The organism is Salininema proteolyticum (assembly GCF_042685645.1).
GTDB classification, from domain to species: domain Bacteria; phylum Actinomycetota; class Actinomycetes; order Mycobacteriales; family Micromonosporaceae; genus Salininema; species Salininema proteolyticum.
In genome coordinates this window covers 2,266,307-2,322,652 of sequence record NZ_JBHUNX010000001.1, presented here as the reverse complement: position 1 = coordinate 2,322,652, position 56,346 = coordinate 2,266,307, and the positions used below count along the sequence as shown (strand labels likewise).

51 protein-coding genes and 3 pseudogenes (1 of these 54 running past the window's edge) are annotated in these 56,346 nt (G+C 68.9%); 27 read left to right on the top strand and 27 right to left on the bottom strand.

What is annotated here, in order from left to right; all coding sequences use genetic code 11:
* From rapZ to secG, 7 genes are all read left to right on the top strand, one after another.
* Positions 1-320, top strand: the 3' portion of a protein-coding gene (gene rapZ / locus ACFTE1_RS10800) for an RNase adapter RapZ (protein ID WP_380621945.1). The gene continues 580 nt to the left of window position 1, outside the view; only the last 320 of its 900 coding nucleotides appear in the window; the start codon falls outside the window, past its left edge; its stop codon occupies positions 318-320.
* A 145-nt stretch (positions 321-465) separates the two neighbouring features.
* The gene (locus ACFTE1_RS10795; protein WP_380621947.1) at positions 466-1,374 is read left to right on the top strand and encodes a gluconeogenesis factor YvcK family protein; all 909 of its coding nucleotides are present in this window, start codon (positions 466-468) and stop codon (positions 1,372-1,374) included.
* 89 nt (positions 1,375-1,463) lie between these two features.
* Positions 1,464-2,450 carry a DNA-binding protein WhiA gene (gene whiA, locus ACFTE1_RS10790; protein ID WP_380621949.1) on the top strand — a complete coding sequence of 329 codons (987 nt, stop codon included), beginning with the start codon at positions 1,464-1,466 and terminating at the stop codon, positions 2,448-2,450.
* Positions 2,451-2,787: 337 nt separating this feature from the next.
* Positions 2,788-3,786 (top strand): type I glyceraldehyde-3-phosphate dehydrogenase, encoded by a 999-nt coding sequence (gene gap, locus ACFTE1_RS10785; protein ID WP_380621951.1) that lies wholly within the window; start codon positions 2,788-2,790, stop codon positions 3,784-3,786.
* Between the two features lie 13 nt (positions 3,787-3,799).
* Complete coding sequence (locus ACFTE1_RS10780; RefSeq protein WP_380621953.1) at positions 3,800-4,996, top strand: phosphoglycerate kinase; 1,197 nt, start codon at positions 3,800-3,802, stop codon at positions 4,994-4,996.
* 4 nt (positions 4,997-5,000) lie between these two features.
* A complete protein-coding gene (gene tpiA, locus ACFTE1_RS10775) occupies positions 5,001-5,786 on the top strand; it encodes a triose-phosphate isomerase (RefSeq protein WP_380621955.1) in 786 nt (261 codons plus the stop codon).
* Between the two features lie 263 nt (positions 5,787-6,049).
* Positions 6,050-6,301 (top strand): preprotein translocase subunit SecG, encoded by a 252-nt coding sequence (gene secG, locus ACFTE1_RS10770; RefSeq protein WP_380621957.1) that lies wholly within the window; start codon positions 6,050-6,052, stop codon positions 6,299-6,301.
* Positions 6,302-6,364: 63 nt separating this feature from the next.
* Here secG and ACFTE1_RS10765 read toward each other — a convergent pair whose 3' ends face one another.
* Positions 6,365-7,903: a multicopper oxidase family protein gene (locus tag ACFTE1_RS10765; RefSeq protein WP_380621959.1), complete on the bottom strand. Its 1,539-nt coding sequence runs from the start codon at positions 7,901-7,903 to the stop codon at positions 6,365-6,367.
* A 67-nt stretch (positions 7,904-7,970) separates the two neighbouring features.
* Positions 7,971-8,402 (bottom strand): hypothetical protein, encoded by a 432-nt coding sequence (locus ACFTE1_RS10760; protein ID WP_380621961.1) that lies wholly within the window; start codon positions 8,400-8,402, stop codon positions 7,971-7,973.
* Between the two features lie 304 nt (positions 8,403-8,706).
* Here ACFTE1_RS10760 and ACFTE1_RS10755 point away from each other — a divergent pair, with 304 nt between their 5' ends.
* Together ACFTE1_RS10755 and ACFTE1_RS10750 are read left to right on the top strand one after the other, a co-directional pair.
* Complete coding sequence (locus ACFTE1_RS10755; protein ID WP_380621963.1) at positions 8,707-9,051, top strand: RNA polymerase-binding protein RbpA; 345 nt, start codon at positions 8,707-8,709, stop codon at positions 9,049-9,051.
* Between the two features lie 125 nt (positions 9,052-9,176).
* Positions 9,177-9,632, top strand: coding sequence for a hypothetical protein (locus tag ACFTE1_RS10750; protein ID WP_380621965.1), 456 nt, complete (start codon positions 9,177-9,179; stop codon positions 9,630-9,632).
* Between the two features lie 134 nt (positions 9,633-9,766).
* Here ACFTE1_RS10750 and tnpC (ACFTE1_RS10745) read toward each other — a convergent pair whose 3' ends face one another.
* On the bottom strand, positions 9,767-11,251 hold the full coding sequence (gene tnpC / locus ACFTE1_RS10745; protein ID WP_380762700.1) for an IS66 family transposase: 1,485 nt from the start codon (positions 11,249-11,251) through the stop codon (positions 9,767-9,769).
* A gap of 105 nt (positions 11,252-11,356) precedes the next feature.
* Between tnpC (ACFTE1_RS10745) and ACFTE1_RS10740 the strand changes: the two genes are divergently transcribed.
* The 3 genes from ACFTE1_RS10740 to tnpC (ACFTE1_RS10730) all read left to right on the top strand — a co-directional run bounded on the left by ACFTE1_RS10740 (position 11,357) and on the right by tnpC (ACFTE1_RS10730) (position 13,463).
* Entirely contained in the window at positions 11,357-11,620 is a 264-nt protein-coding gene (locus ACFTE1_RS10740; protein WP_380624780.1) for a hypothetical protein, read from the top strand.
* 114 nt (positions 11,621-11,734) lie between these two features.
* Entirely contained in the window at positions 11,735-12,010 is a 276-nt protein-coding gene (locus tag ACFTE1_RS10735; protein ID WP_380624778.1) for a hypothetical protein, read from the top strand.
* Positions 11,979-13,463 (top strand): IS66 family transposase, encoded by a 1,485-nt coding sequence (gene tnpC / locus ACFTE1_RS10730; protein WP_380762700.1) that lies wholly within the window; start codon positions 11,979-11,981, stop codon positions 13,461-13,463. The genes ACFTE1_RS10735 and tnpC (ACFTE1_RS10730) overlap by 32 nt, the downstream gene beginning before the upstream one ends.
* Positions 13,464-13,617: 154 nt before the next feature.
* On the opposite strand, the gene ACFTE1_RS10725 is transcribed toward tnpC (ACFTE1_RS10730), so the two are convergent.
* The 3 genes and pseudogenes from ACFTE1_RS10725 to ACFTE1_RS10715 all read right to left on the bottom strand — a co-directional run.
* Positions 13,618-14,070 (bottom strand): SRPBCC family protein, encoded by a 453-nt coding sequence (locus ACFTE1_RS10725; RefSeq protein ID WP_380621969.1) that lies wholly within the window; start codon positions 14,068-14,070, stop codon positions 13,618-13,620.
* A 9-nt stretch (positions 14,071-14,079) separates the two neighbouring features.
* A complete protein-coding gene (locus tag ACFTE1_RS10720; protein ID WP_380621971.1) occupies positions 14,080-14,826 on the bottom strand; it encodes an HAD family hydrolase in 747 nt (248 codons plus the stop codon).
* Positions 14,784-14,930 (bottom strand): annotated as a pseudogene (locus ACFTE1_RS10715) (HAD hydrolase family protein); the annotation flags it as partial. The pseudogene ACFTE1_RS10715 and the gene ACFTE1_RS10720, both read right to left, overlap by 43 nt.
* Before the next feature lie 712 nt (positions 14,931-15,642).
* Here ACFTE1_RS10715 and ACFTE1_RS10710 point away from each other — a divergent pair.
* On the top strand, positions 15,643-16,116 hold the full coding sequence (locus ACFTE1_RS10710) for a hypothetical protein (protein WP_380621973.1): 474 nt from the start codon (positions 15,643-15,645) through the stop codon (positions 16,114-16,116).
* A gap of 53 nt (positions 16,117-16,169) precedes the next feature.
* Here the strand turns inward: ACFTE1_RS10710 and ACFTE1_RS10705 are convergent, their stop codons facing one another.
* The 4 genes from ACFTE1_RS10705 to ACFTE1_RS10690 are packed head-to-tail and all read right to left on the bottom strand — an operon-like array spanning position 16,170 to position 20,069.
* A complete protein-coding gene (locus ACFTE1_RS10705; protein WP_380621976.1) occupies positions 16,170-16,679 on the bottom strand; it encodes a DUF1990 family protein in 510 nt (169 codons plus the stop codon).
* Entirely contained in the window at positions 16,676-19,111 is a 2,436-nt protein-coding gene (locus ACFTE1_RS10700; protein WP_380621979.1) for an FtsX-like permease family protein, read from the bottom strand. Before ACFTE1_RS10700 ends, ACFTE1_RS10705 begins: the two co-directional genes overlap by 4 nt.
* Positions 19,108-19,845 carry an ABC transporter ATP-binding protein gene (locus ACFTE1_RS10695; RefSeq protein ID WP_380621982.1) on the bottom strand — a complete coding sequence of 246 codons (738 nt, stop codon included), beginning with the start codon at positions 19,843-19,845 and terminating at the stop codon, positions 19,108-19,110. The genes ACFTE1_RS10700 and ACFTE1_RS10695 overlap by 4 nt, the downstream gene beginning before the upstream one ends.
* On the bottom strand, positions 19,842-20,069 hold the full coding sequence (locus ACFTE1_RS10690; RefSeq protein ID WP_380621985.1) for a hypothetical protein: 228 nt from the start codon (positions 20,067-20,069) through the stop codon (positions 19,842-19,844). Before ACFTE1_RS10690 ends, ACFTE1_RS10695 begins: the two co-directional genes overlap by 4 nt.
* Before the next feature lie 197 nt (positions 20,070-20,266).
* On the opposite strand from ACFTE1_RS10690, the gene ACFTE1_RS10685 reads away from it, so the two are divergent.
* Positions 20,267-21,502 (top strand): sensor histidine kinase, encoded by a 1,236-nt coding sequence (locus ACFTE1_RS10685; protein ID WP_380621987.1) that lies wholly within the window; start codon positions 20,267-20,269, stop codon positions 21,500-21,502.
* Positions 21,490-22,143 (top strand): response regulator transcription factor, encoded by a 654-nt coding sequence (locus tag ACFTE1_RS10680; protein WP_380621990.1) that lies wholly within the window; start codon positions 21,490-21,492, stop codon positions 22,141-22,143. Before ACFTE1_RS10685 ends, ACFTE1_RS10680 begins: the two co-directional genes overlap by 13 nt.
* Before the next feature lie 46 nt (positions 22,144-22,189).
* On the opposite strand, the pseudogene ACFTE1_RS10675 reads toward ACFTE1_RS10680, so the two are convergent.
* Positions 22,190-22,846, bottom strand: a pseudogene (locus ACFTE1_RS10675) (alpha/beta fold hydrolase); the annotation flags it as partial.
* A gap of 263 nt (positions 22,847-23,109) precedes the next feature.
* Positions 23,110-23,826, bottom strand: coding sequence for a siderophore-interacting protein (locus tag ACFTE1_RS10670; protein ID WP_380621995.1), 717 nt, complete (start codon positions 23,824-23,826; stop codon positions 23,110-23,112).
* A 106-nt stretch (positions 23,827-23,932) separates the two neighbouring features.
* Here ACFTE1_RS10670 and ACFTE1_RS10665 point away from each other — a divergent pair, with 106 nt between their 5' ends.
* The 3 genes from ACFTE1_RS10665 to ACFTE1_RS10655 all read left to right on the top strand — a co-directional run bounded on the left by ACFTE1_RS10665 (position 23,933) and on the right by ACFTE1_RS10655 (position 29,436).
* Positions 23,933-25,990 carry a penicillin acylase family protein gene (locus ACFTE1_RS10665; RefSeq protein WP_380621998.1) on the top strand — a complete coding sequence of 686 codons (2,058 nt, stop codon included), beginning with the start codon at positions 23,933-23,935 and terminating at the stop codon, positions 25,988-25,990.
* Positions 25,991-26,127: 137 nt separating this feature from the next.
* Positions 26,128-28,989: an AfsR/SARP family transcriptional regulator gene (locus tag ACFTE1_RS10660; protein WP_380622001.1), complete on the top strand. Its 2,862-nt coding sequence runs from the start codon at positions 26,128-26,130 to the stop codon at positions 28,987-28,989.
* Between the two features lie 123 nt (positions 28,990-29,112).
* Entirely contained in the window at positions 29,113-29,436 is a 324-nt protein-coding gene (locus ACFTE1_RS10655; protein ID WP_380622004.1) for a hypothetical protein, read from the top strand.
* Positions 29,437-29,475: 39 nt separating this feature from the next.
* Here the strand turns inward: ACFTE1_RS10655 and ACFTE1_RS10650 are convergent, their stop codons facing one another.
* The 8 genes from ACFTE1_RS10650 to tkt form a co-directional block, all read right to left on the bottom strand.
* Entirely contained in the window at positions 29,476-29,808 is a 333-nt protein-coding gene (locus tag ACFTE1_RS10650) for a YnfA family protein (protein ID WP_380622007.1), read from the bottom strand.
* Between the two features lie 125 nt (positions 29,809-29,933).
* Entirely contained in the window at positions 29,934-30,554 is a 621-nt protein-coding gene (locus ACFTE1_RS10645) for a hypothetical protein (protein ID WP_380622010.1), read from the bottom strand.
* Positions 30,555-30,760: 206 nt separating this feature from the next.
* Entirely contained in the window at positions 30,761-31,507 is a 747-nt protein-coding gene (gene pgl / locus ACFTE1_RS10640; protein ID WP_380622013.1) for a 6-phosphogluconolactonase, read from the bottom strand.
* 7 nt (positions 31,508-31,514) lie between these two features.
* Complete coding sequence (locus tag ACFTE1_RS10635) at positions 31,515-32,450, bottom strand: glucose-6-phosphate dehydrogenase assembly protein OpcA (RefSeq protein WP_380622016.1); 936 nt, start codon at positions 32,448-32,450, stop codon at positions 31,515-31,517.
* Between the two features lie 14 nt (positions 32,451-32,464).
* The gene (gene zwf, locus ACFTE1_RS10630) at positions 32,465-34,021 is read right to left on the bottom strand and encodes a glucose-6-phosphate dehydrogenase (RefSeq protein ID WP_380622235.1); all 1,557 of its coding nucleotides are present in this window, start codon (positions 34,019-34,021) and stop codon (positions 32,465-32,467) included.
* Between the two features lie 38 nt (positions 34,022-34,059).
* Positions 34,060-35,667 (bottom strand): glucose-6-phosphate isomerase, encoded by a 1,608-nt coding sequence (locus ACFTE1_RS10625; protein ID WP_380622019.1) that lies wholly within the window; start codon positions 35,665-35,667, stop codon positions 34,060-34,062.
* Positions 35,668-35,671: 4 nt separating this feature from the next.
* Positions 35,672-36,787 carry a transaldolase gene (tal, locus tag ACFTE1_RS10620; RefSeq protein ID WP_380622021.1) on the bottom strand — a complete coding sequence of 372 codons (1,116 nt, stop codon included), beginning with the start codon at positions 36,785-36,787 and terminating at the stop codon, positions 35,672-35,674.
* Between the two features lie 123 nt (positions 36,788-36,910).
* The gene (gene tkt / locus ACFTE1_RS10615; RefSeq protein ID WP_380622024.1) at positions 36,911-39,082 is read right to left on the bottom strand and encodes a transketolase; all 2,172 of its coding nucleotides are present in this window, start codon (positions 39,080-39,082) and stop codon (positions 36,911-36,913) included.
* Between the two features lie 162 nt (positions 39,083-39,244).
* Between tkt and ACFTE1_RS10610 the strand changes: the two genes are divergently transcribed.
* Positions 39,245-40,207, top strand: coding sequence for a heme o synthase (locus tag ACFTE1_RS10610; RefSeq protein WP_380622027.1), 963 nt, complete (start codon positions 39,245-39,247; stop codon positions 40,205-40,207).
* 86 nt (positions 40,208-40,293) lie between these two features.
* Positions 40,294-41,454, top strand: coding sequence for a phosphonoacetaldehyde reductase (locus tag ACFTE1_RS10605; RefSeq protein ID WP_380622029.1), 1,161 nt, complete (start codon positions 40,294-40,296; stop codon positions 41,452-41,454).
* A gap of 26 nt (positions 41,455-41,480) precedes the next feature.
* Here the strand turns inward: ACFTE1_RS10605 and ACFTE1_RS10600 are convergent, their stop codons facing one another.
* Positions 41,481-42,122: a DUF402 domain-containing protein gene (locus ACFTE1_RS10600; RefSeq protein WP_380622032.1), complete on the bottom strand. Its 642-nt coding sequence runs from the start codon at positions 42,120-42,122 to the stop codon at positions 41,481-41,483.
* 391 nt (positions 42,123-42,513) lie between these two features.
* Here ACFTE1_RS10600 and ACFTE1_RS10595 point away from each other — a divergent pair, with 391 nt between their 5' ends.
* The 3 genes from ACFTE1_RS10595 to ACFTE1_RS10585 all read left to right on the top strand — a co-directional run bounded on the left by ACFTE1_RS10595 (position 42,514) and on the right by ACFTE1_RS10585 (position 45,466).
* The gene (locus tag ACFTE1_RS10595) at positions 42,514-43,758 is read left to right on the top strand and encodes a dicarboxylate/amino acid:cation symporter (protein ID WP_380622035.1); all 1,245 of its coding nucleotides are present in this window, start codon (positions 42,514-42,516) and stop codon (positions 43,756-43,758) included.
* Between the two features lie 237 nt (positions 43,759-43,995).
* Positions 43,996-44,454, top strand: a complete 459-nt coding sequence (locus ACFTE1_RS10590) for a MerR family transcriptional regulator (protein WP_380622037.1) — start codon at positions 43,996-43,998, stop codon at positions 44,452-44,454.
* Positions 44,447-45,466, top strand: coding sequence for an aldo/keto reductase (locus ACFTE1_RS10585; RefSeq protein ID WP_380622040.1), 1,020 nt, complete (start codon positions 44,447-44,449; stop codon positions 45,464-45,466). The genes ACFTE1_RS10590 and ACFTE1_RS10585 overlap by 8 nt, the downstream gene beginning before the upstream one ends.
* A 54-nt stretch (positions 45,467-45,520) precedes the next feature.
* On the opposite strand, the gene ACFTE1_RS10580 is transcribed toward ACFTE1_RS10585, so the two are convergent.
* Complete coding sequence (locus tag ACFTE1_RS10580) at positions 45,521-46,498, bottom strand: GNAT family N-acetyltransferase (RefSeq protein WP_380622043.1); 978 nt, start codon at positions 46,496-46,498, stop codon at positions 45,521-45,523.
* 252 nt (positions 46,499-46,750) lie between these two features.
* Here ACFTE1_RS10580 and ACFTE1_RS10575 point away from each other — a divergent pair, with 252 nt between their 5' ends.
* Both ACFTE1_RS10575 and ACFTE1_RS10570 read left to right on the top strand, forming a co-directional pair.
* The gene (locus ACFTE1_RS10575) at positions 46,751-47,887 is read left to right on the top strand and encodes an ROK family protein (protein ID WP_380622045.1); all 1,137 of its coding nucleotides are present in this window, start codon (positions 46,751-46,753) and stop codon (positions 47,885-47,887) included.
* A gap of 388 nt (positions 47,888-48,275) precedes the next feature.
* The gene (locus ACFTE1_RS10570) at positions 48,276-49,874 is read left to right on the top strand and encodes an ABC-F family ATP-binding cassette domain-containing protein (protein WP_380622047.1); all 1,599 of its coding nucleotides are present in this window, start codon (positions 48,276-48,278) and stop codon (positions 49,872-49,874) included.
* A 172-nt stretch (positions 49,875-50,046) separates the two neighbouring features.
* On the opposite strand, the gene ACFTE1_RS10565 is transcribed toward ACFTE1_RS10570, so the two are convergent.
* Complete coding sequence (locus tag ACFTE1_RS10565; protein ID WP_380622049.1) at positions 50,047-51,357, bottom strand: DUF5979 domain-containing protein; 1,311 nt, start codon at positions 51,355-51,357, stop codon at positions 50,047-50,049.
* Between the two features lie 704 nt (positions 51,358-52,061).
* Here ACFTE1_RS10565 and proC point away from each other — a divergent pair.
* Positions 52,062-52,859 (top strand): pyrroline-5-carboxylate reductase, encoded by a 798-nt coding sequence (gene proC, locus ACFTE1_RS10560; RefSeq protein WP_380622052.1) that lies wholly within the window; start codon positions 52,062-52,064, stop codon positions 52,857-52,859.
* 124 nt (positions 52,860-52,983) lie between these two features.
* Here the strand turns inward: proC and ACFTE1_RS10555 are convergent, their stop codons facing one another.
* A complete protein-coding gene (locus ACFTE1_RS10555; RefSeq protein WP_380622055.1) occupies positions 52,984-53,550 on the bottom strand; it encodes a DNA-3-methyladenine glycosylase I in 567 nt (188 codons plus the stop codon).
* A 129-nt stretch (positions 53,551-53,679) separates the two neighbouring features.
* Here ACFTE1_RS10555 and ACFTE1_RS10550 point away from each other — a divergent pair, with 129 nt between their 5' ends.
* The gene (locus tag ACFTE1_RS10550; RefSeq protein ID WP_380622058.1) at positions 53,680-54,273 is read left to right on the top strand and encodes a DUF1707 SHOCT-like domain-containing protein; all 594 of its coding nucleotides are present in this window, start codon (positions 53,680-53,682) and stop codon (positions 54,271-54,273) included.
* Positions 54,274-54,289: 16 nt separating this feature from the next.
* Here ACFTE1_RS10550 and ACFTE1_RS10545 read toward each other — a convergent pair whose 3' ends face one another.
* The 3 genes and pseudogenes from ACFTE1_RS10545 to tnpA form a co-directional block, all read right to left on the bottom strand.
* The gene (locus ACFTE1_RS10545; protein WP_380622060.1) at positions 54,290-54,520 is read right to left on the bottom strand and encodes a hypothetical protein; all 231 of its coding nucleotides are present in this window, start codon (positions 54,518-54,520) and stop codon (positions 54,290-54,292) included.
* On the bottom strand, positions 54,520-55,914 hold the full coding sequence (locus tag ACFTE1_RS10540) for an RNA-guided endonuclease InsQ/TnpB family protein (RefSeq protein WP_380622063.1): 1,395 nt from the start codon (positions 55,912-55,914) through the stop codon (positions 54,520-54,522). The genes ACFTE1_RS10545 and ACFTE1_RS10540 overlap by 1 nt, the downstream gene beginning before the upstream one ends.
* Positions 55,914-56,311 (bottom strand): annotated as a pseudogene (gene tnpA / locus ACFTE1_RS10535) (IS200/IS605 family transposase). The gene ACFTE1_RS10540 and the pseudogene tnpA overlap by 1 nt, the downstream one beginning before the upstream one ends.
* Positions 56,312-56,346: the final 35 nt, after the last annotated feature.

The following is a 56,346-nucleotide window of genomic DNA, read 5'->3' as shown; positions in this document are numbered from 1 at the left end:
CCGAGTACGTCGCCGACGTGCGCTTCCTTCCCAACCCCTACTGGGTCCCGGAGCTGCGCGACCACACCGGCGAGGACCCGGCCGTGTCCGAGTACGTGCTCTCCCGCGACGGCGCCGAGGAGTTCGCCGACACCTACACCAAGCTCCTGCTGGACACCACGCCCGGCTTCGAGCGCGAGGGCAAGCGCTATATCACGGTCGCCGTCGGCTGCACCGGCGGCAAGCACCGCTCGGTCGCCATGACCGAGGAGCTGTCCTCCCGCCTGCAGGCGGCGGGGTTCCCGGCGACGGTCCAGCACCGCGACTCCTGGCGCGAGTAGCGTCCGGGCGTTCCCAGCGAACGTCCAGGAAGGCCTCTGGAGCGTCCGGTACAGTGTTTCGAATACGATTCACCCTTCCCCCGGCTGCAAGGACCTGAAACGGCCGCGGCGCAGCGCCGCGCGGAGGCTAGCAAAGGCGAACTCGATGACCAAAGTCGTGGCATTCGGCGGCGGACGGGGGCTCTCGGCCTCCCTGCGCGCCCTGGTGGACTTGGCCGTGGACCTCACCGCAGTGGTGACCGTCGCGGACAACGGAGGCTCGTCGGGAGTCATCCGCGACACCAGGCCGGTCCTGCCGCCCGGCGACATACGCAAGGCGCTCATCGCCACCGCCTCGCCCAACCGCGCCGCCACGGCCGACCTGTTCGGGCACCGCTTCGACGGCGAGGACTTCCTCACCTCCCACCCGGTGGGCAACATCGTCCTCACCTCCCTGCTGGAGCGCAGCGGGAACCCTGTCGAGGCGATCGAGGAGGCCGCCGCGCTGCTGGGCTGCCGCGCCCGCATCCTGCCGATGTCGGCCGAGGGGCTGGACATCGAGGCCGAGGTCCGCACGGGCGAGGGGACGGTGCCCGTGCGCGGCCAGCACGAGGTGGCCGTGGCCAGCGGCGACGTCGGGAACCTGCGGCTGCTGCCCGAAGACGCCTGCGCCGCAACGGAAACGCTGCGGGCCGTGGAGGACGCCGACTGGCACGTCTTCGGTCCCGGGTCCTGGTTCACCAGCGTCATCCCGCACTTCCTGCTTCCCGACCTGCGCGCCTCGGTGGCTCGGACGGACGCCAAGCGCGTCCTCGTCCTGAACCTCTCCCAGGAGAACGAGACCGACGGCCTGGACGCGGCCGGCCACCTGCGGGCCCTCACCCCTTACAGTGAGAGTGTTCGGTTTCACTACGTCATCTCGCCCGAGGTGCGGAACGTTTCCGCCCTCGACTCGTTGAACAGGGAAACGGAGGCGCTGGGAGCCGAGCTCGTGACCGCGCCGCTGGCTTCTGACCCGGTGACCCACGATCCCTCCGCCCTCGCCGTCGTGCTGCGCAAACTCATGGCCGCCTGAGTCCGGCCGGGAGCGCCGCACGCGGTCGGCGGGCCCGCGCCCCGCCTTTCCCGGTCCGATGACGAACAAAATGAGTAAGGTGCGTCCCTATGGCAATGACCTCTGAGGTCAAAGACGAGCTCAGTCGCGTAGACACCACCAAGAGCTGCTGTCAGAGAGCGGAACTGGGCACCCTGTTCCGCTTCTCCGGAGGGCTCCATCTGGTCGAGGGGGCTCATGTCATGGTGGAAGCGGAGGTGGACTCCGGCAGCGTGGCCCGCCGCGCCAACAAGTTCATCACCGAGCTGTACAACTACGACTCGCAACTCCAGGTCCTGGTCGCCGCCGGACTGCGGCGCACCAACCACTACCTGCTGCGCGTCCTGGCCGACGGGGGAGCCTTCGCACGCCAGATCGGACTCAGCGACGCGCGCGGCTACCCGATCCGCGGACTTCCCGCCCACATCGTCGGCGCCTATCCCTGCTGCGCCGAGGCCGCCTGGAGGGCCGCCTTCATGGCCCGCGGCTCTCTGACCGAGCCGGGGCGCTCCTCATCGCTGGAGATCACCTGCCCAGGGCCGGAGACGGCCATAGCGCTCGTCGGCGCCGCCCGCCGCCTCGGCGTCGCCGCCAAGGCCCGCGATGTGCGCGGGGTCGACCGCGTGGTCATCCGCGACGGCGACGCCATCTCCGACCTGCTGACGCGGATCGGGGCCCACTCCTCGGTCCTGCGCTGGGAGGAGCGCCGGGTGCGCCGCGAGGTCCGCGCCACCGCCAACCGCCTGGCCAACTTCGACGACGCCAACCTCCGCCGCTCGGCCCGCGCCGCCGTGGCCGCCGCCGCGAAGGTGACCCGCGCGCTCGAGATCCTCGGCGAGGGCGCTCCCGACCACCTCGCCGACGCCGGGCGCCTCCGCGTGGAACACCGCCAGGCCTCCCTGGAGGAACTCGGCGCGCTGGCCGATCCGCCCCTGACCAAGGACGCGATCGCCGGACGTATCCGACGTCTCATTTCGCTCGCGGCGAAAAAGGCCGCCGAGGACGGCGAGCCCGGACCGGACGAAGTGCTCAGCGAGGACGGAGTGCTAGTGGCGTAACGGCTTCGCACAACACGGGAGACACCGCCGCGATTACGGCGGGTCCGGTGGAGGCGACGGCGCGCCGGGGGCCGTCACAGGCCCTGTGGGTCGTGTGACATGATCAAGGGGACTTTCCACTCCCCGACGTTCAGCGACGGGAGTAGGGTCGAAGAGTGCTCGGCGACGAGGCCGGCAAGATTTACATCCGCCCGGCACCCCGCCACCGACACCAGGTTGCGATGTGTCACGAGGGCCGGATGCGAATGCCGCGAACGGACTCGACGCCGTGAACAACGGCGCGGGGAGCGGCTGACAGATAATATCCGTTTTCCTTTACTAGCAAGGAGATGGGCACGTGACCATCCGCGTTGGCGTCAACGGCTTCGGCCGCATCGGTCGTAACTTCTTCCGGGCCCTTCTGGAGTCCGGCGAGGACATCCAGGTTGTGGCCTACAACGACCTCGGTGACACGAAAACTATCGCGCACCTGCTGAAATACGACTCGATCCTCGGACGTCTGCCCTACGACGTCGAGATCGGCGACGGCGAGATCTCCGTCGACGGCAAGGCCATCAAGGCCTTCGCCGAGCGCAACCCGTCCGACATCCCGTGGTCGTCGGCGAATGTCGACGTCGTCATCGAGTCCACCGGCTTCTTCACCGACGCCGAGGCCGCCAAGGCCCACCTGGGCGACGGCGTCAAGAAGGTCATCATCTCCGCTCCGGCGAAGAACGAGGACCTGACCGTCGTCATGGGCGTCAACGACGACAAGTACGACGGCGAGAAGCACAACATCATCTCGAACGCCTCGTGCACCACCAACTGCCTGGCTCCGATGGCCAAGGTCCTCAACGACTCCTTCGGGATCGAGAAGGGCCTCATGACCACCATCCACGCCTACACGCAGGACCAGAACCTGCAGGACGGCCCGCACAAGGACCTGCGCCGCTCGCGCGCCGCGGCCCTGAACGTCGTCCCCACCACCACCGGTGCGGCCAAGGCCGTCTCGCTGGTGCTGCCCGAGCTGAAGGGCAAGCTCGACGGCTTCGCCATGCGCGTCCCGATCCCGACCGGCTCCGCCACGGACCTCACCTTCGAGACCTCTCGCGAGGTCACCGAGGAAGAGGTCAACGCCGCGCTGAAGGCCGCCGCCGAGGGACCGCTCAAGGGCGTCCTGTCCTACACCGAGGACCCGATCGTCTCCAAGGACATCGAGACCGACCCGAACTCCTGCATCATCGACGGTCAGCTGACCAAGGTGATCGGCGGGAACCAGGTCAAGGTCGTCGGCTGGTACGACAACGAGTGGGGCTTCTCCAACCGCCTCGTCTCCCTCGTCAAGCTGGTCGGTTAAGGCCGTACAAGCGATGAAAACGCTCGACGAACTCCTGTCGGAGGGCGTCTCAGGTCGGCGCGTGCTTCTGCGCGCCGACCTGAATGTTCCTCTGGACGGCTCTACCATCACCGATGACGGCCGCATCCGCGCCGTCGCCCCGACCATCCAGGCGCTCGTGGAGAACGGCGCCCGCGTCACCGTGTGCTCGCACCTGGGCCGCCCCAAGGGCGAGCCCGACCCGCAGTACTCGCTCGCCCCGGTCGCGCAGCGGCTCGGCGAGGTCCTGGACCGCGCGGTCGCCTTCGCCACCGACACGGTGGGCGACGACGCCGACGAGAAGAATGCCGCCCTGGCCGACGGCGAGGTCCTCCTGCTGGAGAACCTCCGCTTCAACGCGGGCGAGACTTCCAAGGACGACCAGGTGCGCGCCGAGTTCGCCGGCGAGCTGGCCGCCTACGGCGACGTCTACGTCGACGACGCGTTCGGTGCGGTTCACCGCAAGCACGCCTCGGTCTACGACGCGGCGAAGCTGCTGCCGCGCTACGCGGGCTTCCTCATCGCCAAGGAGGTCGAGGTCCTGTCCAAGCTGACCGGCGACGCGGAGAAGCCCTACGTGGTGGTCCTCGGCGGCGCGAAGGTCAGCGACAAGCTCGCCGTGATCGAGAACCTCCTGCAGAAGGTGGACACCCTCATCATCGGCGGCGGCATGGCCTACACGTTCCTCAAGGCCCAGGGCCACGAGGTCGGCAACTCGCTGCTGGAGGCCGACCAGGTCGCCACCTGCGAGCGCTACCTCGCCGAGGCCGAGAAGCTCGGCGTCGACCTGCTGCTGCCGGTCGACATCGCCACGGCCGCCGAGTTCAGCGCCGACGCCGAAGCCCAGGTCACCGCGGCCGACGCCATTCCGGGCGACCGCATGGGCCTCGACATCGGCCCGGCGAGCGCGGAACTGTTCGCCGAGCGGGTCAGGGCCGCGTCCACGGTGTTCTGGAACGGCCCCATGGGCGTGTTCGAGTTCCCCGCCTACGCGAAGGGAACCAAGGCCGTCGCCCAGGCGCTGGTCGACTCGTCCGCCTACACCGTCGTCGGGGGCGGCGACTCCGCCGCCGCCGTGCGCACGCTCGGACTCCCGGAGGACGGCTTCAGCCACATCTCGACCGGTGGCGGGGCCAGCCTCGAATACCTGGAGGGCAAGACCCTTCCGGGACTGGAAGCACTGGAGAACTGACTGTATGTCCAACACCCGTAAACCGCTGATCGCGGGCAACTGGAAGATGAACCTGAACCACCTCGAGGCCATCGCGCTGGTTCAGAAGATCGCCTTCAGCCTGACCGACGAGCAGCTCGAGGCCGTCGAGGCCGCCGTGCTGCCCCCGTTCGTCGACATCCGCAGCGTGCAGACGCTGATCGACGGCGACAAGCTGAAGATCGCCTTCGGCGCCCAGGACCTGTCGGCGCACGCCGCCGGCGCCTACACCGGGGAGGTCTCCGGATCGATGCTGGCCAAGCTCGGCTGCGCCTACGTCTGCGTGGGCCACTCAGAGCGCCGCCAGTACCACGGCGAGGACGACGAGACCGTGGGCAAGAAGGTCCGCCAGTCCCTCAACAACGGCCTGAGCCCGATCCTGTGCGTCGGCGAGGAGCTGGAGGTCCGCGACGCGGGCGACCACGTCTCCCACACCGTCGGCCAGCTGCTGGCCGCTGTGGACGGCCTGACCGCCGAGGAGATGGACAAGATCGTCGTCGCCTACGAGCCGGTCTGGGCCATCGGCACCGGCCGCACCGCTACGCCGGAGGACGCCCAGGAGGTCAGCGCCGCGCTGCGCAAGGCCGTCGCCGACAAGTTCGGCGGCGAGACCGCGGCGAAGCTGCGCGTGCTCTACGGCGGCTCGGTCAAGAGCGCCAACTGCGCGAGCATCATGTCCAAGCCCGACGTCGACGGTGCTCTCGTCGGCGGCGCCTCCCTGGACGCCGAAGAGTTCGCCAAGTTGATTAAGTTCCCCGAAGAGACCGCGTAGCGGGCTCGTAGGGGAACTCGGAAGGCTGAGCCCTGCTGGACGGGCCGCTTGCGGCCCGGCCCGAAGAGACCGCGTAGCGGGCTCCGAGGGGGAACCGACCGGTCATCGACCTGTATGCCGGGAGCGGCCCGCCGGATCTTCCGGCGGGCCGCTCCCGTCCTATGCGGCGCCGAGCCGATGCGATAGAATCGCGGCGGAACCGAAAACGTCCTTGCGGGCGTCGCGGTCCCACTGCCAATCCCTACCGAAGGAAGCCTAACGACATGCTGACAGTCATGGCCTACGCGCTACTGGTCATCCTGCTCCTCACGAGCGGGCTCATCATCCTGCTCGTCCTTCTGCACAAGGGCAAGGGCGGCGGCCTCTCCAGCATGTTCGGCGGGGGGATGTCCTCCGTCGCCTCCGGATCCTCGGTCGCGGAGAAGAACCTCAACCGGATCACGGTGGGCGCGGGCATCATCTGGTTCGCCGCCATCGTCGGTTACGGACTGGTCTTGGGCGCATTGGCAGGCTGACGCGAAGACTTCACGAAACGGGGGCGGTCCGATCGGACCGCCCCCGTTTCGCGTGCGCCGCTTCTACTCGGTTCCCAGCACGGTGCCCTCCTCACCGTCCGGGTCGAGGTAGCCCAGCAGGGTCATCATGCCGACCTCGTTGTGGTAGAGGTTGTGGCAGTGGACCATCCAGCGCCCGGGGTTGTCGGCGGTGAAGTCGACCTCGACCGTCTCCCCGGGCAGGACGACGGCCGTGTCCTTGCGGACACCGCTGTCGGCGAGGGCGAAGGTGTGGCCGTGCAGGTGCATCGGGTGCCACATGATCGTCTCGTTGCGGAAGCGGAGGCGGACTCGCTCCCCCTCCTCGACCGGGTACATGCCCTCGTGGTCGCCCTGGCGTCCGTTGATGCCCCAGTCGTAGTCCATCATTCCGCCGGTGAGGGCGAAGTCGATGGTCCGGTCCGGTTCCCCCGGCTCCAGTTCGGTTCCTTCGGCGGGGGAGAGGTCGGCGTAGGCGAGGAGCTTCCCGTCCAGTTCCGCGGGGCGCTCGTCGGCGGCGGGGTCGCTGCCCGAGCCGGTGTCCAGGAGGGCCCGGCCCATGGCGCCCTTGCCCTCGGCGTGGGCGACGACGGGGAAGACGCCTTCGCCGACCTCGACGATGGCGTCGTAGCGCTCGCCCATGCCCAGCAGGATGCTGTCGACCTCGACCGGTTCGACGGCGAACCCGTCGGTGTGGGTGACGGTCAGGCGGTGGCCGCCCACGGCGAGGCGGAACGCGGTGTCGCCGCCGGCGTTGATGACGCGCAGCCGCACGCGCGACCCCGGTCGCAGTTCGAGCCGGTCGGGGTCGGCGGAGGTGCGGCCGTTGATCAGGAAGTGCGGGTACTCGACGTCCCCGGCGTCCTCGCCGAGCACGCTCTGGGAGGGGTCGCCCTCCTCCGAACCGCCCATGTCCATGTCGCCGTGCCCCATGTCGCCGTGGTCCATGCCGTCCCGCAGTTTCGCGGCGGTCTCGTCGGGCGTCGTGCCGGTGCCGTCGAGCCAGTCGTCGAGCAGGAGGACCCACTCCTCGTCCCAGGTGACCTCCTCGTCGGGGTCCTCGACGATGAGGGGCCCGTAGAGGCCCCTGTCGAGCTGGTAGCCGGTGTGCGGGTGGTACCAGTGGGTTCCGGGGTGGGGCGCGGTGAACTCGTAGGTGAAGGTCTCGCCGGGGGCGATCTCCTTCTGGGTCACCCCGGTGACTCCGTCCATGTCGCAGCGCAGCGCTATGCCGTGCCAGTGGATGCCGGTGCCCTCGTCGAGGTCGTTGGAGAGGGTGGCCTTGAGCCGCTCGCCCTTCTTGATCCGCAGCTCGGGCCCGTGGACGCGGCCGTCGTAGGCCCACGTGTCGACCTCGGTGCCGCCGAGGTCGACGGTGGCGGGGGCGGCGGTGAGCTCGAACTCCCGGACGGTGCCGGGCTCTCGCACGGCCTCGGCCTCGTCGATGCGGTGCGAGTCCATGGAGATGAATGTGGTGCCTCCGCCGTTCTGGGCGGTTTTCTGGTCATTGCCACAGGCTGCGAGGACTCCCGCGACGGGAGTCAGGGCAGCGCCGTAGAGCAGGGTGCGTCGTTTGGCGCGCATGGTGTGGTCGGCCTTTCGGTCTCAGCGGTCTTGTGATGGCGGCTTCTCATCCCTTACGGGGCCGCATCTAGACCCGCCGGACCGCCAGCCGGGTGAGGAGGGCGGTTCCCGCAGCCGGGGGCCGGTCCGAGGCGTTGGGGCCCCGCGGGGCGTTCACGGACGCCCACACGGACCTCAGCCTATCGGGGAGGGCGGTGCTCCGGGGCGCGATCAGAAGGTACAGCGCGGCGAGGACGGCGAGGCACAAGAGGATGAGGTCGGCGGTGCCGTGTTCGTCGGAGTGCTGCCCGGGTGTGTCGATGTCGGTCGTCAGCGTCGCGCGGGAGTCCGCGGCGTGCCGCGTGTCGGACGCGCGCTGTTCATCCCCTGTAGAGGGAAGTTCGACGTAGGAGGGGGAGACGGTGTTCCCGTGGGCCTCGGAGTGCCCGAAGGTGTGCATGGTCGTGAGGCCCATCGCGAGGGCCGCGACGAGCCCGACCAGGAGCAGTCGTCTCAACACGCGGACACCATACCCACAGGGGGTAATGGGCGCCGGTAGCGGTGCCGTCGCATGTGTCTCGTTCGACGATTCGAATTCGTTGAGGGACATCGGCATCTTCGCGGAGGTTGCGAAAAAATCACATTTCGGCCTCCGTGCCCCTTTACTTTTTGTGCTGCAAGTCATAGAATAAGAGGTATCGGTGAGGTGACCGTTCCCGTCCGTGACTCCACTGAGCATCGGCTGCGACAGCCGGGTCCCTCCCTCGCGCACCCCGAAACACATCCCCATATGGTTTCCCCACTCAATGAGGAGCAACGTCCAGATGACCCAAGGCCAAGCCATTCGAGGTACCCGTATCGGAGCCGTCCACTCCCTCGACGCCGAGCGGGGCGAGCCCGTGGCCCGCCAGACCGTCCGGTTCTGGTGCGCCAACGGGCACCAGACCGCCGCCAGTTTCGCCATGCAGGCCGACCTGCCCGAGCAGTGGGACTGCCGCCGTTGCGGATGGCCCGCCAGCCGCGACTCCGCCAATCCGCCGCAGCGCCCCGTCCTGAAGCCCTATAAGACCCACCTCGACTACGTCCAGGAGCGCCGCTCCGAGGAGGAGGCCGAGGACATCCTCGCCGAGGCGCTCGCGGCCCGCGCGGCGGCGCGGGGAGAGCTGTAGGAGTTCGGCCGCCCGCTCCGGGGCATCTCTCGACCGCCCCGGAGCGGACGGCCGCCTCTTTCCGTGGACAGGGCTCGTTTGCGGCCCTGGGATATTGTGGTTGGAGGCACAATAGGAGGTATCCCATGTCCGCCAACTTCAACGGCGTCCGCCCGTCCAGCGCCACCGCGGCCGGAGTCATTCTCTGGATCCTGGCCGGCCTCAAAGTACTCGTGACCCTGCTGACCTTCTCCGCGCTCGGAGACGCCTCGAGCCGGGGCGCCGACGTTCCCGGATGGCTGTACCTGCTTCTGGTCGCCGACCTCGGCCTCGCCGCCCTGGCCGCCTACGCGGCGTCCGGCGTGTTGGGCGGCAAGGACTCCGGCCGCGTGGCGGCCATGGTCGTCGCCTGGTCGGGCATAGTGATCGGCATCCTGACCGTCGTCAGCGGCAACCTCTTCGCCGTCATCGGCATCGGCCTCTCCGCGCTCGTCCTCAACCTGGTGAACAAGCAGGAGACCAAGGACTGGTGCGTCCGGTTATCGCCTCCTACGCCCGTCGTCGAGCATCGACCCGCCTTGCGCAAATCGCCGCAGCAGTAGACCGCAACTACATTGAGGCAGAACCCGTCACCGGGCACAGCATCGCCTGGCCCGGCATCGACGTTGACCACGCCTGGCAGATCCCGGACGAGTACTCGGCCACCAAAAAGATAGGAGTCTGGTCAGGGGTTCGGTTAAAGCGCTGGTTGCCAGATGTGGGGCGTGAATACCGAGGAAAGGGCCTGGGTGGCGGTTTTGCCGTGTTTCTGGGCGGTGTGGACATAGGAGCGCAGCACGGCGAACCGGTCGGCTCCGTCCCAGGATCGGAAGCCTCCGGACACCTTCATCTTGACCTTCGCCATCCGCACTTGCCGTTCGGCGGCGTTGTTCGAGAACTCCGCACGTTCGTCGGTGACGAACCGCAGGTAGTCCTCCCGTCGGTCCCTCAGGCGTGTGGCGAGGTTGTTCGCCTTCTTCTCCAATGGACTGCCCCGGTTGGCCGTCTCGGCCACGCCCTGATCGACGGCCTTCTCCCACGCCGCCAGATGCGTAGCGAGGTACCAGGGCCCGGTCATGGGCTCACCGGGCTCGGCCTCGACGCAGCGCTTGATCCGCTTCAAACTGGCCGAGACTCGGCAGGACCAGCAGTCGTCTCCGACATCGGCATCGCGGTGGACCGCATCGCACACGGCCTGCAACTCTCGCAGCGCGTGAGCATTACACAGCTGGTGGGCAACGATATTCGCGTAGGCATCGTACGGCGCCCAGCAGTCATGATGCATAACCCCGGTGAAGTGCGGGAGGATGTCCATCGCCGCGATGGCGTCCTTGCCTCGTTTGGGATGGGCGAGGAACACAGCCGCGGTCTCGTTCGAGGCCGAGTGCAGCCAGGCGAGTGTTCCTGCCACGCGGATACCGGTCTCGTCGACGAACAAGACCTCGCCCTCAGCCAGGTAGGCGCGAACACGCTCGATGAACTCCGACAAGCTGATCTTCTCCGCCGCGCGGGAGGCCATAGCCTCGACCGTCGCCGTCGACATGCGAGTACCAGTCACGGCCTCGATGGTCTCGGCCACCCGTTCTTTGGCGACAAACTGCACCTCATAGAGGTAGGCGGCCAGCGCTGAGACCTTTGGGCCGTATTGGACCGGCGCGACCACACCTTCCGGGGCCTGTGCCTTCTCTCGGTTCCCGCACTCGCACCGCAGCGAGTGAAGACGATGCTCGATGACCTCGGTACGCGGGTCGGGAATGTCGAACATCTGCCGGGACTCAAACCCCAAGGAATCGATATCGGACAGGTCAGCCTCGCACACACCGCAGGCGGCGGGGAAATGATCGACCACCCGGTCAGGGACAGCCACCCGCTGGAGGGTCCTCCCCTCATGGCCGGCCTGCCCGCCGGGCTTACGGTTCGACTTACGCCGCAGCGAACGCTTCTTCGCCGGCTTCTTGAACTGGTCAATTGATGAGGGCTTGGATGAATTCGAGGAATCCTTCCGAAGACGGGCCTCCAACTCCGCAACCCGCGCCTCCGCCTTCGCCGCCCGAGCCTCAGCTTTCACCGCGCGGGCCTCGGCCCGCTCTGCCCGCTCCTCAGCGGCATCAAGGCGACGCCTCAGGTCGACAACGAGCGCAGCCAGCTCCTCATAGGAAGGCGCGTTCTCGTTGTGACTCACCGAAACAGGCTAACAGTCGCTCTCTGGTTAGATCCGAAGACCTGACCAGTCTCAAAGATAGGAGACAATCAAACCATGATTGGGACAAAAACTATCCTCGAGGCCATGCTCGACGACGTTATCCTAGACCTCGACGGCGAGTTCCAACTCATCCCCGATTACTCCATTGGTCACGACCGCACATGCGTTGCCGTCACCGGAGACACCGACAAGTTTGGGCTGCTCATGTTCAACCTCGCAACATGGTCGTACAGCGACGACGACACTGACGGGTTCCATGCTAACGCCCAGGCATTCGCGGAAGCCGTCCGCATGGAAGGTCTGGGGAAGCAGAAGGTGATCTATTTCCCCTGTTGGGAACTCACATAGATAGCAAAGTGGATGCGGTTCTGCAGAGATCTCCAGGTTAGAACTGCATCCGCCGATCAGTGAGGGTTACGGCACTGTCCGAGCCTATTGAAGCCGCCGTGAGAACATTTCATAGTGGAGGAGTACTACTGGCCTGAAACAGGATCCTACGAGAACCTCGAACAGGACGCCCGAGAATCCTGGCAGGACACAGCCAAAGCGCTGTCAGAAGGAACCCAGATCGCAGGTAAAGTCATTGGCCGCCAACCGTTCGGCGTGTTCCTTCGCATCGACGGCCACCCCAACGCGATCGGACTAGCGGAAATGAGACTGGTCAGGTCTTCGGATCTAACCAGAGAGCGACTGTTAGCCTGTTTCGGTGAGTCACAACGAGAACGCGCCTTCCTATGAGGAGCTGGCTGCGCTCGTTGTCGACCTGAGGCGTCGCCTTGATGCCGCTGAGGAGCGGGCAGAGCGGGCCGAGGCCCGCGCGGTGAAAGCTGAGGCTCGGGCGGCGAAGGCGGAGGCGCGGGTTGCGGAGTTGGAGGCCCGTCTTCGGAAGGATTCCTCGAATTCATCCAAGCCCTCATCAATTGACCAGTTCAAGAAGCCGGCGAAGAAGCGTTCGCTGCGGCGTAAGTCGAACCGTAAGCCCGGCGGGCAGGCCGGCCATGAGGGGAGGACCCTCCAGCGGGTGGCTGTCCCTGACCGGGTGGTCGATCATTTCCCCGCCGCCTGCGGTGTGTGCGAGGCTGACCTGTCCGATATCGATTCCTTGGGGTTTGAGTCCCGGCAGATGTTCGACATTCCCGACCCGCGTACCGAGGTCATCGAGCATCGTCTTCACTCGCTGCGGTGCGAGTGCGGGAACCGAGAGAAGGCACAGGCCCCGGAAGGTGTGGTCGCGCCGGTCCAATACGGCCCAAAGGTCTCAGCGCTGGCCGCCTACCTCTATGAGGTGCAGTTTGTCGCCAAAGAACGGGTGGCCGAGACCATCGAGGCCGTGACTGGTACTCGCATGTCGACGGCGACGGTCGAGGCTATGGCCTCCCGCGCGGCGGAGAAGATCAGCTTGTCGGAGTTCATCGAGCGTGTTCGCGCCTACCTGGCTGAGGGCGAGGTCTTGTTCGTCGACGAGACCGGTATCCGCGTGGCAGGAACACTCGCCTGGCTGCACTCGGCCTCGAACGAGACCGCGGCTGTGTTCCTCGCCCATCCCAAACGAGGCAAGGACGCCATCGCGGCGATGGACATCCTCCCGCACTTCACCGGGGTTATGCATCATGACTGCTGGGCGCCGTACGATGCCTACGCGAATATCGTTGCCCACCAGCTGTGTAATGCTCACGCGCTGCGAGAGTTGCAGGCCGTGTGCGATGCGGTCCACCGCGATGCCGATGTCGGAGACGACTGCTGGTCCTGCCGAGTCTCGGCCAGTTTGAAGCGGATCAAGCGCTGCGTCGAGGCCGAGCCCGGTGAGCCCATGACCGGGCCCTGGTACCTCGCTACGCATCTGGCGGCGTGGGAGAAGGCCGTCGATCAGGGCGTGGCCGAGACGGCCAACCGGGGCAGTCCATTGGAGAAGAAGGCGAACAACCTCGCCACACGCCTGAGGGACCGACGGGAGGACTACCTGCGGTTCGTCACCGACGAACGTGCGGAGTTCTCGAACAACGCCGCCGAACGGCAAGTGCGGATGGCGAAGGTCAAGATGAAGGTGTCCGGAGGCTTCCGATCCTGGGACGGAGCCGACCGGTTCGCCGTGCTGCGCTCCTATGTCCACACCGCCCAGAAACACGGCAAAACCGCCACCCAGGCCCTTTCCTCGGTATTCACGCCCCACATCTGGCAACCAGCGCTTTAACCGAACCCCTGACCAGACTCAAATCCGCATGGCCCCAGTTGAGAGGCTTCAATGACACGCTGATCTTCACCGGCAGCCCCGGCGACTACGAGCTCTACCCGTACTTCATCGACACCAGCGCTGACGACGACGACTACTACTGGAAGAACGCGGACTAAGCCGCGGCCCAGTTCGTGATCACGAACCGGTGAACCGTCCGCACACCGAGCTTCACGAACGGGCAGGCGAGAAAGAACGGCTTCTTCAGCTTGACGGTGGTGGTCCGGGTGACCTGCGTCGAGCCGGCGGCGATGCTTTCTAGTTCAAAGCGCTCGACCACCTCGTCGGTGAAAAGCCGGTGTATGAGGTTCGTGCGGACCATCCGGAACTCCAGACGGTACGGCGGTTCCCACGCCGTGATTTCCTGGGTAACCGAGCCGTCAGCGGAAACGCATTCTCGTTGCTGACCGACTCCGCCCTCGCCGTCGGGAAGGCGGCATTCCACGGGTCGGGGCAGCCCGAGGCGGAACAGTAGTGAACGGTGGGGGAGCGTCGTGCGGGAGTCGCAGAGCAGCGGCCACACTGCTTCGATGGGCTTAGGGATGGGGTGAGAGGTGCGGACTTTCATGAGTGCAGTCTACGTTGAGGGGTTCAATTCAGTTGATTCAGATGTCCCTGCCTGAACATCTTTGAGGAGTGCTTCGACAGCTTGGGCGACCCCGTCGTCCTGATTCGAGGCCGTTTGGAACTGGGCTGCTGCAATGGCCTCAGGTTGTGCTCCGGCCATGGCAAACGAGCGACCTGCCCACGCGAGCATTGAGGCGTCGTTGGGCATGTCACCGAAGGCGACCACTGACTCAGGCGCTAGACCTCGTTCGGTGCACCAGGTGGCCAGGGCGTCGCCTTTGTTTACCGCTGCGGCATTATATTCGAGGATCGCATAGCGACCCCAGGACCACCGCACTACACCGGGGACCTCAATGTCAGCGACCGCTTCCAATATTCTGGGGCCGTCCATGGCCCGGTTCACAATGCGGTACTCGACCACGCCGTCGATGCGGTCCAACGTGTCTTCGAGAGCAGGAACGGCATACCACGGGTCATCCTGGTGCGCCGGGGTAGGAAGGTCCGACCCTTCGGCAAGAACTGAGGAACCCGTCTCAGCCATGAATGTAGCGCCAGGCAGTGCTTTGCGTGCGCGGCAGTGGAGTTCGCGAGCCGCCTCAATGTCGATGGTGTGGCGTACCTCGATGGCGCCCTGGGCCGGATCAACCCAGATCGCACCATTGTTGCATATTGCGAAGTCAATCGACGCTGTGAGGCCCGGGACGGCGTTGAGGCCGCGGGGGGTTGCGCGGTAATCGCCACCACGGTGATACCGCATGCGCGAGCGGCCAGCAGGGCTTCACGATTGCGGTCTGATATCTGGTGCTGGTTGTTGAGGAGTGTTCCATCCAGGTCAGTCGCGATGACTTTACAGTTGTCCACACGCTGAAGTATTCATGTTTCATGCCGCCTGCGGCAACAGGTGTGAACCGTGAGTCAGATCTCCAGAAGCGGCAATGGAGGTTGGAGCCCTTCAGATGGGTGGAGCAATGCTGGATGGGAAGATCGGCGACATCAGGATCCTGAATGCTCGTATGGACGCTATGCAGAAGGACAGGCCATCGCAAGTCCCCCGCATAAAGTGAGACCGTCTGGCGGCCGTGTACTCCGCCGGAACCACCCCTGAAGACATCATTCATGTCCTGCTCACCACCGAACCCAGCGTCATAGCTTGCATCAAGGCTCTCCCAGAGGCCAAACGTGTCGACGCATGAAGCCAAACGGGTGTGCCACTCCAGCCACGCGCATGGAACGGACCGGCGCGCGGAGGTGAAACGGCTGTGGAACACGGCGGAAGGCACTGTCCAGTGCTGCGGTAACGGTCGAGCCGGCGGAAGCAGTTGCAGGGTGGAACCCCGCCGCTTATACCACCATACTGGGGGTTTGCGGTTAGGCTACTTCGTCCATCTCATCACCATGTCGGCCAGGGCGCCCGGTGCATCCTCAAGCCGGTGGCGGTCGATGCTCCCCGCAATCCGGGGCAGTCTGTTGTGGAGATCGGGCCTGGTCGCCCAGAAGCTGTGAATGTGCCGCCGGAGGCACGCGTAGAGAAGGTCCCCAGGGTAGTAGTGTCAAACTGCTGGAGTCCTACTCGGTGATCGACGAGGAACTTCCCAGCAGCACTGGGAACTGTATCTACCAGGTCGAGCAGGACCTCCACGGCGACAATTCGCCACCGTACGTCTTCGTCAACGGCAAGTTCAGCACGTGGGAGAGCATCGAGAGAGCTGAATCGGTGTTTAACCAGATCGTGGAAGCTGAGCCGGCAATTCTCTATCACGGAGGCCGGGACTCAGCGAAGGTGAAGTTCGAATCCATAGAGGGTTGGGATGAGTCTCTCGTACTCGGACGCCCGAATGAGCGTGAAGACGGTCCGGCGTTTGCGATTGGCAGGATCAAGAGCAGTGTAGTCTACCTTAGATTCGGTTACACGTCGCCACGAGATCGTACTTCGTGTGGGGAGAACCGCGTGGAGGGCTGTTCGATCGCGCCTCAGGACCTGGCTCAATGGATGAACACTGACCTCATGCCCGAGGTTGGGATGCGGATCCGTTCTCGGTCAGAGTGAGGGGTGTTGGGACCCTCACTCTGACCGAGATGTACGTCGGGACTGTGCTGTCATTACCCCGCGCCCGCCGTGAAGCGTTTGCGCATGACGGCGACGAATCGGCGGGTGAGGCGCCGCTGCACCAGTCGCGATGCCGGGGCCGTCACTCTGGTGAGGACGGTTCCCGGACGGCTGAAGGACCGCACCGTGAAGCGGGTCCTCTCCGCTCCGGCCTCTTCGAGAAGGAAGAGCGCCTCGCCCTTTTCCGGGTGGCCCGGCAGGCCGCCGTAGGCGAAACCGGCTTCGCGCGGGCCGTCAGCGGCCCAGACGACTCGGCACGGCGCCGTGAGGGGGCCGAGTCTGAGGACGACCTTGGCTCCTTCGGCCGCGCGCACGGCGGCCGAGTCGGGGCGAAATCCCATGTCCCTGTGCAGTTCCCAGGTGAGGAGATACGCGGCCGCCTCGGAGAGAGGGGCGGGGATCTCCCCGGTCACGTCGAGATGGCGGTAGCCAGCGGGCATGGTCCCCTGCCGGGTCGCGCCGACTTCGGGGTAGGTGAGGGGAGGATCCGTTTCGGGGTTCACCATTCCCAGCGTAGTCGACGCCGCGGTCCGGCCGTGATCGAACACCGTGCGGCGGCCATGATCGCGATATAGGCCAGTGCCGTTACGAAGGACAGGGCCCCGGGTACGAGCCACCACGGTCCCTCGGGCCACGGCACGCCCGTGAAGGCGAGGTTCAGCAGACCCATCGGCACCACGGACAGGGCGAACGCGGCCACCGCGGCGAAGGCGCCGACGAAGAGAGCCTCACGCCGTACCATGGCGCGAATCTGCCTCGGCGTCATGCCGATCAGCCGAAGGCCCCGAAACTCCCCGCGCCGGCGCGAGGTCGCGGCGACCAGGTTGTTGCCGACGCCGAGGAGCACATAGCCCACGATGGCGAGTGCGACGGCGATCGAGACCCAGTCCCGCCCGCCTGTCCCCGCGCCGAGGGAGAACCCGTCCTCCACGACGGCCCCGGGAACGTTCCGCGCCCAATCCCGAACGACCGCACCCGAACCGGAGGCCAAGACTACGTCGGACCGGCCCGCGGCCCCCGCCAGGTCCTCGGAGAGGAGGAAGGGGCCGAAGCCGAACGAACGCTCGTAGACGGCGACCACAGTGGGCTCGACGGTGCGCCCGTCGGCCAGGACGAGTTCCAGCCCGTCGCCGACGCCGACATCGTGCAGCCAGGCGGCCGTGGAGCCCACGGCCACGGCGTCCCCGGTGAGGCCGTCCAGATCGCCCTCGGCGACCCGGGGATCGACCACTCCGTCGGCCCCTCCCAGCACCGTCGCCGGATAGGCCTCGCCTGTGGCCTTCCCGTCGGACTCCCCGGGGACGATCACCGTCGTCGCCCCGTAGGCGGCCGCCTCGACTCCCAGTCCGCGCAGTTCTGCCGTGTCCTCGCGGGGGACGCCGCCCAGGGCCGGTGCGGTCACGGTCGCCGTGACGTCTTCCGTCCCGTCTGCCAGTTCGTCCCCGATGACGGCGACCATGGTCCCCTTGGCCGCGAACTGGGTGATCGCCAGGCCCATGGCCAGAGCCAGAATCGTCGCGGTCGAGGCGGTCCGCAGGGCGAAGGCCTCGCTGTGGGCCATGGCCAGCCACGCCACCGGTCTCGCGCTGACCCGGCGCAGCAGCCGGACGGCGAAGAACCGCACCAGGAACGGCCCGGCGAGCGCCAGCCCGATCACCGCAGGGAGGATACCGCCCGCGACAGAGGCGAAAGCGGCCTCCGAGCGGGTGAACACCGGGACGACGGTGGTGGACAGGGCCAGCCCCATGAGCGCGGCGCCGGCGGCCAGGCGGAACGGCGCCGGCCGGCGCGGTTCGGTCGGCGACTCGGAGACCGCCTCCGTCGCGGGGATGCGGGAGATCCGCAGCGAAGCCGTCCGCGCCGAGATCTGGACGACCGCCACCACCAGGGCCAGGGCGGCGAGCGCCGGCAGGGGGCCGCGGACCACCGCGATGTCGTCTCCCATCAGTCCCTGGGCGGCCAGGAGAGAGGCGAAACCGTCGGCGAGGACATAACCCAGCGCGGCGCCGGGGAGGAATGCGAGAGACGCGACGACGGTGGCCTGCGCGGCGACCATCCGCCGCACTTCGCGGGGAGTGGCGCCGACGGCTCGCAGCAGGGCGATGTCCCGCCTTTGGCCGGTGACGGACGCCGAGACGGCGCCGGCGATGATGAAGCCGATCAGCAGCAGGAGGGTCCCACCGAGCGAGGCACCCACAGCGATGAGCTCACCCCTCTCCGAACCGGTGAGCTCCTCGACCTCGCCCAGGCCCGAGCCGGTCTCCGTCATGAGCCCGAGGTCCGAGGCGGCGGCTTCCAGGCCCCGGAGGTCGTCGGTCCTCACGGCCAGGTAGTCCACCGGCCCCGCCAGGTCGGAGGCCTCCGGCTGGGGCGCGTAGGCTCCGGCTCCGGGAAGGTCGACGACGGCGGTGAGGACCGCGGTGGTCTCCGAACCGTTGGCGAAGACGGTGACCTCCTCGCCCGGCGCGACCGAGGCGCGCTCGGCCACTTCCGTGTCGAGGACTATCTCGCCGGGCCCCGGAGCGAGGTCGGCGACGCCGGGATCGGCGAAGACGGCGATGTCCCAGCCGTGGCCCGGAGCCTCGACGGGATCGCCCGCCGCGTCGAGGACGGCGAAGTCGAAACCGGTCTCTACCGCCGCGGCCGTCACGCCCTCCAGGGAGGCGAGCGCGTCCGCGTCCTCTCGGGGCACGGCGACCCGGTCGGGGAAGGGGATGTCGAGGTCCTCGTCGACGGCGAAGGACTGGGGCGAGGCCACGACCGCGTCGGCGGACGCGGTCAGTTCGGCGTCCGCGTGCGAGCGGAGTCCGGTGTCGACCACGACCCCGGCGACGGTGGCGGCGGCGGTTCCTCCGAGGGCCGCGCAGCCGACGGCGACCAGACCGGCGATTCCCCGGTGCGCCATGTGGATCGAGGGGCCCAGCAGCGAGCTCATAGGACCCTCCTCCCTCTCTCGGCGCCGAGCGCCCCGGCCAGGCCCTCGGCGGTGGGGCCGGGCACGATTCCCCGGATCGCCCCGTCGGCCATGAGGACCGCCCGGTGCGTCCAGGCCGCCGCTACCGGGTCGTGGGTGACCATGACGGTCGTCTGCCCGAACTCGGCGACCATCTCGCTCAGCAGCGCGAGTATCCCGGCCGAGGTCTCCATGTCGAGGGCGCCGGTCGGTTCGTCGGCGAAGACGACCTCCGGACGGACTGCCAGCGCGCGGATCAGCGCCGCGCGCTGCTGCTGTCCGCCCGAGAGCTGTGCCGGGCGGCGGTGGAGCAGGTGGTCGATGCCGGCCCTTTCGGCCAGCAGCCGGAGCCACGCCGGGTCCGACGGGGTCCCGGCGAGGCGCAGCGGCAGGGTGATGTTGTCCTGCACCGTCAGGGCGGGCACGAGGTTGTAGCTCTGGAAGACGAACCCGACCTTGCCTCGCCGCAGCAGGGTCCGCTTCGTCTCGTTCAGCCGGGAGACCTCGGTATCACCAATATGGACAGTCCCCGAGGTCGGGGTGTCGAGGCCGGCGGCGCAGTGCATCAGGGTGCTCTTGCCCGAGCCGGAGGGGCCCATGACCGACAGGAACGACCCGCGGGGGACCTCCAGCGAGAGGCCGTCGAGGGCGACGGTGGCCTCCTCTCCGTCGCGGTAGACCTTGGAGACCCGGTCGAGGCGCAGGGCGGCGTTCACCGGCGCCTCCGCGCGACGTAGCGCAGGCCGAGCACGGCCAGCAGCACGACGGCTCCGCCTCCGAAGAGGGCCCCGAGCAGCTCGCGTCCGGTCAGCGACATGGCGGTGTTGGCGCCGGCGAGGACCGCCACGCCCACCCAGAGGAGGGCGTTGGCGCCGTCTACGCCCTTCTCGCCGCTCTGCCGCGGCGGCGTCCGGTCGTCGAATCGGTAGGGGTCGCTCATGTCGTCTCCTTGTGGCGATGGCGGTGTCCGGTGTTCCGTTCCGAGGCTATGGCGAACCACTCCCCGACACCTCACAGCGGACTGTGGCCCCGGGGTACAGCAGGCTGTACCTCCCGAACCCGAAGCGGCCGGAGGGAACCGGGAACACGTAGAATCCTCGGAGGAAAGGGCGGGATCGCAGTGGGACGGAACCCGGAATGCTGAGACGGGCGGGCGCCAGGGCCTGGTGGGGTTTCAAGTGGAGCGCCGCAGGGTTGGGTACCTCCATGGCCGCCCTCCTCATGACCGCCGTCGGCGCGGCGGTGGCAGCCCTCTCGCTCATCAGCGTCGGCCTGTTCGCCGTGCGCCCCTACCTCTGGCTGTTGCGATGCCTCGCCGACCTGGAGCGGCGCCGGCTCGGCGCCATCGGCGAACCGGTTCCCTCGCCCTACATGGAATCGCCGAAGACCCTGAGGGAAGCGCTGCGCACCGTCGTCGCAGACCCGACCGTACGGCGGGACCTCGGCTGGGCCGCGTCGCACGGGACATTCGGCCTCCTAGTCGGCGCGGTCGCCTTCCAGACCTTCCCCAACGCGGTGCGCGAGCTGACCACCGCCCTCTGGTGGCGCTGGGTCCCGCCCGGCGAGGCGACTCTCTTCAACGACCTCATCGCCGTGGACGACCAGCGCACCGCCCTGCTCGGCCTCCTCACCGGCTCGTTCTGGGCGCTCCTGGCCCTCTACGCCGTCCCCTGGCTCGTCCGGCTGCAGGCCATGCCCGAACGCCGCCTCCTGGGCCCCGAATCGGAGACCGACCTGACCGCGCGCGTCGCCGAACTGACCGCCACCCGCGCCGCGGCCCTCGACGCCCACGCCGTCGAACTGCGCCGCATCGAAAGAGCCCTGCACGACGGCGCCCAGAACCGGCTCGTGGCCGTCGCAATGCTCACCGGCATCGCCCGCCAGACGGTCCGGGACGACCCCGGCAATGCCGACGAGGTTCTCGGACGGGCCCAGGACGCCGCCGAGACGGCCCTGGCCGAGCTAAGGGGCGTCGTCCGCACGATCCTCCCTCCCGTCCTGGAGGACCGCGGCCTGGAAGGCGCCCTCTCCGCGCTCGCGGCCGACTGCCCCGTTCCCTGCTCGGTGAGCGTCGACGTCTCGGCCCGCTGCCCGGCGAGCGTGGAGTCCACCGCCTACTTCGCCGTGGCCGAAGCGCTCACCAACGCGGCCAAGCACTCCGGCGCGACGGAGACGGCGGTGACGGTGCGCCGCACAGGGTCGGAGCTCGTGGTGGAGGTGCGCGACAATGGCCGCGGCGGGGCCGACGCCTCGGAGGGGAGCGGCCTGACCGGAATCCTCCGGCGCGCCGAAGCGCTCGACGGAAAGGCGGCCGTCTCCAGCCCGCCGGGAGGGCCGACCACAGTGGAGGTGAGACTGCCGTGCGGGTCGTGATAGCCGAAGACGACGCCCTGCTCCGCGAGGGACTCGGGCTCATCCTGGGCAACCAGGGCTACGAAGTGGCCGCGGCCGTGGGCGACGCCGAGGCGTTCCTGGAGGCGGTGGAGGAGTGCGACCCGGACATCGCCGTCGTCGACGTGCGCATGCCGCCCACCCACACCGACGAAGGCGTGAGGGCGGCCGTTCGGGCCCGCCGGGACCGCCCCGACCTGGCAGTCGTCGTTCTATCTGCCTATGTGGAGCAGAGCTTCGCCACCGACCTGCTGGCGGAGGGCTCGCGGAAGGTCGGTTACCTCCTCAAGGAGCGCGTGGGACGGGTCGAGGCCTTCACCGAGGCGCTGCGGCGGGTCGCCGAGGGCGGCACCGCCATCGATCCGGAGGTGGTCTCGCAGCTCTTCGCCCGGCGCCGCGCGTCCGACGCCCTGGCCGACCTGAGCGAGCGCGAGCGCGATGTCCTGGCGGCCATGGCCGAGGGTTTCGGGAACTCCGCGATCGCCAAGCGCCTCTTCGTCACCGAGAACACCGTCCACAAGCACATCCGCAGCATCTTCCGCAAGCTGGGGCTCAGCCCCGACGACGACTCCGACCGCAGGGTGGCCGCCGTCCTGAAGTACCTGGACGGCAGCCGGCCTTGAGGCGTGCCCGGCCGGCCGCCGGCGGAGCCGGTCTCGGTCCGGAGCGTCACCCGCCGTCGGGGCGCAGCGAGTCGCCGATCCCGCAGAGGACGTCCGCCGCGCCCTCGGGTCGGACCAGGAAGCCGACGTGGCTGCTTTCCAAGTCGTGCACGGTGAACGGGTTGTCCGGGGCGAGGGCGTCGGCCTCGGCGACGAACAGGTCCTGCAGGGCCGGCGGAATGGACCGGTCGCCCGTCAGCCGGACGTAGCTGTGCGGCACCGCGTCCAAGGCCCGGCGGTCGGCCCTGCAGCGCTCTCCGCCGAAGTCGAGGGACTCGTCGGGTTCCAGGCTGTTGAGGAAGACGCGGAACTCGTCGTCGGTCCCCTCGGCGAGCATGGCCTCCTTGAGCGTCGCCAACAGCTTCTCGTCGCCGGTGCGCCAGTTCATGCGGATGGCGCCGATCGCGGCGGGGTCGGCCGCGAGGAGGCCGCCCACGTCGGCCAGCAGGCTGTCGCGGTTCTCCTCGCGGGCGGCGTACTCGGGCGGAGTCGAGGAGACGCAGCACCAGGCGGCGATGTAGACGACGTGGTCGACCAGTTCGGGGTGGGCGTTGAGGACTCCGGTGACGGGGATGCCGCCGCGGCTGTGCGCCACCAGCACCACCGGTCCCCTTTCTTTGGCGCGGCGCAGGACCGAGGCGAGGTGCTCGACGCCGTCGTCGAACGAGACGTCGGCGAGCGGGGACGGGGCGGTGGCGAGGGCCTCGAGGTCCTGGGGGGGCCTGGTAGGAGGCGGGGTAGGAGCCGGTGAAGCCGTGCCCGGGCAGGTCGACGGCGAGGGAGTGGCGGCCCCGCAGCGTCATCTCCCGCTGGAGGGCGGTCCAGGTGAAGGAGTTGGAGCTGGAGCCGTGCACGAATGCGAAAGTCGTTTGCATCCCGTTACATTACACGGTAGAACCGTTGCGCCCCAGCGGAACGAGTCGGCAGTCAGGCCCGCCAGTATCCCAGCGCGTGGATCCGCTGCTTGGGGATCCCCAACTCCTTCTTGGCGAAGGACGCGATCTGCCGGGTGCTCTTGGCCTCGCAGGTGATCCAGAGGTAGGCGTCCTCGGAGAAGAGGTCGGGAAGGTCCGTTCGGACCTGCTTGACCAGTGCCTCGCCGGTGTCGCCCCGGTCGATCCACCGCACTTCGTGCCGACCGTCCTCCACGCGCAGCGGCAGGTCGCGGTCCTCTTCGTGCTGCGTCTCGAACCAGATCACGGCCTCGGTGCGGTCGAAGTGGTCCAGCAGGGAGTTGACAGCGGGGGCCGAGGCGGCGTCGCCCACAATGCACAGCCGCGAAGGCGCGGGGTCGGGGTCGTGGAAGCGGGTGCCCTGGAGGGTCGCGTCTATCGTGTCGCCGGGGGCGGCGGCCTCGGCCCACTTGCTCGCCGAGCCCCCGTGCAGGGCGAACTCGATGCTGAAGGTGCCGGCCTCCGCGTCGGGGTCCACGAGGGTGAAGGCGCGCTGGTGCGGGTTGGAGTCCAGGTCGAACCAGAGGCGCACCCACATGGCCGGGTGCACTCCGGCCGCCGCGAGGAGGCCGCCGTCGGCGAAGTCCACGCGGCGGTACGTCGGGGTCACGTCTTCGGCGCCGGTCACCGTGAACTGGAAATCCTTGCCGCGGAAGAGTTTGAGGACGACGCCCTCCCAGCCGTGCGACACTGGTGCCTCCTTTGCCGGGACCGAGCGCCCGAGCTGATAGATCGTTCTAATGTCTCATATAGTAAGTTAGTCTCACCTTACTAGTCGAGGAGACCCAGGGGGCACCATGAGCTTCGAGATCCACCGCGACGCTTGGGGGATACCGCATCTGACGGCCGACGACGCCCTCGAACTCGCCTACGCGCAGGGGTGGAACGCCGCCCAGGACCGCGCCTGGCAGCTGGAGACGGCCCGGCACCGGGCCGAGGGAACCCTGAGCACGGTGGTCGGGGCCGGCGGAGTGGACTGGGACCGCTTCGCCCGCGGCGCCCTCATCGCCGACACCGCGCGGAAATGTCACCGGAACCTCGACGGCGAGACCCGGCAGTGGCTGTCCGAGTACGTCCGGGGCGTCAACGACGGTCTGGCCCGCTTCGCCCACCTCGCCCCCGAGTTCGCCCGCACCGGAACCGAACCGGGCACCTGGCGCTCCTGGACTCCGCTCGCCCACTGGATCGCGACCCACATCCTCTTCGTGGGCTTCCCCGTCAAACTCTTCCGCGAGCAGATCGCCCGCGTGCTCGGCGAGGACGCGGCCCCCCTGTTCGCCTTCGACGGCCCCGGAGTGGCCGGGAGCAACGGCTGGATGCTGGGCCCCGAGAAGACCGGCACCGGACTCCCCCTCCTGGCCGGAGACCCCCACCGCTACATCGAAGAACCGGGAACCTACCAGCAGATCCACCTCGTCTGCGACGAGTTCGACGTAGTCGGGCTGACGCTGCCCGGCATCCCCGGCGTCCAGCACTTCGGACACGCCGGCTCGGTCGCCTGGGGCATCACCAACGCCACGGCCGACGCCCAGGACCTCTACAGGGAACGCCTCCGCCGCAACGGAGACGCCGTCGAGGCCTGGGGCCCCGACGGCTGGGAGGACGTCCGCTCCCGGACCGAGGTGATCGACGTGGCCGGGGGAGAACCCCTCGAGGTCGAGATCCTGGAAACGGCCCGGGGGCCGGTCATCGCCGGAGAGGTCGGCGGAGACGGCGAGGCCGAGGCGCTCAGCCTGCGCTGCCCGACCCGGACCACCGCGGACCTCGGCTTCTCCGCCCTGCCGATCCTGCTGCGCGCCAAGACCGTGGCCGACGTCGACAGGGCCTGGGACGAGTGGACCGTCCCCGTCAACGTCGTGATGGCCGCCGACGCCGACGGAGGGATGCTGCACCGCGCCGCCGGACGCGTCCCCGACCGCGACGGGCGCAACATGCTCTTCCCCGTCCCGGCCTGGGAACGCGAGCACGAGTGGCGGGGTTGGAAGGACATGCCCCGCCGAGAGCCCGCCGCGGTCCACGCCATGGCCAACGAGAGCAGCCTCGCCGGCCCCCTCGGCAGGGAGTTCGCCGCGCCCCACCGCTACGACAGGATCCGAGAGATCCTGGAAGGGCGCGAAACGTGGGAGCCGGAGGACATGGCGCTCGTCCACACCGACACGCTCTCCCACACCGCCGGATTCCTCCTGGACCTGTGCGAGAAGGTCGACGGCCTCTCTCCCCGAGCGCAGGCCCTGCGGGAACGCCTGCGCGCCTGGGACCGCCGCATGGACGCCGACAGCCGCGACGCCGCCCTGTTCGCGAGACTGCGCTCCACCGTGGTCGTCGAGCTGGAGAAGCTGCCGCCATTCGCGGACCTCATGGACGGCACTGAGAGGCACCCGGCGATCTACCGGCAGTGGCTGGTCCTCCGCGCCCGGCTCGGGCACGTCCTGCCGAACCTTTTCATGGACGGCAACGGACTCGTCGGCGCCGAACGGCGCGACAGCGTTCTGAAGACCGCGCTGGAGACCGTCGCCGCCTCTGACGACGAGGCCACCTGGTCGGACTTGCACCGCCTCAACGTCCTGCGCGTCCTGCCCGAGGAGGACGACCTCCCCGGCGTCGGCGGCGACCACGACTGCGTCCTGTCCACCAGCTCCGCGCCCGGCATCACCGACGGCTTCCGCCGCGGATCGGTCGCCCGCTGGGTCTGGGACGTCTCCGACCGATCCCGGAGCCTCTGGATCGTCCCCTTCGGCGCCTCCGGGATCCCCGGCGACCCCCACGCGCGCGACCAGTTCCCGCTGTGGGCCAAAGGCCGCCTCGCACCGGTCGTCACCGACCGGACCGACATGGAACTCGAGTACCGGTCCTGACAACGGGGCCGACGGTCCGGGCGGGGCAACGCCTTGCGGCGTCCCGCCTCGCCCCGACGCCCGACCCGCCGGACGCGCGCCATAACCGGCCTCCCGAGCTGCGCGTCGACCCGGGACCACGCCTTATCATGGTCGTCATGCACCACCAGGACGGTTACCCCGGCGACCGCGACATCCACGCGAGACTCCTGGGGCCCGTCCGATTCGAGTGCGGTGGCGAGCGACTGGCACTGCCCGGCGCCCAGCTGCCGAAACTCCTCGCCCTGCTGGCGCTGCGACCCGGTCGGCCGGTCCCCCTCGACAGGGCGATCGCCCTGCTGTGGCCCGACCGGGTCCCCGAACACGGCGTCCGCATGGCGCAGAACCTGGTCAGCCGACTCCGCACATCCCTCCATCGAGCCGGGCACCGGGGACTGAAGGTCGAACGCCGCACCGTAGCCCTCCTCGACGCGCACTCCGACGCCGAACGGTTCGAAGCGCTCGCCGCCGACGCCCGGCGGGCCCACCGGGCCGGCGACCACCGGGCGGAGACCTCCCGGTACGAGAGCGCCCTGGACCTCGTCAGGGGAGAACCGCTCCTGGGCCTGGACGGACCGGCCTTCGCCGCCGAAGCCTCCCGCCTGGCCGCCCTGCTCGACCGGACGCGCAACGCCCACATGGAAGCGCTCCTCGAAGCGGGGGAGTACGAGCGGGTCCTGGAGCACGCCGGAAGGGCCCTCACCCGCGACCCCCTGTCCCAGCAGGCGACCCGCGCCGCCATGATCGCCCAGCACCACAGGGGAGAATCCCAGGCCGCCTGCGAAGCCTACCGGAACCTCAGGGACTCCCTCGCCGAGGAGACCGGGCTCGACCCGAACCCCGAACTCACCGAGACCTTCGAGCACATCCTGCGCGGAACCCTCCCCGCCGACCCGGCCCCGCCCGCGCCGCAAACGGCCGGCCCCGTACCCCGCGAACTCCCCACCGCCCCCGCCCATTTCCTGGGACGCGATGCCCTGGCGAAGGACCTCGCCGACAAGCTCACCCGCGGCGGGGCCTCCGGCCGGCCCGAGATCGTCGCGGTCAACGGGGCCGGAGGAACGGGGAAGTCCGCCCTCGCCGTCCACATAGCCCACTCGATCGCCCCGGACTTCCCCGACGGGCAGCTCTACGTCGACCTCCACGGCACCACCCCCGGGCGCGAGCCCCTGGGGTCCGGGCACGTCCTGCACCGCTTCCTGCGCACCCTCGGCGCCACCACGGTAGAGCTCCCCGACGACGAGGAGGCCGCCGCGCTCTACCGGACGGCCACGGCGGGCAAGAGGATCCTCATCGTCCTCGACAACGCGCGCGACGCCGGGCAAGTCCGCCCGCTCCTCCCCGGCGGCCCCGGCTGCGCGGTCATCGTCACCAGCCGCCGCGCCGTCGCCTCCATCGACGGCGCCGCACTGGTCCCCCTGGACGTCCTCGACGACCGCTCCGCCCTGCGCCTCCTCACCCGGGCCTCCGGCCGACAGGCGGGGGAGGACCGGGAGGGCGTGCTCGCGGAACTCGCCGCGCACTGCGGAGGACTGCCCCTGGCACTGTGCATCCTCGCGGCCCGCCTCCGGTCCGGCGCGCCCGAGGAACTGGACCGGATCCGCGACTTCATGCGGCGCGACGCCGACCGCCTCGACGAGTTCGCCGACAACGAGCGGTCCCTGGCCGCGAGCCTGAACGTCGGCATCCGCGACCTGCAGACCTCGCCCACCGGACGACAGGCGGTGGACCTGTTCCGCCGCATCGGACTCCACAGCGGACCCCACATCGGCCCGGAGGCCGCCGCCGCGATGACCGCGACGCCGGTGCCCGAGGCGCGCCGCACGATGCACGCCCTGTTCCAGGCCCGCCTGGTCGAGCCGGCCGGGCCGGACCGCTACCGGACCCACGACGTCGTCAGGCTCTTCGCCCGGCGCATGGCGGGAGGACTCCCGACCGAGGAGAGGGACGAGGCGCTCGCACGGCTCAAGGGCCACTACCTGCAGTCGGCGCGGGCCGCCTACGCCCTCCACGACCCCCGCACCGTCGACGACCCCGGACTGCCCCCGGAGGACCCTCGGATCCCGCGCGCGTCCATGGAGGGCAAGGAGGAGGCCTACGAGTGGCTAGAGGCCGAACTCCCGACCATGGTCGAACTGGCCCGCCGTGCCCTGGCCGAGCCCGAACCGGACCGGGAGTTCGCCGGGCGGATCGGGCGGGCGGTCCTCGGCCCGCTCATGCAGAACTACTCCCACATCTCCGACCTCCTCCACCTCGCCCGCACGGCCTCCGAGGCCGCGGCGGGGCCCCGCCGCCCCTGGCACGGCTACGCCCACCGCACCTACGCCCAGCTCAACACGCAGCTGCGGAGATTCGACACCGCGGCGAGCGCCTTCGCCGAGGCCAAGCGGATCGCCGCGGAGGACGGCGACGAGTGCGAGAGCCTGTGGCTGTCGGTCAACGAGGCCCGCATGACCATGATGGCGGGGGACCACGGGGCGGCGCTGGCCGAGTTCCAGAGGCTGCTTCCGCCGGTGCGCCGCTTGGGGCTGCAGCGCCACGAGGCGTGGATCAAGGTGTACGAGTCGCTGATCCTGGACGCCCGGGGCGAGGTCGGCGCCGCGGTCGCCGCCGGCGGGGAGGCGGTGTCGCTGGCGCGCGCCGGCCGGCTGGACGTCGTCGCCGAGACCGAGTACGCGGGCGTCCTGTGCAACCACGGCTTCCGGCTGTCCCGGGCGGGCAGGAGGGACGAGGCGCTGGAGGCGTTCGAATCCGTCGAGGGGATCGTCATGGCGCGCGGACAAGCGCGGTCCAGCGTCCACGCCGAGGCCCTCTGGGGCGTCGCGGAGATCCACCACGCGGAGGGCCGGCCGGCCGACGCGCGGCGCTGCTGGGACGAGGCCGCGGTGATCATCCGGCGCCTGGGCCTGGTGGACGAGGAGACGTTCCAGGGGTTCCTGCGAAGCCCCCGGCCCCGGGTGCCGGCCGCCTTCCGCCTCTGAACCGGAGCCGGGGCGGGGCTGTGTCCCGCGTCATCGAGAAATCTCGGATTTGTCCGTCATAAGAGTGTAATTCGGCCGTCTTGAGTCGTGTATGGGCCCGGACTCACTAGAAAGGCGCAACCCATGCTTGCCGAATCCCACCCCGCGGGGACGTTCAAGACCGTCGCCAAGGCGACCGAGCGCCGCTGGACTGTCACCTTCACCTACGAGCTGAAGACCATCGCCGGCGAGGAGGGAGTGCTCTGGGTCGACGACGGAGTGCTGCCCTACTCCGTCGCGACGGTCTACAACCTGCGCCGTCTCCACTACGGGGGAGCGACCATCGCCTGGCACGCGCACTTCGAGAACGAGGACGCGCTGTGGAAGCAGTCGATGGTGCGCCTCATCGTCTCGTCGGCCACCAACGAGGGCACGCGCGCGCCGCGCCAGAGGGGGCCGAAGGAATGACGCCGGGGCTCCGGGGCCGGCCAGGGGCACCGGAGCCTCTCAACTCCTGGGGACGTACATGATCACGGCCACGCCGAGGAGGCACAGGGCCGCGCCGACGAAGTCCCACCGGTCGGGGCGGAAACCGTCGACGACCATGCCCCAGGCCAGTGAGCCGGCGACGAAGACGCCGCCGTAGGCGGCCAGGATCCGTCCGAAGTGGGCCTCCGGCTGCAGGGTGGCGACGAAGCCGTAGAGGCCCAGGGCGATCACGCCGGCCGCGATCCACAGCAGGCCCCTGTGCTCGCGCACCCCCTGCCACACCAGCCAGGCCCCGCCTATCTCGGCGAGGGCGGCGAGTGCGAAGAGGAGGATCGATTGCAGAAAAGTCACCGGTCCATCGTAGAGGCCGGGCGGGGCGGGCGGGCCCCGGCCGGGGAGGACCGGCCGCCTACACGGAACCGGGCGGGGCCGTCTTGGAGAGGCCCGGCCCTCGCCCGGATCGGACGGTGACGCCTCTAGAGGTAACCGGCGCAGGAGACCTGCGCGCGGGCGATGGCGTCGGCCTCCTCGTCGGAGTCGGGCTCGGTCGTGAACATTTCGGAGATGTCGTCGAGGCACTCGGACATGCCCTCGGCGTCGTCGCTTGCGGCCTCGAGGGCCTTCATCTGGCTCTCCAGGTCGGCCTTCTCGCCCTCCAGCTCTTCGACCCGGTCCTTCTGCGTCTGCAGGTCGTCCTCGGCGGTCGTCAGGCTCTCGGCCTTCTCGTCGGCGAGCTTCTGGGCGTCGTCGGCCTCGCCGCCGGCCTGAGTCCACAGGACGGCGAAGACGATAGCGCCCACCACCGCGAGGGCCAGGGCGGACGCGAGGACGGGGACGGCCGGCGACTTCTTTCCCGGGGGCGGGCCCTGGGGCGCGCCCTGCGGGGGAACGCCGCCGGGAGGCATCGGCGGCTCGGCGTACTGCTGGGTCGGGGCGTAGGCGCCCGGCTGGGGCTGCGAGCCGGGCTGCCCCGGCTGGAACTGCGTCGTGGGCTGGGGCTGCGAGCCGGGCTGACCAGGCTGGGGCGGCTGGGAACCGGGCTGCTCGGGCTGGCCGGAGCCTCCGACGTTGTACTGAGGCGGTTGCTGGAAGGACATGGTTCCTCCGATTGGGGCGGGTGCTGGCGGCGTCCCGGCGGAACAGGACACGGCGTCCGACTCGCTGGACGCCCGCAACCATCGTAGAACGGCGGCGCCAACCGGCCTCTGCCAGCACGCGCGATCGTATCGCGACTAATACTCGCGAACCCCGGTACGGCGCGGGGCCCGGCGGTGGGTTCACCGCCGGGCCCCGCGAATCCGGGTCAGAACTCGAACTTCTGCAGCTCGGAAGCGGCGTCGGCGTCGACGAGCCAGCGCGTGTGCCGGCGGCCCCGGACCTCGGCGGCGGGGACGTCGCCGCCCTCGAGGGCGGCGGCCACGGCCTCGGCCTTGCCCGCGCCGGAGGCGATCACCCAGACCTCCTCCGCGGAGTTCAACGCCGCGAAGGTCAGGGTGGTGCGCTCCGAGGGAGGCTTGGGCGAGTCGTGCACGCCCACCGCGGTCCGGTCGGAGGCCTTGAGGGACTCCTGGCCGGGGAAGAGGCTGGCCACGTGGCCGTCCTCGCCCACGCCCAGGAGCACCAGGTCGAAGCCCGGCAGGCCGCGCCCGTGCCCGGCGGCGTCCAGCTCGGCGGCGTAGACCGAGGCCGACTCCTCGACCGTGTCCACGGTGTCGGCCGAGGGCATCGGGTGCAGGTGCTCGCGGTCGACGCGCAGCTCGTCGAGGAACGCCTCGTGCGCCTGCGTCTCATTGCGGTCCTTGTTCCCGGTGGGCAGGAACCGCTCGTCGCCCCACCAGAAGTGGACGGCGCCCCAGTCGACGGTGTCGCGGAAGCGGGAGTCCAGGATGTGGCGGTAGACGTCGGCGGCGACGCGCCCCCCGGTCAGGGCGACGTGGGCGGGCTTGCGGTCGGCCTGGGCGTCGGCCAGGCGGTTGATCAGCCGGGCCGCCGTGGCGGTGGCCAGGTTGGTCGCGTCCGGGTGCACGACGACGGAACGGTCGGCGTTCATGTCGTCCTCAATTCTGTGCCTGGTAGTTGCGTTCGAACTGGTCGAGGACCGAGCGGTAGGCCTGGTCGGGCTCCAGCACGCGCAGCTCCTCGGCCAGCAGCTGGCCGAGCGTGCGGCCCTGGACCGTCAGGTCCCGCTTGGCCAGGCCCTCCTGCTTGAGGACGGTGCAGCCGTCGTCGTCGCGTTCGATCTCGATCTCGTGGCCGTCCTCGAAGGCGAAGGAGACGCCCTTGATGGCAGGCAGGTTGGCGGAGTTCCGCTTGACCTCGGTGTCCTCCAGGACCGTCGTGATGCCCAGGCGCGAGTCCAGCCACGCGGCCATCAGCCGCGCCGACGGGTCGGCGGCCGAGGCCCGCAGAGTGGCCCCGGTGGCCCGCTGCCCGATCCCGTCGAACGCCGAGGCGATCAGGCCGCGCCACAGCGAGATCCGCGTCCAGCAGATGTCGGTGTCGCCGTTCTTGTAGCCGACGGAGCGGCGGTAGAGCGAGTCCACCGGGTCCTTCGTCAGCGCCGAGTACGTGATGCGCCGGTCGGAGTAGATCTTCAGCTCCCGCTCCAGGCCGTACTTCACCGGGTCCACCAGCCACCAGGTGATGACGGGGATGTCGGGGGCGAGCATCGGCAGGATGAGCGAGGTGATGTTGCGGACGACGGGGCCGTCGAGGTACATCACGACCGACTCGGCCGCTCCGCCGGACTCGCCGATGGCGACCTCGGCGTCGATGCGCGCCTTCTCGGTGTCGGGGTAGCGCGGGATGGCGAGGATGAGCCGGTAGGGGTGCTCCTGCGCCGCCTGCCGGGTGGCCTCCTCGATCTCGGCCCGCTCGTCCTCGGTCGCGAGGACGATCAGGTTGAGCGCGAGGGAGGACGACCCGCCGACGGCGTGCAACTCCTCGGCGAGCGTGTTCATGATCTCGCCGGTGGTGGTGTCTTGCAGCTGCATGGCTGTCCTTCTCTCTAGGGCCGGCGCCAGCGGCGGCCGGTCGCGTGCAGCATCAGGTCGGACCGCTCCGGCCCCCACGTACCCGAGGCGTAGGGCTCGGGCTTGGTGGTCGCCCAGTAGTCCTCCAGCGGGTCGATGATCCTCCACGACGCGTCGACCTCGGCGGCGTCGGGGAAGAGCGTCTTGTCGCCCAGCAGGACGTCCAGGATGAGCCTCTCGTAGGCCTCGGGACTCGACTCGGTGAACGCCTCGCCGTAGGAGAACGACATGTTGATGTCGCGGATCTCCATGCCCGCGCCGGGGACCTTGGAACCGAACTTCACGGTCACGCCCTCGTCGGGCTGGACGCGGATGACAAGCTGGTTGTGGCCCAGGATCTGGGTGTCGAAGTCCGCGAAGGGCATGTGCGGCGCCTCCTTGAACACCACGGCGATCTCCGTGGTGCGCTTGGGAAGCCGCTTGCCGGTGCGCATGTAGAACGGCACGCCGTTCCAGCGGCGGTTCTGGATCTCCAGCTTGACCGCCGCGTAGGTCTCGGTGGTGGAGCCGGCGGGGACGTTGTCCTCGTCGAGGTAGCCCGCCACGTGGCGGCCCTCGACCCAGCCGGGCGCGTACTGGCCGCGGACGGCGTCGGCCTCCATGTCGTCGGGGACCTTGACGGCGCGCAGCACCTTGAGCTTCTCGGTGCGGATCTCCTCGGCCTCGAAGCCGACCGGCTGCTCCATGGCCGTGATGGCCAGCAGCTGCAGCAGGTGGTTCTGGAGGACGTCCCGCGCGGCGCCGGAGGCGTCGTAGAAGCCCGCCCGCGTGCCGATGCCGACGTCCTCGGCCATGGTGATCTGGACGTGGTCGACGTAGTGGGAGTTCCAGATCGGCTCGAACATGGCGTTGGCGAAGCGCAGCGCGAAGATGTTCTGCACCGTCTCCTTGCCCAGGTAGTGGTCGATCCGGTACACGTCCTGCGGGGTGAACACGGTGTCGACCAGCTCGTTGAGCTCCTGGGAGGAGGCCTGGTCGTGCCCGAAGGGCTTCTCCACCACGACGCGCCGCCAGCCGCCGGACTTCTCGTTGTCGGCCATGCCGGTGCGCTCCAGCTGGTTGAGCACGATCGGGAAGGCCGCCGGCGGGACGGAGAAGTAGAACGCCGCGTTGCCGGCGATGCCGTGCGACTCCGAGAGCGACTCCAACTCGGACTGGAGGCGGTCGAAGGCCTCGTCGTCCTCGAAGGACCCGGGGATGAACTTGAAGTTGCCGTTGAGGCGGTTCCAGATCTCCTCGCGCCACGGCGTGCGGGCGTGCTCCATGGCCGCCTTGCGGGCGACCTCCTCGAAGGTCTCGTCGCCCCAGTCGCGTCGGGCGAAGCCGAGGACGACGAAGGACGCCGGCAGGAGGCCCCGGTTGGCGAGGTCGTAGACCGCCGGGATCAGTTTCTTGCGGGCCAGGTCTCCGGTGACGCCGAAGATGACCAGGGCGCACGGTTCGGGGACGCGCGGCAGGCGCTTGTCCCGGGGATCGCGCAGCGGGTTGTCGCCGTCCCCGGCAGGGGAGGCGGGCGGGTTGGCTCCCGCCAACGCCGCCTCGATCAGGTCTGGTGTTGCGGACTCGGACACTAGCTCAGCTCCCTTACAGCGCTCAGCAGCTGGTTGACACCGCGCTCGCGGTCGGTCAGGTGGAGGCGGACGAAGGGGCGTCCTCGGCCCTTCAGCGCCTGGGCGTCGCCGGCGGCCTGGGCCGCCTGGAGGGTCCCGAAGGTCCGGTCCTTGCCGGGGATCTCCAGGTCCTCGCCGACGGCGCCGGTGATCTGGAGGAAGACGCCGGTCTGGCGTCCTCCCTTGTGGAACTGTCCGGTGGAGTGCAGGAAGCGCGGTCCCCATCCGAAGGTGACCGGCGCGCCGGTGCGCTCCGACAGCTCGCTCCTCAGCGCCGCGACGGCCTTGTCGTCGAAGCGGTCGAGGTAGGCCATGACGGCCAGGTAGGCGTCGGGCGCGGAGGCGTCGACCAGCAGCTGGCCGAGGGCCGCGGCCACGGTGGAGCCCTGCCCGCCGTAGATCTCGACGTCCCCGTCGACGGCCGTCGGCTCGGCCTCGGGGAGTCCCTCGTCGAGGATGCGGTTGGTGTTCTCCTTGGACTCGGTCACGTTCGGCTGGTTGAACGGGTCGACCTGCAGGAGGTGTCCGGCGAAGGCGGTGGCCAGCTCCCAGCAGAGGAACTGCGCGCCCAGGGGGCCGTTGACCGCGGCGTCGGGGACGGCCAGGGCCGACCCGCCGGGGGCCAGCCCGTCGGAGGCGCCGCCCACGGTCGTGTAGACGCGGTCGGTGCCCCGGGCGCCGGGAGCGGCCGGGTGCTCCAGCACCACCGGCAGGGTCCCCTTGGAGTCCTTGCCGAGGCTCTCGGCGATCAGCTGCTCGGCCCAGTCGCCGAGCCCGACGATGCCGGTGCCGTCGTCGGCGATGGTGATCGTCGGCTGGTGGGCGATGACGGCGCCCAGCAGCACGGCCGGGTTGTCGGGGCTGCCCTCGATGGAGGCGCGGAAGTCCTGGGCCTCCTTGATCAGGGCGGTGACGTCGGCGCCGGCCAGGGCGGTCGGCACGAGGCCGAAGGCCGTCAGGGCCGAGTAGCGCCCGCCCACGGTCGGGTCGGCGAGGAAGAGGTAGGAGCCCTGCTCCTCGGCGAGCGACTCCAGGCGGGAGCCGGGGTCGGTGACGAAGACGAAGCGCTTGGACCAGTCCTCGACCCCCACGCTCGCGAAGGCGGCCTCGAAGGCCCGGCGCTGCGAGTCGGTCTCGACCGTCGAGCCGGACTTGGAGGAGACCACGACGACGGTGCGGCGCAGGGACTCCTCGCCGATCTCGGCGACGATCTGGCCGGGGTCGGTGGTGTCCATGACAGTCAGGCCGAGGTCGAGGGTGCGGCTGATGACCTCGGGAGCCAGCGAGGAGCCGCCCATGCCGCACAGGACGACATGGCCGACGCCCTGCTCGGCGAGCTCGGCGCGCACTTTGGACAGCTTCTCGACCAGGTCGATCGAGCGGTCGAAGGTGTCGGTCCACCCCAGGCGGATCGAGGCCTCCTCCTCGGCCTCGGGGCCCCACAGGGTGGAGTCCCCGGCGAGGACCTTCGCCGAGACGTCGTTCGAGCGCAGGCGCTCCACGCCGGCGGCGACGTCGAGGCGGGTGGTGAGGGAGAGTCCCCCGGACGCTTCCATGATGTCGGTCATCGTCTCAGCTCCGCTGCTTGTCTAGTTCGGTCTGGACCTGGGCGAGCAGGTCGTTCCACGGGTCGATGAACTTCTGGACGCCCTCGTCCTCCAGCTTCCGCACCACGTCGGCGTAGTCGACGCCCAGTTCCTCGAGGCGCAGCAGCACGTCGGCGGCGTCCGCGTAGTGCGGGGTGACGGTGCCCGAGACGGCCTCGCCGTGGTCGGCGAAGGCCTCGAGGGTGTCCTCGGGCATGGTGTTGACGGTGTTGCCCGCGACGAGGTCCTCGACGTACATGACGTCGCGGTAGTCGGGGTTCTTCACCGACGTCGACGCCCACAGGGGACGCTGCGCGGTGGCGCCGCGCTCGGCGACGCGGGTCCACCGGTCGGTGGCGAAGGCGTCCTCGTACTCCTTGTAGGCCAGGCGCGCGTTGGCGACCGCGGCCCGTCCCTTGAGGGCCTTCGCCTCGTCGGAACCGATCGCGTCGAGGCGCTTGTCGATCTCGGAGTCGACGCGGGAGACGAAGAACGAGGCGACGGACTTGATGCGGGAGACGTCCCTGCCGTTCTCCAGCGCCTTCTCCAGTCCGGCCATGTAGGCGTCGATGACCTCGCGGTAGCGTTCCAGGGAGAAGATCAGGGTGACGTTGACGCTGATGCCCTCGGCCAGGGCGGCCGTGATGGCCGGCAGGCCCTCCTTCGTGGCGGGGATCTTGATCATGAGGTTGGGGCGGTCGACCAGCCACCAGAGGTACCGGGCCTCGGCGATGGTCTTCTCGGTGTCGTAGGCGCTGCGCGGGTCGACCTCGAGCGAGACGCGGCCGTCGACGCCGCCGGTGGTGTCGTAGACGGTTCGCAGGACGTCGCAGGCCCAGCGGATGTCGAAGGCGGTCATGGTCCTCACGGCGGCCTCGGCGGACACGCCCCGGACGGCGAGGTCCTTCAGCTGCCCGGTGTAGCCGTCGCCCTGGGAGATGGCCTTGGAGAAGATGGCGGGGTTGGACGTGACGCCGACGACCGAATTGTCGGCGATGAGCTCGGCGAGGTTCCCCGACTCGAGGCGGGTGCGGGAGATGTCGTCCAGCCAGACCGACACCCCTTCGTAAGACAGTGCGGCGAGGTTCTTGTTCGCGGCCATGGTGTGGCTTTCCTTCCTAGATGCGCAGAGGCAGCACCCCCGTGCGGCTCCCCCTGTACATGATCACATTCCCTATGGCGAGAGAAAGGGGGTTCTCCTAGAAGAACCCCCTCGGCAAGCCGGTTATTTCGCCTTGGCGACCGACTCCCTTGCGGCGTCGGCCACGGCCTCGGCCGTGATGCCGAACTCCTCGTACAGCTTCTGGTACGGGGCGCTGGCGCCGTAGTGCTCCAGGCTGACGGGAACGCCGGCGTCGCCGAGCAGGTCCCACCAGCTCTGCGCGATGCCGGCCTCGACGGTCACGCGGGCCTTGACGGACGAGGGGACGACCGACTCGCGGTAGGCCTCGTCCTGCTCGGCGAACCACTCGCGGGAGGGCATGGAGACCACGCGGGCCTTGACGCCCTCGGCGGCCAGTGCCTCGGCGGCCTCCAGCGCGAGGTGGACCTCGGAGCCGGTTCCGATGAGGACCACGTCCGGCGTGCCATCCACATCAGACAGAACGTAGCCGCCGCGGGCGGCGCCCTCGGCCGAACCGTGCTTCTTGCGGTCGAACACCGGGACGGCCTGGCGCGTCAGGATGATGCCGGCCGGGCGGTCGGTGTTCTCCAGGATCCGCTTCCAGGCGACGGCCGTCTCGTTGGCGTCGGCCGGGCGCACGATGTCGAGGTCCGGGATGGCGCGCAGCGCCGCCAGGTGCTCGACGGGCTGGTGCGTCGGGCCGTCCTCGCCCAGGCCGATCGAGTCGTGCGTCCACACGTAGACGACCGGCTGCTTCATCTCGGCCGACAGGCGGACGGCGCCGCGCATGTAGTCGGAGAAGGTGAGGAACGTGCCGCCGTAGGGGCGGGTCGGCCCGTGCAGCTTGATGCCGTTCATGATCGCGGCCATGCCGTGCTCGCGGATGCCGAAGTGGAGCGTGCGGCCGAAGGGGTTGCCCGGGAACATCTTCGTGCTCCGCTTCTGCGGCAGGAAGGACGGCTCCCCGGCCATGGTCGTGTTGTTCGAGCCGGCCAGGTCGGCCGAACCGCCCCACAGCTCCGGCATGACCGGGGCCAGGGCGTTGAGCACCTTGCCCGAGGCCGCGCGCGTGGCGATGCCCTTCTCGTCGGCCTCGAAGACCGGCAGGACCTCGTCCAGCTCCGGCAGGCGGCCCTCCCAGAGCCGGTCGTGCAGAGCCTTGCGCTCAGAGTTGGCGGCGGCCCACTCGTCGTACTGAGCCAGCCAGGCCTCGTGGGCCTTCTTGCCGCGGTCGACCAGGCCGCGGGTGTGGGCGAGGACCTCGTCCTCGACAGCGAAGGAGGCGTTCGGGTCGAAGCCCAGGATCTCCTTGGTGGCGCCCAGCTCGTCGGCGCCCAGCTTGGCGCCGTGGATCGCCCCGGTGTTCTGCTTGTTGGGGGCCGGCCAGCCGATGATGGTCTTCAGCCGGATCAGCGACGGGCGGCCGTCGGCGCGGGCGGCCTCGACGGCCTCGTACAGCGCGCGCGGGTCCTCCTTGTACTCGCTGCCGGACTTCCAGTCCACGTCCTGCACATGCCAGCCGTAAGCCTCGTAGCGCGCCGCCACGTCCTCCGACAGGGCGACGTTCGTGTCGTCCTCGATGGAGATCTGGTTGTCGTCGTAGATGACGACCAGGTTGCCCAGCTCCTGGGTGCCGGCCAGCGCGGAGGCCTCGTGCGTGATGCCCTCCTCGATGTCGCCGTCCGAGGCGATGGCGTACACGAAGTGGTCGAAGGGGCTGTCCCCCGCGGGGGCCTCCGGGTCGAACAGGCCGCGCTCGCGACGGGCGGCCATCGCCATTCCCACGGCGTTGGACAGGCCCTGGCCCAGCGGGCCGGTCGTCGTCTCCACGCCCGCGGTGTGGCCGACCTCGGGGTGGCCCGGGGTCAGCGAGCCCCACTGGCGCAGCTGCTCGATGTCCTTCAGCTCCAAGCCGAACCCGCCGAGGAACAGCTGGATGTACAGCGTCAGCGAAGAGTGGCCGGCCGACAGGACGAAGCGGTCGCGTCCCTCCCATCCGGTGTCGGACGGGTCATGGCGCATGACCTTCTGGAACAAGGTGTAGGCCGCCGGCGCCAGCGACATGGCCGTACCCGGGTGGCCGCTGCCCGCCTTCTCGACGGCGTCGGCGGCCAGCACACGGGCCGTGTCCACGGCGCGCTGGTCCAATTCGGTCCACTCAAACTGTGACACTGTCTCACTCCTTTGATTTGCCGCAACAGCTCGAGACGAGTATCCCCGGCCGGTCCCGCCCGGGCCCGGGCACTCCACCGTATAGGTGATGAAGCCCGGCATACCGCCTCGACTCGACCCTACCCACTCTGCCTCGTGGCAGAGCTCGAACGTCCTCAGTGTGGGCTGTGAGCTGCTGTGAAGCCTGACACGAGCGCAGCTCACAGCCCGATTCCGCTGGTAGCGAAGTCGACCCGGCCCCCGCCCCGCCCGGCACGCTCGGTAATGTTGCCGGTGATGGACGAGCAGCCCAAAATCCTCATCGCCCCTGAGAAACCCGGACGGGGTCGCGAAGAGAAGCCCACCTTCAAGCAGCGCCTCGGCGGATACGTCTCGCTGACCAAGCCCCGTATCGTCGAGCTGCTTCTCATCACGACCGTCCCGGCGATGTTCGTCGCCGCCCGCCTCGAGCTGAACGCGCTGCCGCGCTTCTGGGACGTCGTCCTCGTCGTCGTCTGCGGCGCGCTCGCCGCCGGCAGCGCCAACGCGATCAACTGCTACATCGACCGCGACATCGACCAGCTCATGCGCCGCACCTCCCGGCGCCCGCTGGCCAAGGACTCCATCCCGCCCAAGAACGCCCTCGTCTTCGGGCTCATCCTCGGCGCCGTCGCCGTGGGCGGCATGTGGCTGGTCGTCGGGCCCCTGCCCGCCGCCCTCACCTTCGGCGCCATCGTCTACTACGACGTCGTCTACACCATCTGGCTCAAGCGCACCACCCCCTACAACACCGTCTGGGGCGGGGCGTGCGGAGCGGCCCCCATCCTCATCGGCTGGTCGGCCGTCACCGGGCAGATGGACTGGATGGCCTGGGCGCTGTTCGGCATCGTCTTCTTCTGGCAGGTCCCGCACTTCTACGCCCTGGCGATGAAGTTCAAGGACGACTACGCCTCGGCCGGGATCCCCATGATGCCGACCGTCGCCCCCGCCAAGCGCGTCGCCGTCGAGTCCGTCGTCTACGCCTGGGCGACCCTCCTGGTCTCCCTGGCGGTCTACCCGCTGGGCGCCACCTGGCTCTACCTCGCCGTCGCCGTCATCACCGGCGGACTGTTCGTCCTCGAGGCCCACCGCCTGCTCGGCCGCGTGAACCGCAACGAGCCGATCAAGCCCATGCGCCTCTTCCACTGGTCCACGACCTACCTGACCCTGCTGTTCCTGGCGCTCCTGGTCGACACCTTCCTGATGTAGCCGTCGTAGGATCCCACGAGAGCGCCTCCGCGCTTTCGTACTCGGGCACGGTGGTGCGCCCCTCCGGCCCGGGCTAGGCTGGTGGCATGCCGCAACCAGTCTTCACCGACCGCGACGTCGTCTTCGGATCCGGAACCATCACCCAGGCCGGACAGGTCGCCTCCTCGCTCGGCGCCCGCCGGATCCTCCTCGTGCGCGGGAAGAACTCCTTCGCCGCCTCCGGGGCCGACGCCTGCCTCCCCGGGCTCAACGCCGCGGCCGAGGTCCGCGAGTGGTCGGACTACCACCCGAACATCTACCTCCCCGACGTGCTCAGCGGCCTGCGCACCGTCGAGGAGTTCCGGCCCGACACGATCGTCGCCGTCGGCGGCGGCAGCGCCATGGACATCGCCAAACTCCTCGCCGTCTTCAAGGGCAAGACCGAGGAGGGCGAACTCGCCGAGGCCGTCAAGGCCGGCGTCGAGAGGACCGAGCGCCACCTCAACCTCGTCCTCGCCCCCACCACCTCCGGCTCGGGATCCGAGGCCACCCGCTTCGCGCTGACCTACATCGGCGACGACAAGTTCTCCGTGCGCGGACCCGGGCTCCTGCCCGACCGCGTCATCGTCGACCCCGACCTCACCCTCTCCGCCAGCCGCTACCAGCGCGCCACCTCCGGCATCGACGCGCTCGCACAGGCCATCGAGGGCATCTGGGCCGTCAAGACGAACGAGCGGGCCCGCGCCTACGGACACGACGCGCTCAAGATCCTCATCGAGACGCTCCCCGCGTTCGCCAACGGCCCGACCGAGGCCAACGCCCGCGACATGGCGCTCGGCTCGCACCTGGCCGGCCGCTCCATCGACATCTCGCTCACCACCGCCTCCCACGCGCTGTCCTACGGCATCACCGGCTTCTACGGGCCCTCCCACGGGCACGCCGTCGCGCTCACCCTGGGCGCCTTCCTCGAACGCCACGCCACGGCCGAGGCCGACCAGCTCCAAGAGGGCCTCGACCTCTCCCTGCACCGCCAGGGCATGGACCTCGTCCTCTCCGCCTTCGGCACCGACGACCCCGCCGAGGCACGCGCCACGTGGAGCCGCGTCATGGACTCCATCGGACTGGAGACCAGCCTCGGAGCCGTCGGCGCCGACACGCGCGAGAAGCGCTACGCGCTGGCCGCCGGGGCCAACCCCGTCCGCCTGGGCAACAACCCCCTGCTGCTGGACAAGGAGATCATCGCCGACGTCCTGGAGAGCGTGGCCTGAACCGGCCCTCCGGAGGGCCGGTCCGCTCAGGACAGGCCGGGAACCGGAAGGTCCCAGTCCACCGGCAGCCTCGCCGGCTCCCAGTCGGGCTCCGGGCGGAACCCGGTGTGCGTCCCGTCGAACGGGAACGCCCCTTCGGCGGCGACGGCGGCCATGCGCTCGCCCTCGCGGCGGACGCCTTCGGCCTGCTCGGCCGTGTAGTAGGCGGGATGCCCGATCCGCTCGGCGAACTCGTCCTCGTCCTTCCACTCGACCGAGAGGTCGGGCCGGACGACCACGTCGAGGTCGAGGTCCTGGCAGTCGTAGCCCAGCTCCCAGATCCTCAGGGGGCGCTCCAGGTTGACGTACCAGTTGCTGAAGGCCATGTCCTCGTCGAAGAACCACCAGACGGAGTGTGCCGAGTCCTTCGGCGTCCAGGCGAGGACGTTGGAGGTGTGCCACGCCCGGTGGGAGAGCACCGTCGGGGTCGACAGGGTCCGCTCGAACGAGAAGTGCCGCACGGCCTTCCCGTCGACCGTGGTGCGCCACATGGCGTCGGACCCGATCGCCGTCCAGGTCAGCAGGCCCTCGGCGGTGTGGTCGACGACCCGGGCGGTGAACAGGCCGCCGATGCGGCCGTCGGCGTGCAGATAGCGGCGGACGATGGACTGCCCTTTGTCGAAACGCATGGGGCGATTCAACCAGACCGTCCCTCCGAACTCCCCGAGAGCCGGACCGGCGGGCGAGCGCGCTACCGGCGCCGGAGACGGTCGCCATAATCTCGGTGACGGCCGTCGCTGTGGCCCACGCCCTCGCCGAGACGGTCCGCCACGGGCCCGTCCGGACTCCGCCGCACGGCGCCGGCGTCCGACTCGGGGCGGCGCCGACCGCCGCAAGCCCGCAGGCGCGGCCGCCTTCCGGGGCTCCGAACGCCCTTTCCCGCATATACAGGGCACGGCATACCGCGGGCCCCGCGCGATCGAGAGGAATCCCGCAAGCGGCCGGTGCGACCTTGACCGGGCGGTGAACGCTGCGGGAACCTGGACGGAAATGTCAGACTGCCCAAAAGGAGTGCCCGACATGGAGTCCCGACCGTCGCTGTGGCGGCGATACCTGCAATTCCCCCTCATCTGGAAAATGCTCATCGGACTCGCCCTCGGAGTCGCCGCCGGACTGGTCTTCGGCGAATCCATCGACGCGATCGAGCCCCTGGGGACCATCTTCCTCAACCTTCTGCAGATGGTCGTCTTCCCCGTCATCGTCCTCACCCTGGTCACAGGCGTGGCCTCCGTGGCGCCCTCGACGCTCGGCAAGACCGGCCTGAAGGTCGTCGGCCTCTACATGGTCACCAGCGCCGTCGCCATCACCCTGGGAATCACCCTGGCGATGCTCGCGGGCGTCGGCAAGGGCCTGTCCATGCCCTCCGAAGGGGGCGAGCCCGCCGATACCCCCTCGGTCTGGGAGACCGTCGTCGGCATCGTCCCCTCGAACCCGTTCAGCGACCTCGCCGAGGGCAAGGTCCTGCCGATCGTCTTCATCGCCCTCCTGGTCGGCTTCGCCGTCGGCGCCATGCGCCACGCCTCCGACGAGGGCATGAGCGACAAGGGCGATCTCCTCTTCCGCATTGCCGAGGCCGGGTCCGAGGTCATGCACCGCCTCATCCGCGGCATCCTCGAGTACGCCCCGATCGGCGTCTTCGCGCTCATCGCCGTCACCGTCGGCACAACCGGGCCCGAAGCCCTGACGAGCCTCGCCGGACTGGTGGGCGTCGTCTACGGGGGAGTGGCCCTCGAGATCGGCTTCTACGCCCTGCTGCTGTTCCTCTTCGGCTACGGCGTCAAGAACTTCTTCACCCACGCCAAGACCCCCATGCTGACGGCCTTCGTGACCCGCTCCAGCAGCGGGACGCTCCCCGTCAGCCTGGAGGCCGCCCGCAAGATGGGCGTTCCGAACTCGGTCTCCGGCTTCAGCCTCCCGCTGGGCGCGACGATCAACATGGACGGCACGGCCCTCTACGTCGGCGCCTCGGTCGTCTTCGTGGCCAACGTCGCGGGCGTCGACCTCACCACCGGTGCCCTGCTGAGCGTCGTCCTCGTCGGCATGCTCGCCGCCATCGGCACCGCGGGAGTCCCGGGCGCCGGCCTGATCATGCTGAGCCTCGCCATCTCGCAGGCGGGCCTGCCCTTCGCGCCGGTCGTCCTGGTCGCGGGCATCGACGCGCTGCTCGACATGGCGCGCACCGGGTCCAATGTGACCGGCGACCTCGCCGTCACACGGATCGCCGCGGGGAAGAAACTGCAGAAGGAGAAGGCCGAGGCCGCTTAAGGGCCTCCATCCTCCACCGGACCTCGACGCGCGGTCCCGGGGACGCTCCGACAGGGGCTCCCCGGGGCCGCGTTCGGCGTTCGGCGGCCGCGGCGAGAACGGTCCGCCGGGCCCGATAAGGCGCCCTCGGAACGAAAAAGCCTTGGCGGAAGCCTTGCCTAGAGCGCACTCTAGCTCCGTAGGGTTGACCGTGCAGCCGGCGGGCACCGCGGTCGGCGGGTCCGCGGAGAAGGAGACATGACCATGGACCAGTCCGTACTCGAGCAGCAGCGGCGCCTGTTGAACCAGCCGCCTCACCCCCGACCCGACGGGGCCGACCGGTACACCATCGGCGAGGTCGCCGAGCACACCGGGCTCTCCGTCCACACTCTGCGGTGGTACGAGCGCATCGGGCTGCTCGACCAGGTCGAGCGCAGCCACCGCGGCCAGAGGCTTTACGGGAACCGGGACCTGGAGTGGCTGGCCCTGGTGGGGAAGCTGCGGCTGATCGGGATGCCCGTGGCCGACATGGTGGCCTATGCCGACATGGTCCGGCGCGGGCCGGACACCGCCCGGGAGCGGCGCGAACTGCTCTCGGGGCACCGCGACCAGGTGGCCGAGCAGATCGACGGGCTCAAGTCCACGCTGGCTGTCCTGGATTGGAAGATCGACCTGTATGACCGAATGGCATCGGAAAGCGAGAACGGCCATGAGTGACAAGAGGATTCCCGAGGCCCGACTGGGCGACGGCGGGCCGACGACGGGCGCGCAGGGACTGGGCTGCATGGGAATGAGCGAGTTCTACGGCCCCACCGACGAGGGCGCCGCCCGCGAGACGCTGGAGGCGGCGCTGGAGGGCGGCGTCACCATGTTCGACACCGCCGACATGTACGGCCTGGGTGCCAACGAGGAGTTCCTGGCGCCCTTCGTGAAGGCCCACCGCGACGAGGTCTTCCTCGCCACCAAGTTCGGCATCGAACGCGACCCGGAGAACCGGCAGGCCAGGGGCTTTCGCGGAGACCGCGACTACGTCCGCCGGAGCATCGAGGGCAGCCTGCGCCGCCTGGGCGTGGACCATGTGGACCTGTACTACATGCACCGCCGCGACGAGGGCACCCCGCTGGAAGAGACGGTGGGGGCCATGGCCGAACTGGTCGAAGAGGGCAAGGTCCGGCACATCGGACTGTCCGAGGTGACCTCCGCGGAACTGCGCGAGGCCCACGCCGTCCACCCCGTCACCGCGGTCCAGTCGGAGTGGTCGCTGTTCAGCAGGGACATCGAGGAGAAGGTCGTGCCGGCCGCGGCCGAGCTCGGCGTGGCCCTGGTCCCTTACTCCCCGCTGGGGAGGGGTTTCCTGACCGGACAGTTCACCGACGCGGAGAAGCACCTGGACGAGTCGGACTTCCGGCGCGGGCACGAGCGGTTCACCGGGGCCAACGCCGAGTCCAACGCGCGGTTGCTGGAGCCGGTGAGGGCCGTGGCCGAACGCCATGGCGTCAGCCCGGCGACGGTCGCCCTGGCATGGGTCCACGGCCGGGCGTCGGTCCACGGCCTGAGCGTGGTGCCGATTCCCGGTACCCGCAAGGCCTCGCGCCTGAGGGAGAACCTCGCCGCGATGGACCTGGAACTGTCCGAAGACGACCTCGCCGCGCTTGAGCCGATCGGTGCGCAGGTGGCCGGCAGGCGCTATCCGGTGGGCGCCCGTTTCAGCTCGCAGGACAGGGAGTGAGCGGACGCCGCGAGGGTCCGGCCGGGCCGCCGGGCGCTCGCGGCGGGCCTCTCCTTACAACACTTTGCGGTACATGGCCGTGCGGCCGGCCGGACGGTATCCCAGCCGCTCGTTGATCGCGGCCATGGGCGAGTTCTCCTCCGCGTTGGACGTCCAGATCCACCGCACGCCGTTCGCCGAGGCCCGCAGCCGGAGCAAGGCGGCGGCCTTCACGGTCAGGCCCAGCCGATGTCCCCTGTGACCGGGCGCTACGAGCGTCATGCCCTGGTAGGCGTGTGCGGCGTCGGGTGGAAGGTCCATGCGGGTCCACGCCGCCGGTTCCCCGGTCGGCCGGTGGACGGCGAGCGCTTGGACCATTCCGGCGCCCGTCGACAGCAGTTTCTCCTCCTCGCACGCCAAGGCCTCCGCATCGGCTTCTCCCGCCTGGAAGGTCAGGTCGCCCTGGGGGATCAGCGCGTTGGCGGCTGCGTCCAGGGCCGCCACGAGTGGGAGGTCGTGCGGCGGCGTGGGCCCGGTCCACGCGCGGATCTCGTAGTCGGCGGAGCCGGCGGGATTCTCGAACTCCCGCAGTTCGCCGTCCGTCAGGCCATGCGCGTCGCACCGGCGGGCGCGGTTGACCACCGCGACGGTGAAACCACGGCCTTCGGCGAACGCCGTCCCTGCCTCGGAGGGAAGGCGGACTCCGGCGATGACCTCTCGGCGCCCTTCGGCGGCGAGTTCTTTCATCGCCGACCGGTACAGAGCGGTCCCGTGGCCAAGGTGCCGCTGTTCGGGATCCACCGCGATCCTCAGATGCGCCATGTGGGAGTTCGTGCCGGGGAAGAAGAGGGTCTCTGCGACTGCGACGGGATCGTCGCCCAGGGCGGTGAACTGCGTCTCTCCGTTGGGTCCGGGCGCCGCCGCCAGGGAGAGCAGCTCGCGCGGAGACCGGGCCGGGGCGGTCGGATGGTCGTGCGCCCGAGCGCGATCCAGGAGTCGGTGAACGCGGTCGAGCTTTTCGCGGTCGTCGGGGGCAACGGTGTGGAGTCTCATGAACACGGCATTCTAGGCATTGACGAACTGTTATTCGTTATCTATGGTGATGATTGTTAGTAAGTCTGACTTACGAATATTGCAGGAGATCCGCGGAGAACTGCTCCCGGTCCAGACTACCCATCGCCGCGCCCGCGGTGCAGTGTCTTTTACCGGCCGCCTTTGCCCGCCCTCCGCCCGAGCCGTCCGATAGTCAGCGAGATTCGCCGCCCTCGAACGCCGCGAGCCGCATGGAAAGACAAGGCAGGACCATTGACCGTCCGAATCGCGCCCTCCCGGTCGTCGCACCTCGTGCGAACGATCGACGACCAGGCCGTTTGTGCCCTGCTCTTCGACCACGGCGCCCTGAATCTCGAGCAGATCCGTGAGCACACGGGTCTGAGCGAATCCGCCGCGGCCGAAGTGGTCCGCCGCCTCTGTGAGAAGGGCATCGCCCGCACTACAGGTCGCACCGACGGGACCGGACGGGACACTGGCGCGGACGCCTTTGCACTGGAACCGGGCTACGCTCGCGCCGCGGCGGTATCGGTGCGCGAACCCGACCTCTTGACGGTCTCGGTGGTCGACCTCGACGGAGCCGATCATTTCATCGAAGAACTTCGTGTCGACTTCGTGGCCGCGCCACCCGAACAGATCGTCACCGCGACCGTGGCGAGGACCGGCCTGGACCGGATCGGTCACGTGCAGCTGGCGCTCCCGGGAGCGTACGACTCCGAAGAGGACCTCGTGTCCCACATAGACATTCCCGCATTCGAGGGACGTGGCCTCGCTGAGAGGCTGTCCGAGCGGACGGGAACCGGAGTCGCCATAGAGAACGACGTCAACCTCGCCGCCACCGCCGAGGCGAGCGCGGCGGGCGACGGCGGCGGCTTCGCCCTCGCCTGGATCGGGGCGGAGGGAATCGGCCTGGGCATAGTAGTGGACCGTACGATCCTGCGTGGAGCGCGCGGCGCCGCAGGCGAGATCGGCTACGCACCTGTCGGCATGCCCGGGGCGAAACAAGGAACGCTGCAAGAAGTCGTGGGCGGTCCCACGATCCGTTCGCTCGCCGCCGCCCACGGCATACCGACGGGCAACGCCGCCCGCGCGGTCGCCGCTGCCGTCGAAGAGGGGAAGTGGGCTTTCCTGGAGGCGCTGGGCGAACGGGTGGCCTTCGCCCTGGCCATCGTCGTCGCGGTGCTCGATCCCGCGCGGCTCGTCCTCGGCGGTGAGATTCCCCGCTGCGGCAGCGAGGTACTGCGCGGTTTCGTGGAGGACGCCCTGGCGGGCAGAGGATTCGCGTGCCCGGTCACGCTCTCGGCGGTGTCCGGGGACGCCGTTCTCGCCGGGGCCCGCCTCCAGTCCCTGCGAGCGGTCCGCCGGAGAGTGCTCGACTCCCTGGCCGTCTAGAACGTCCTCCACAAGGTGGCCGAATCCATCGAAAGACAGCGGGCCGGAAGGGCGAGGGAACCCTCAGCCGACTTTGCCCGTACCGCGACGAAAACCAGGACCCGCCCCGACAGGGAGTCCTCCCGGCCGTCCCCCGCTCCCCGGAAACCCGCCCTGTCCAGTATGTGACGCCGTGCGGTGACGCGGAAAAACCCTTGCACACTCACCGGAGCGTCGGTAACCTACGGGGCATGTGGATTCTCTTCCTGTAAGCCGAGCCGACTCCCGTCCCGCGTAGAGCACCGCTCCGCGGCAACGGAGGCTCGCTTCATTCTCCTTCCCTGACATTTTCCCTGGGCGCATTGCGCCCTGCGGGGCCGTGCCCCGCACGAACCGAACGGGGGTCCGCATGAAACACCGAACACACCTCGCAGTCCGCGGCCTGACCAAGCGCTACGCCCAGAACCTCGTCCTCGAACAGGCCGAATGCACCGTCGGACCGGGCGAGAAAGTCGGCATGGTCGGCGACAACGGCAGTGGCAAGTCCACACTCCTGCGCCTCCTCGCCGGAGACGAGGCGGCCGACAACGGAAGCGTCCGCGTGGAGGCTCCCGCCAGCCTCGGCCACCTGCCCCAGCACGTCGACCTCGACCTCGGCGCCACGGTCGCCGACGCCGTCGACACCGCCTTCGCCGACCTGCGCGACCTACAGAGGCGCATGGCCGAGTGCGCTGCCGACGGCGACCTCTCCGACCCGGCGAACGCGCGCGAGTACGCCGAACTCACCGACGAGTTCGACGCTCGAGACGGCTGGAACGCGCCCGTCCGCCTGGAGAAGTCCCTGGCTGCGCTCGGCGTCTCCGGTATACCGGCCGACCGGCCGTGGGAGACCCTCTCGGGAGGAGAGCGCCGCCGCGTCATACTCGCGGCCATCCTCTCGGCCCGGCCGGGACTTCTCCTGCTCGACGAGCCGTCCAACGACCTAGACGCCGACGCCGTCGCCTGGCTGGAGCGCGAACTGCGCGACTACCGGGGAACCATCGTTGCTGTGACGCACGACCGCGCCTTCCTCGACTCCTACACGACCACGATCCTCGAAGTGGCCGAGCGGAAGGTCCGCCGCTACGGCGACGGCTTCTCCGGCTACCTCCGCGCCAAGGAGACCGAACGCCGACAGGCCCGAGAGGCCTACGAGGCGTGGAAGTCCGAGTGGGACCGCCAGGCGGGCATAGTCGCGAACAACGTCTCTGCCATGGCCGTCATCCCCAGGAAGATGGAGAAGGCCGGCATGGGCACCGGGGCCCACCGGATGCGGTCGCGCTCGCACGGGGCGCAGAGCCGCGTGCGAATGGCCAATGCCCGACTGGAGGCCCTGGCGGCGGACCGGCGGAGACCGCCGCCGGATCCGCTGGCCTTCCGCCCGTCCTGGGAGGCCGGGGAAGACGTGCCCGAGGGGCCCGCGATCACGCTTGTCGGCGCCTCGGTACCCGGGCGGCTGGCACCGATGGACCTCGCGGTCGAGCACGGCGGGAGGCTGCTGATCGAGGGGCCGAACGGGGCGGGCAAGTCCACCCTGCTGTCCGTGATCGCGGGCGAGTTGGAGGCGCGGGGCACCGTGCGGCGCTTCGGGCGAGTCGGGCACCTCCGCCAGAACCCGGTGGCGGGAAGGCGGGACGCGACCTTGCTGCAGGCCTTCGCTCATGGACGCGTCGGCACTGACGAAGACCACTCCGAGGCCCTGCTGGACCTCGGACTGTTCGACGAGGAGACGCTCGGCTCCCCGGCCGCGAATCTGTCGGTCGGGCAGCGACGACGCCTGGAACTCGCCCGCGTGGTCACTGCTCCGGCCGACATCCTCCTGCTGGACGAACCGACCAACCACTTGGCGCCGTGGCTGGTCCACCAGCTCCAGGAGGCGTTGGAGGGCTTCACCGGGACGGTCGTCGCCGTCAGCCACGACCGCCTGTTCCGCTCCTCCTTCGGAGGAGAGCGACTGGAACTCGCATGAAAGCGCGGTCCTGCCGAAAGGGCGGTCCACGGCGGTACGGTCCGCCGCGGACCGCGTCGAGGCCGGGCCTTGCCACAGAAGCGCGTTCTCAGCGTTCCGAGCAGCAGCCGCTATCGGGAGGCCAGGAAGGTGCGGCGGAGAGTAGAAGTAGCCACCGCACCTTCCTTCTAAATCACGCGATTTTTCTGCGGAGCTTTGCAAATGCCATTGCAATGCCGCCCGCTGCCAAGATGGCCGCGGCAATGGCGGCGCCGATCCATAGGCTGCCGCCGGTCACGGACAAGGTCGGGAGGGCCGCGTTCTTGACGGTGACTGTGACCGTCGAATCCGCGTCAACACGGAAGATCGGATTGCCGTCCTCGCTGTATACCAGCTCTTCGGCGCCGGTGACATCGTAACCGGCAATCTCCCAGCCGTGGGGCATGTCCTCCGGCAGTTCCGCGACTTCGCAGAACATGCCGCTGGGAATGGATTCGACCGCGGCGGACTCTCCCGAGGCGACTTCGACAGCGCCGGAGGTCGGCGAGTCCGAACCTTGGCAGGAGTACTGGACGATGAACGAGTCCCCCGACGTTCCGTCGTCCGTCTCCTTGACGATTTCCAGTCGACCGGTCATGGGGCCCATGTCGGTGAAGTCGTTCACGATGTTCACCAGGATGTCCTTGCCGCCTTCAATGGTGACTTCCTGGCTCGGAACATAGGAGACCACGGCGCCCGGCGGATCGGTCTCCGTGACCGTACAGGTCTCCCCGGGCACCAGGTCTTCGATCACCTTGCCTGCTCCCTCGACGTCCCCGAGGCCTCCTGCGGAGCCGAAGGTGACGTTGAACGTGCCGCTGGTGTCGCATTCGACTGTCGCCTCATAGGAGTCGGGCAATCCGGCGGCGCCGTCCGGGGATATGACCTGTTTGGCCACCCCGAGAGAGCCGGAGGTCGGTGGCGGATGCTGCTCCTTAAAGCGGTAGCAGACGATGTAATGGCTGACGTCGGCGACCTTGGGCTCCTTGCCCGAGGTGATCATGGGACCGATGTACCACTGGTCGGGCCCGAGTTCCGGGGGGACATGCGGCGAAGTGTAGCGATTGGTGTCGGTGGAGGCCTTGACGAACACGGCGTCGACAACGACGTTCATATCGACGCCGTCGGGAAGAATCTCCACATTGATCCCGGTGTACTCGCCTGAACTGGGCAGGTGACCGTCCGGCGGCGGGGACGGCACCGTTCCGCCGGTGACCCGCACTAGTCCGTCGTCGGCCGTGCCGGTGTTCTGGGCGGCCAGTTGGACGTATCCGTCCTCGGCCGGGTATCCACCGTGCTCGCAGTCTCGGATATTGCCTTCCAGGTAGTCCGCGCGTTCGTCCGACGGCCCTGTCTTAGGCGGCTCCATCGCGAGCGCCGCCGTCGGTACCAGGAACAGCCCGGCGGCGAGCGCCGCGGCGAGACTGGAACCTCCGATCCATCGAGAGACCCATTTGGTCTGCAACGTGTTCACTCCTGTCAGTTGGTCGGGACGGTGCCGATCGGCGCCGCATGTTCGCCCCGATTATCAGTCCATATATGACTTGTGGGTGGAGACACGCCCAAGGAGGATAATAAGAAGCTGATGGTCTGTACCATGCCGATTCTGTGCATCCACTAGCATTGGTGCCTCGCGTGCAGATCTGGCCGACGGTTTCCGGACAGACCTGGAACCGGGCTTCATCTTCGGCGTGTGCGGCGCTGTCAAGCCCGTCCCCGTGCCTCACGATATTGCAGTGAAGACGGGCCCACTCGGATGCGACAGAAGATGCCGACGCGAAAAGCCTCAGTAGGCGTTGCTCCTCTCCACCCCGGGAAGTAGCCGTAGTCGGCGAAGGCGGCTTCGGCCGCGGTACCGCAATGTAGACGGTGAACTCACGATCCCACTCAGAACTGGAGCGGTCGCGCCACGGCCGAGTTCGAGGGCCGAGTTCGAGGGAAATATAGCGATGAAGGATCGGTGCGGAGGCAGGAGTTCGCCGTGGACCCGGGAACATCCTGGGATCTACCGCTATTTCGCGACGAGGGACACGATTTTCGGGTCCCGCGGGGGAACGGACGGAGGGTCGACCACTCGAAATGGCCTTTCCTATGCACCGGGACGGCGGCCGGGCGTCCCCGGCGCGGGCCCTCGCGGACGGTAGCATCTTGGCGACGAAGGGAGACCTCATGGCACGAATAGCCGTAGTGGGCGTAGGCCACCTGGGAGAATCGGTTCTCACGGGACTGCTGCGATCCGGAATCGACCAGGACGACATCCGCGGAATCGAACTCATCCCGGAACGGGCCCGCGACATCGCCCGAAAGCACGGAATCGACTGCACCCACGCCGGACTCGCCGACGCGCGGCAGGCCGACATCATCCTCATCGCCGTCCGCCCCAAGGACGTGCGCCCGGTCGTCGAGGAGATCGCCGCCGGCCCCGTCAACGCCGTCGTCTGCACCCTGGCCGCCGGCATCGAGATCAAAGCCGTCGAGGAAGGACTCGGCGGCGGGCCCGTCGTCCGGGCCATGACCAACACCGCCTCGGCGCACCGACAGGCCGTCACCGCGCTCACCCGCGGCGGGCAAGTTCGCGACACGCAGTTCACCGCCGTGAAAACCCTGTTCGAACACCTCGGGTCGGTCGTCGAGATCCCCGAGGAACAACAGAACATGGCCACGGCGCTCGCCGGATCGGGACCCGCCTTCCTCTACTACCTCGCCGACGCGATGGCTCAGGCGGCGACCGAGTACGGCATCGAACGCAAGGACGCCGACACCATGGTCGAACAGATGCTGCGCGGAGCCGGAGTCCTGCTGCAGGAGTCGGGGGAGGAGCCGAGCGAGCTCATCGGGCACATAGCGACCCCGGGAGGAACCACCAAGGCCGGGCTCAGCGTGCTCGACGACCGCGAGACCTCGAACGTGATCCGCAAAGCCGTGCTGCGCACCGCGCAACGGAGCAAGGAACTGTCCGCCGGCTGAGGCGGTCCGGTCGGTCGGGCACAACGGCGTGCCGACCGGTCGACGCTCCCTCGACGCTCAGCGCCGAGCCCGCCATGCGAAAGACCCCGCACTCAGTGGGTCCGCGGCCGGACGCCCCGGACTCCTAACCCGCCCGGTGACAGTCGATCAAGTGGTCGTCGACCAGCCCCATAGCCTGCATCCCCGCGTAGGCCGTCGTGGGGCCGACAAAACGGAACCCCCTCTTCTTCAACGCCTTGGCCAGTGCCTTGGACTCGGCCGTCTCGGCGGGCACATCGGCCAATGACTTCGGCCTCGCCCCCGGCTCCGGCCGGAACGACCAGACGAAGTCCGACAGCCCTCCCTCCAGCTCGAGGGCGGCCCGGGCATTATTGACCGACGCCTCGATTTTGGCCCGGTTGCGGACAATCGCCGCGTCCCCCAGCAGCCGCTCCACGTCCTCCTCGCCGAACCGCGCGACCTCCTCGATCGCGAAGCCCGCGAAGGCCTCGTGAAAGGCCGGACGCTTGCGCAGAATGGTCAGCCACGACAGGCCCGACTGGAACGCCTCCAGGCACAGCCTCTCGAACACGGCGTCGTCGCCGCGCACGGGACGCCCCCACTCCTCGTCGTGGTAGACGCGGTAGATCTCGGGCTCATGGCCCCACGGACACCTCGCGAGCCCGTCGGACCCCGTTATCGAATCGGACAAGGCGCACGCCCCTCTCCACTGGTACCGGACCGCTCGAGTCTAGACGCCCGGTCCGACAGCCCCGGCGTTCGAGGCGCGGAGATACCATGGACGCCAGCGAACCGTTCCCCTAACACCAAGGTGACGATCATGCCCGACTCCTCTGACCGCAACTCCTCCCTGCGCGTGTCCGACGCAGAGCGCAACGAGGTTGTCGACCGCCTGCAGAAGGCGCTCGCGGCCGGGTACATCGACCTCGGGGAGTTCGACGAGCGGGCCGCGGGCGCGCAGCGGGCCAAGGTCCGCGGGGACTTGAAGGGCCTCCTGGAAGACATCCCCGACGGCGAGGTGGCGCTGCACGCCGACGCGGCCGTCATGGAGGTGGAAGAGCGCCTCGTCGTGAAGACCACGATGGGCGACGTCAAGAAGCAGGGGCAGTGGCCCGTCCCCGGTCGGATAACGGTCAAGAACGGCATGGGCGACGTGAAACTCGACTTCCGAGAGGCCTACTGCCCGCACGAGGTGGTCGAGATCCGCCTGGACGGCGGCATGGGCGACGTTGTCATCGTGCTGCCCGACGAGTGGATCGCGACCGAGAACGTCCGGTCCACCATGGGCGATGTGAGGAACAAGTGCACGTCGTCCCCGCTGCGGGCCCGCAAGCGAATCAACGTCACCGGTAAGACCAAGATGGGCGACGTCGTCATCCGCCGGGAGCGCAAGTTCCTCCGGTGGCGCTGGTGAGGCCCGCCGGCCTCGGTCAGTTTCCGAAGATGTCCGCCCGGTGGCGGGCGTGCATCGCCGCGTTCTGCCAGGCCTCCAGCTGGTCGTAGTCCTCGCAGGCCTGAATGCGGCGGAGATCGCCGGTGGAGAGTTCGATGCCCCGCAGCTCGGCGAACTTGGGTATGGACTTTCTGATCTCCCGCAGGCGGCCAATGCTGACCCCCTCCTGCCGGAATTTGTCGACGAACTGGAAGGTCTCCATTGCCATCAGTTGCTCCAGGAAAGTTCTCGGGCCCGTTCGGAGGGCGGACAACAGGTACTCAGTGTAGTCGACGGCGGTGTCGACGTGAAGCGCCGCGAGCTCACGGCGGGTGTTCTCGATGACGGCCTTGGCGTCGGTGGAGGTCTGCTGGTTGACTTCCTCCCCGCGGCTAAAGGCCGGGGGATTCCAACCGGTGAGCCCGGTTGGTGGGGAGTCCTTGCGGACTCTCCTGGTTCCTGCTTCGCAGACCGGCCAACGCCGAGGTCTCCACAGGCTGAGACCGCAAGTCCTGCGGCCTTGAGAATGTTCTTCGCCGCGTTCACGTCCGCGTTGGCATGGTGCCCGCAGTCCTTGCAGCGGAACACCGATTGGCTCTCTCGGTTCTCCGCCGCCAAGTGACCGCAGGCATGGCAGGTCTGGGACGTGTACGCGGGATTGACTTTCACCAGCTCAGTCCCGGTATACCGGGCACGACTGGAAAGCGCGAGTTCGAGACGGTGCCATCCCTTGTCCAGGATCGCCCGATTGAGCCCGGATTTCGCGGCCACGTTCCGATCACGAGCGCGGGCGGTCATATTCCTCGTCTTGAGGTCTTCGAGCACGACCACGGCATTGTCGGTGGCGAGATGGTTCGCTAGTTGTGCGGCGAAGTCGCCGCGCCGGTCGCTGATCCGGCAGGACAGACGCCGCAGCCGCGCCAACGTCCGGCCCCGCGACGCCGAGCCTTTCTTCTGCCGGGCGAGCTGTTGCTGGAGGCGCTTGTACCGCTTGGCCTCGCCCGGCGTGGAGAAAGAGCGGTCGTGGAACTCTCCATCCGACGTGACGGCCGCGTAGGCTACGCCCCGGTCGATACCGGTGGCCGCGCCAGGGTTCGCGTGTTGCTCAGGCGTGGTCCGGCCGTCGTCTATGAGGAACGATATCCACCACTGGCCCGCTTTTTGGGCGACGGTGGCGGACTTGACCGCGCCGATGAGCGGGCGCGTGGACCGGTAGGTGACCCATCCGAGTTTGGGGAGCTTAACCCGACCCCACTTCCGGTTGATCCGCTGCACGGCCATCGGTTTCGGGTCGGGAAACCGCAACGACGGAGCCCAGCGGTGCTTGGAGCGCCATCGGACGGCGAACGTCCCATGTTCACGGCAGGCACGGTCAAGGTCCCGCAAAGTCTGCTGGAGGACATGCGACGGCGCGGCGGCCAGCCACTCCAGTCCGGGTTCACGTTTCGCCTCGGATAGTTCACGGGCTTGGGGAACGTAGTTCGTCCACACGCCTTTGCGTCGATATTCGCGCCGCTGCTCCAGCGCGGAATTCCATACGAACCGGCAGATGTTCGCGTACCCGGTGCAAGATTCGGCCTGCTCGGGGGTGAGCTTGAGGCGGTAGCGTCGTCCGGTCAGCATTACTTGTTCTTCTGGTTCTCGACATACTTGCGGATGGCCGACAGCGGAGCGCCGCCAACGGTGGCAACGAAGTACGAGTTCGTCCACAGGGTAGGAAGCCGGGACTTGAGATAGGAGAACTCTAGGCGCAGAAGACGGGACGAACGTCCTTTCATGGCCTTGACAAGCCGGTGGACACCGAACTGCGGATCGACCTCTACAGAAGGTGAACATGGTCGGGCATGGTCTCCAGCTCGACAACATGCGCCTGCTTCTCTTCGGCGACCTCGCGGAGGATCTGTTTGAGCCGCTGCTCCATGCGACCACCGATGACACTGCGGCGGTATTTCGGGCACCACACGACATGGAACGCGCTCTGGTAGGTGACGTTCAGATTGGATCGCAGGGCAACAGCCACACAAACATTATATACCAGCGTGTCATATACTGACT

Bases quoted from the DNA above. Each gene is read 5' to 3' on its own strand.
- ACFTE1_RS10795 (WP_380621947.1), top strand. From the start codon at position 466: ATGACCAAAGTCGTGGCATTCGGCGGCGGACGGGGGCTCTCGGCCTCC.
- whiA (WP_380621949.1), top strand. From the start codon at position 1,464: ATGGCAATGACCTCTGAGGTCAAAGACGAGCTCAGTCGCGTAGACACC.
- ACFTE1_RS10780 (WP_380621953.1), top strand. From the start codon at position 3,800: ATGAAAACGCTCGACGAACTCCTGTCGGAGGGCGTCTCAGGTCGGCGC.
- tpiA (WP_380621955.1), top strand. From the start codon at position 5,001: ATGTCCAACACCCGTAAACCGCTGATCGCGGGCAACTGGAAGATGAAC.
- secG (WP_380621957.1), top strand. From the start codon at position 6,050: ATGCTGACAGTCATGGCCTACGCGCTACTGGTCATCCTGCTCCTCACG.
- ACFTE1_RS10765 (WP_380621959.1), bottom strand. From the start codon at position 7,903: ATGCGCGCCAAACGACGCACCCTGCTCTACGGCGCTGCCCTGACTCCC.
- ACFTE1_RS10755 (WP_380621963.1), top strand. From the start codon at position 8,707: ATGACCCAAGGCCAAGCCATTCGAGGTACCCGTATCGGAGCCGTCCAC.
- ACFTE1_RS10750 (WP_380621965.1), top strand. From the start codon at position 9,177: ATGTCCGCCAACTTCAACGGCGTCCGCCCGTCCAGCGCCACCGCGGCC.
- ACFTE1_RS10740 (WP_380624780.1), top strand. From the start codon at position 11,357: ATGCTCGACGACGTTATCCTAGACCTCGACGGCGAGTTCCAACTCATC.
- ACFTE1_RS10725 (WP_380621969.1), bottom strand. From the start codon at position 14,070: ATGAAAGTCCGCACCTCTCACCCCATCCCTAAGCCCATCGAAGCAGTG.
- ACFTE1_RS10720 (WP_380621971.1), bottom strand. From the start codon at position 14,826: ATGCGGTATCACCGTGGTGGCGATTACCGCGCAACCCCCCGCGGCCTC.
- ACFTE1_RS10700 (WP_380621979.1), bottom strand. From the start codon at position 19,111: ATGAGCTCGCTGCTGGGCCCCTCGATCCACATGGCGCACCGGGGAATC.
- ACFTE1_RS10690 (WP_380621985.1), bottom strand. From the start codon at position 20,069: ATGAGCGACCCCTACCGATTCGACGACCGGACGCCGCCGCGGCAGAGC.
- ACFTE1_RS10685 (WP_380621987.1), top strand. From the start codon at position 20,267: ATGCTGAGACGGGCGGGCGCCAGGGCCTGGTGGGGTTTCAAGTGGAGC.
- ACFTE1_RS10665 (WP_380621998.1), top strand. From the start codon at position 23,933: ATGAGCTTCGAGATCCACCGCGACGCTTGGGGGATACCGCATCTGACG.
- ACFTE1_RS10660 (WP_380622001.1), top strand. From the start codon at position 26,128: ATGCACCACCAGGACGGTTACCCCGGCGACCGCGACATCCACGCGAGA.
- ACFTE1_RS10655 (WP_380622004.1), top strand. From the start codon at position 29,113: ATGCTTGCCGAATCCCACCCCGCGGGGACGTTCAAGACCGTCGCCAAG.
- ACFTE1_RS10645 (WP_380622010.1), bottom strand. From the start codon at position 30,554: ATGTCCTTCCAGCAACCGCCTCAGTACAACGTCGGAGGCTCCGGCCAG.
- pgl (WP_380622013.1), bottom strand. From the start codon at position 31,507: ATGAACGCCGACCGTTCCGTCGTCGTGCACCCGGACGCGACCAACCTG.
- ACFTE1_RS10635 (WP_380622016.1), bottom strand. From the start codon at position 32,450: ATGCAGCTGCAAGACACCACCACCGGCGAGATCATGAACACGCTCGCC.
- ACFTE1_RS10625 (WP_380622019.1), bottom strand. From the start codon at position 35,667: ATGACCGACATCATGGAAGCGTCCGGGGGACTCTCCCTCACCACCCGC.
- tal (WP_380622021.1), bottom strand. From the start codon at position 36,787: ATGGCCGCGAACAAGAACCTCGCCGCACTGTCTTACGAAGGGGTGTCG.
- tkt (WP_380622024.1), bottom strand. From the start codon at position 39,082: ATGCCGGGCTTCATCACCTATACGGTGGAGTGCCCGGGCCCGGGCGGG.
- ACFTE1_RS10610 (WP_380622027.1), top strand. From the start codon at position 39,245: ATGTTGCCGGTGATGGACGAGCAGCCCAAAATCCTCATCGCCCCTGAG.
- ACFTE1_RS10605 (WP_380622029.1), top strand. From the start codon at position 40,294: ATGCCGCAACCAGTCTTCACCGACCGCGACGTCGTCTTCGGATCCGGA.
- ACFTE1_RS10600 (WP_380622032.1), bottom strand. From the start codon at position 42,122: ATGCGTTTCGACAAAGGGCAGTCCATCGTCCGCCGCTATCTGCACGCC.
- ACFTE1_RS10595 (WP_380622035.1), top strand. From the start codon at position 42,514: ATGGAGTCCCGACCGTCGCTGTGGCGGCGATACCTGCAATTCCCCCTC.
- ACFTE1_RS10590 (WP_380622037.1), top strand. From the start codon at position 43,996: ATGACCATGGACCAGTCCGTACTCGAGCAGCAGCGGCGCCTGTTGAAC.
- ACFTE1_RS10585 (WP_380622040.1), top strand. From the start codon at position 44,447: ATGAGTGACAAGAGGATTCCCGAGGCCCGACTGGGCGACGGCGGGCCG.
- ACFTE1_RS10580 (WP_380622043.1), bottom strand. From the start codon at position 46,498: ATGAGACTCCACACCGTTGCCCCCGACGACCGCGAAAAGCTCGACCGC.
- ACFTE1_RS10570 (WP_380622047.1), top strand. From the start codon at position 48,276: ATGAAACACCGAACACACCTCGCAGTCCGCGGCCTGACCAAGCGCTAC.
- proC (WP_380622052.1), top strand. From the start codon at position 52,062: ATGGCACGAATAGCCGTAGTGGGCGTAGGCCACCTGGGAGAATCGGTT.
- ACFTE1_RS10550 (WP_380622058.1), top strand. From the start codon at position 53,680: ATGCCCGACTCCTCTGACCGCAACTCCTCCCTGCGCGTGTCCGACGCA.
- ACFTE1_RS10545 (WP_380622060.1), bottom strand. From the start codon at position 54,520: ATGGCAATGGAGACCTTCCAGTTCGTCGACAAATTCCGGCAGGAGGGG.
- ACFTE1_RS10540 (WP_380622063.1), bottom strand. From the start codon at position 55,914: ATGCTGACCGGACGACGCTACCGCCTCAAGCTCACCCCCGAGCAGGCC.